At 71.4% G+C, this 56,892-nt stretch carries 51 protein-coding genes, 1 rRNA gene and 1 pseudogene (1 of these 53 only partly in view); 36 read left to right on the forward strand and 17 right to left on the reverse strand.

The genetic code is table 11. From position 1 onward, the window contains the following. From rrf to FH715_RS17475, 6 genes are all read left to right on the forward strand, one after another. A 5S ribosomal RNA gene (rrf, locus tag FH715_RS17450) occupies positions 1 to 114 on the forward strand; the annotation flags it as partial. Positions 115 to 193: 79 nt separating this feature from the next. Further along, positions 194 to 1,363, forward strand: coding sequence for an acetoin utilization protein AcuC (locus tag FH715_RS17455; protein WP_139646353.1), 1,170 nt, complete (start codon positions 194 to 196; stop codon positions 1,361 to 1,363). 600 nt (positions 1,364 to 1,963) lie between these two features. Beyond that, positions 1,964 to 2,170, forward strand: a complete 207-nt coding sequence (locus FH715_RS17460; protein ID WP_052849337.1) for a helix-turn-helix domain-containing protein — start codon at positions 1,964 to 1,966, stop codon at positions 2,168 to 2,170. A 128-nt stretch (positions 2,171 to 2,298) separates the two neighbouring features. After that, positions 2,299 to 2,397, forward strand: a complete 99-nt coding sequence (locus FH715_RS17465) for a 30S ribosomal protein bS22 (protein ID WP_003948845.1) — start codon at positions 2,299 to 2,301, stop codon at positions 2,395 to 2,397. A 65-nt stretch (positions 2,398 to 2,462) separates the two neighbouring features. Continuing rightward, a complete protein-coding gene (locus FH715_RS17470) occupies positions 2,463 to 3,488 on the forward strand; it encodes an NAD-dependent epimerase/dehydratase family protein (protein WP_139646355.1) in 1,026 nt (341 codons plus the stop codon). Further along, positions 3,481 to 4,428: a lysophospholipid acyltransferase family protein gene (locus FH715_RS17475; protein WP_139646357.1), complete on the forward strand. Its 948-nt coding sequence runs from the start codon at positions 3,481 to 3,483 to the stop codon at positions 4,426 to 4,428. The genes FH715_RS17470 and FH715_RS17475 overlap by 8 nt, the downstream gene beginning before the upstream one ends. A gap of 50 nt (positions 4,429 to 4,478) precedes the next feature. On the opposite strand, the gene FH715_RS17480 is transcribed toward FH715_RS17475, so the two are convergent. The 3 genes from FH715_RS17480 to FH715_RS17490 all read right to left on the reverse strand — a co-directional run bounded on the left by FH715_RS17480 (position 4,479) and on the right by FH715_RS17490 (position 8,295). Continuing rightward, on the reverse strand, positions 4,479 to 5,744 hold the full coding sequence (locus tag FH715_RS17480) for a DUF5667 domain-containing protein (protein WP_139646359.1): 1,266 nt from the start codon (positions 5,742 to 5,744) through the stop codon (positions 4,479 to 4,481). Positions 5,745 to 6,124: 380 nt separating this feature from the next. Then, positions 6,125 to 6,928 (reverse strand): ECF subfamily RNA polymerase sigma factor, BldN family, encoded by an 804-nt coding sequence (locus FH715_RS17485; RefSeq protein WP_139646361.1) that lies wholly within the window; start codon positions 6,926 to 6,928, stop codon positions 6,125 to 6,127. 404 nt (positions 6,929 to 7,332) lie between these two features. Continuing rightward, positions 7,333 to 8,295, reverse strand: a complete 963-nt coding sequence (locus FH715_RS17490) for an HAD family hydrolase (protein WP_139646363.1) — start codon at positions 8,293 to 8,295, stop codon at positions 7,333 to 7,335. An 87-nt stretch (positions 8,296 to 8,382) separates the two neighbouring features. On the opposite strand from FH715_RS17490, the gene FH715_RS17495 reads away from it, so the two are divergent. The 8 genes from FH715_RS17495 to FH715_RS17530 all read left to right on the forward strand — a co-directional run bounded on the left by FH715_RS17495 (position 8,383) and on the right by FH715_RS17530 (position 16,950). Beyond that, the gene (locus tag FH715_RS17495; protein ID WP_139646365.1) at positions 8,383 to 8,670 is read left to right on the forward strand and encodes a glutaredoxin family protein; all 288 of its coding nucleotides are present in this window, start codon (positions 8,383 to 8,385) and stop codon (positions 8,668 to 8,670) included. 230 nt (positions 8,671 to 8,900) lie between these two features. Continuing rightward, positions 8,901 to 9,671: a redox-sensing transcriptional repressor Rex gene (locus tag FH715_RS17500; RefSeq protein WP_139646367.1), complete on the forward strand. Its 771-nt coding sequence runs from the start codon at positions 8,901 to 8,903 to the stop codon at positions 9,669 to 9,671. Beyond that, on the forward strand, positions 9,668 to 10,996 hold the full coding sequence (locus tag FH715_RS17505) for a glutamyl-tRNA reductase (RefSeq protein WP_139646369.1): 1,329 nt from the start codon (positions 9,668 to 9,670) through the stop codon (positions 10,994 to 10,996). The genes FH715_RS17500 and FH715_RS17505 overlap by 4 nt, the downstream gene beginning before the upstream one ends. Beyond that, positions 10,993 to 11,964, forward strand: coding sequence for a hydroxymethylbilane synthase (gene hemC, locus FH715_RS17510; protein WP_139646371.1), 972 nt, complete (start codon positions 10,993 to 10,995; stop codon positions 11,962 to 11,964). The genes FH715_RS17505 and hemC overlap by 4 nt, the downstream gene beginning before the upstream one ends. Beyond that, the gene (locus FH715_RS17515; RefSeq protein ID WP_139646373.1) at positions 11,961 to 13,622 is read left to right on the forward strand and encodes a bifunctional uroporphyrinogen-III C-methyltransferase/uroporphyrinogen-III synthase; all 1,662 of its coding nucleotides are present in this window, start codon (positions 11,961 to 11,963) and stop codon (positions 13,620 to 13,622) included. Before hemC ends, FH715_RS17515 begins: the two co-directional genes overlap by 4 nt. Positions 13,623 to 13,831: 209 nt before the next feature. Beyond that, positions 13,832 to 14,866 (forward strand): porphobilinogen synthase, encoded by a 1,035-nt coding sequence (hemB, locus tag FH715_RS17520; RefSeq protein WP_425472735.1) that lies wholly within the window; start codon positions 13,832 to 13,834, stop codon positions 14,864 to 14,866. Between the two features lie 129 nt (positions 14,867 to 14,995). Continuing rightward, entirely contained in the window at positions 14,996 to 15,802 is an 807-nt protein-coding gene (locus tag FH715_RS17525; protein WP_425472736.1) for an SDR family NAD(P)-dependent oxidoreductase, read from the forward strand. Further along, on the forward strand, positions 15,799 to 16,950 hold the full coding sequence (locus FH715_RS17530) for a serine hydrolase domain-containing protein (protein ID WP_170184754.1): 1,152 nt from the start codon (positions 15,799 to 15,801) through the stop codon (positions 16,948 to 16,950). Before FH715_RS17525 ends, FH715_RS17530 begins: the two co-directional genes overlap by 4 nt. Positions 16,951 to 16,971: 21 nt before the next feature. Here the strand turns inward: FH715_RS17530 and FH715_RS17535 are convergent, their stop codons facing one another. Further along, positions 16,972 to 18,174: a S8 family peptidase gene (locus FH715_RS17535; RefSeq protein ID WP_139646377.1), complete on the reverse strand. Its 1,203-nt coding sequence runs from the start codon at positions 18,172 to 18,174 to the stop codon at positions 16,972 to 16,974. A 329-nt stretch (positions 18,175 to 18,503) separates the two neighbouring features. On the opposite strand from FH715_RS17535, the gene lysS reads away from it, so the two are divergent. Then, complete coding sequence (gene lysS, locus FH715_RS17540) at positions 18,504 to 20,216, forward strand: lysine--tRNA ligase (RefSeq protein WP_211367702.1); 1,713 nt, start codon at positions 18,504 to 18,506, stop codon at positions 20,214 to 20,216. A 441-nt stretch (positions 20,217 to 20,657) separates the two neighbouring features. Here lysS and FH715_RS17545 read toward each other — a convergent pair whose 3' ends face one another. The 3 genes from FH715_RS17545 to FH715_RS17555 form a co-directional block, all read right to left on the reverse strand. Continuing rightward, on the reverse strand, positions 20,658 to 22,232 hold the full coding sequence (locus FH715_RS17545) for a DUF2637 domain-containing protein (RefSeq protein WP_139646381.1): 1,575 nt from the start codon (positions 22,230 to 22,232) through the stop codon (positions 20,658 to 20,660). A gap of 246 nt (positions 22,233 to 22,478) precedes the next feature. Beyond that, complete coding sequence (locus FH715_RS17550; RefSeq protein WP_139646383.1) at positions 22,479 to 23,258, reverse strand: DUF3558 domain-containing protein; 780 nt, start codon at positions 23,256 to 23,258, stop codon at positions 22,479 to 22,481. 102 nt (positions 23,259 to 23,360) lie between these two features. Next, complete coding sequence (locus FH715_RS17555; RefSeq protein WP_139646385.1) at positions 23,361 to 24,119, reverse strand: DUF3558 domain-containing protein; 759 nt, start codon at positions 24,117 to 24,119, stop codon at positions 23,361 to 23,363. A gap of 327 nt (positions 24,120 to 24,446) precedes the next feature. Between FH715_RS17555 and FH715_RS17560 the strand changes: the two genes are divergently transcribed. Further along, positions 24,447 to 25,076, forward strand: coding sequence for a hypothetical protein (locus FH715_RS17560; RefSeq protein WP_139646387.1), 630 nt, complete (start codon positions 24,447 to 24,449; stop codon positions 25,074 to 25,076). On the opposite strand, the gene FH715_RS17565 is transcribed toward FH715_RS17560, so the two are convergent. From FH715_RS17565 to FH715_RS17575, 3 genes and pseudogenes are all read right to left on the reverse strand, one after another. Further along, entirely contained in the window at positions 25,046 to 26,272 is a 1,227-nt protein-coding gene (locus FH715_RS17565; protein WP_139646389.1) for a hypothetical protein, read from the reverse strand. The genes FH715_RS17560 and FH715_RS17565 overlap by 31 nt on opposite strands. Positions 26,273 to 26,280: 8 nt before the next feature. After that, positions 26,281 to 27,384 carry a helix-turn-helix domain-containing protein gene (locus tag FH715_RS17570; RefSeq protein ID WP_139646391.1) on the reverse strand — a complete coding sequence of 368 codons (1,104 nt, stop codon included), beginning with the start codon at positions 27,382 to 27,384 and terminating at the stop codon, positions 26,281 to 26,283. A 134-nt stretch (positions 27,385 to 27,518) separates the two neighbouring features. Beyond that, a pseudogene (locus FH715_RS17575) lies at positions 27,519 to 28,219 on the reverse strand (HNH endonuclease). 204 nt (positions 28,220 to 28,423) lie between these two features. On the opposite strand from FH715_RS17575, the gene FH715_RS17580 reads away from it, so the two are divergent. Next, entirely contained in the window at positions 28,424 to 30,298 is a 1,875-nt protein-coding gene (locus FH715_RS17580; protein ID WP_139646392.1) for an ATP-dependent nuclease, read from the forward strand. 633 nt (positions 30,299 to 30,931) lie between these two features. On the opposite strand, the gene FH715_RS17590 is transcribed toward FH715_RS17580, so the two are convergent. Further along, complete coding sequence (locus tag FH715_RS17590) at positions 30,932 to 32,473, reverse strand: IclR family transcriptional regulator (RefSeq protein WP_170184755.1); 1,542 nt, start codon at positions 32,471 to 32,473, stop codon at positions 30,932 to 30,934. Between the two features lie 317 nt (positions 32,474 to 32,790). Here FH715_RS17590 and FH715_RS17595 point away from each other — a divergent pair, with 317 nt between their 5' ends. Genes FH715_RS17595 through FH715_RS17605 form a run of 3 tightly spaced genes read left to right on the forward strand, consistent with a single transcriptional unit; the run spans position 32,791 to position 35,792 of the window. Beyond that, the gene (locus tag FH715_RS17595; protein ID WP_211367695.1) at positions 32,791 to 34,086 is read left to right on the forward strand and encodes an MFS transporter; all 1,296 of its coding nucleotides are present in this window, start codon (positions 32,791 to 32,793) and stop codon (positions 34,084 to 34,086) included. A gap of 33 nt (positions 34,087 to 34,119) precedes the next feature. Beyond that, a complete protein-coding gene (locus FH715_RS17600) occupies positions 34,120 to 35,109 on the forward strand; it encodes a hydroxyacid dehydrogenase (RefSeq protein WP_139646400.1) in 990 nt (329 codons plus the stop codon). 35 nt (positions 35,110 to 35,144) lie between these two features. After that, positions 35,145 to 35,792: an RraA family protein gene (locus FH715_RS17605; RefSeq protein WP_139646402.1), complete on the forward strand. Its 648-nt coding sequence runs from the start codon at positions 35,145 to 35,147 to the stop codon at positions 35,790 to 35,792. 183 nt (positions 35,793 to 35,975) lie between these two features. On the opposite strand, the gene FH715_RS17610 is transcribed toward FH715_RS17605, so the two are convergent. Continuing rightward, complete coding sequence (locus FH715_RS17610) at positions 35,976 to 36,548, reverse strand: hypothetical protein (protein ID WP_139646404.1); 573 nt, start codon at positions 36,546 to 36,548, stop codon at positions 35,976 to 35,978. A gap of 117 nt (positions 36,549 to 36,665) precedes the next feature. Here FH715_RS17610 and hemL point away from each other — a divergent pair, with 117 nt between their 5' ends. The 9 genes from hemL (at position 36,666) to FH715_RS17655 (ending at position 46,106) form a co-directional block, all read left to right on the forward strand. Beyond that, complete coding sequence (gene hemL, locus FH715_RS17615; RefSeq protein ID WP_139646406.1) at positions 36,666 to 37,988, forward strand: glutamate-1-semialdehyde 2,1-aminomutase; 1,323 nt, start codon at positions 36,666 to 36,668, stop codon at positions 37,986 to 37,988. 97 nt (positions 37,989 to 38,085) lie between these two features. Next, entirely contained in the window at positions 38,086 to 38,763 is a 678-nt protein-coding gene (locus tag FH715_RS17620) for a histidine phosphatase family protein (protein ID WP_139646408.1), read from the forward strand. 70 nt (positions 38,764 to 38,833) lie between these two features. Continuing rightward, the gene (locus tag FH715_RS17625; protein WP_139646410.1) at positions 38,834 to 39,418 is read left to right on the forward strand and encodes a TlpA family protein disulfide reductase; all 585 of its coding nucleotides are present in this window, start codon (positions 38,834 to 38,836) and stop codon (positions 39,416 to 39,418) included. A 7-nt stretch (positions 39,419 to 39,425) separates the two neighbouring features. After that, the gene (locus FH715_RS17630; protein ID WP_139646413.1) at positions 39,426 to 40,169 is read left to right on the forward strand and encodes a cytochrome c biogenesis CcdA family protein; all 744 of its coding nucleotides are present in this window, start codon (positions 39,426 to 39,428) and stop codon (positions 40,167 to 40,169) included. Positions 40,170 to 40,172: 3 nt separating this feature from the next. Further along, positions 40,173 to 42,143, forward strand: coding sequence for a cytochrome c biogenesis protein ResB (gene resB, locus FH715_RS17635; RefSeq protein ID WP_211367696.1), 1,971 nt, complete (start codon positions 40,173 to 40,175; stop codon positions 42,141 to 42,143). Then, a complete protein-coding gene (ccsB, locus tag FH715_RS17640; RefSeq protein ID WP_139646415.1) occupies positions 42,143 to 43,225 on the forward strand; it encodes a c-type cytochrome biogenesis protein CcsB in 1,083 nt (360 codons plus the stop codon). The genes resB and ccsB overlap by 1 nt, the downstream gene beginning before the upstream one ends. A gap of 536 nt (positions 43,226 to 43,761) precedes the next feature. Beyond that, positions 43,762 to 44,451 (forward strand): M23 family metallopeptidase, encoded by a 690-nt coding sequence (locus tag FH715_RS17645; protein WP_139646417.1) that lies wholly within the window; start codon positions 43,762 to 43,764, stop codon positions 44,449 to 44,451. Positions 44,452 to 44,561: 110 nt separating this feature from the next. Next, positions 44,562 to 45,086 (forward strand): ArsR/SmtB family transcription factor, encoded by a 525-nt coding sequence (locus FH715_RS17650; protein ID WP_139646419.1) that lies wholly within the window; start codon positions 44,562 to 44,564, stop codon positions 45,084 to 45,086. A 159-nt stretch (positions 45,087 to 45,245) separates the two neighbouring features. Further along, entirely contained in the window at positions 45,246 to 46,106 is an 861-nt protein-coding gene (locus FH715_RS17655) for a M23 family metallopeptidase (RefSeq protein ID WP_246108826.1), read from the forward strand. Positions 46,107 to 46,161: 55 nt separating this feature from the next. On the opposite strand, the gene FH715_RS17660 is transcribed toward FH715_RS17655, so the two are convergent. Continuing rightward, a complete protein-coding gene (locus FH715_RS17660) occupies positions 46,162 to 46,614 on the reverse strand; it encodes a PLD nuclease N-terminal domain-containing protein (RefSeq protein WP_139646421.1) in 453 nt (150 codons plus the stop codon). A gap of 85 nt (positions 46,615 to 46,699) precedes the next feature. Between FH715_RS17660 and FH715_RS17665 the strand changes: the two genes are divergently transcribed. Further along, positions 46,700 to 48,151, forward strand: a complete 1,452-nt coding sequence (locus FH715_RS17665) for a menaquinone biosynthesis decarboxylase (protein ID WP_139646423.1) — start codon at positions 46,700 to 46,702, stop codon at positions 48,149 to 48,151. Continuing rightward, positions 48,148 to 49,053: a menaquinone biosynthesis prenyltransferase MqnP gene (mqnP, locus tag FH715_RS17670; RefSeq protein ID WP_246108816.1), complete on the forward strand. Its 906-nt coding sequence runs from the start codon at positions 48,148 to 48,150 to the stop codon at positions 49,051 to 49,053. Before FH715_RS17665 ends, mqnP begins: the two co-directional genes overlap by 4 nt. 68 nt (positions 49,054 to 49,121) lie before the next feature. Here the strand turns inward: mqnP and FH715_RS17675 are convergent, their stop codons facing one another. Further along, positions 49,122 to 50,315 (reverse strand): PQQ-dependent sugar dehydrogenase, encoded by a 1,194-nt coding sequence (locus FH715_RS17675; protein WP_139646425.1) that lies wholly within the window; start codon positions 50,313 to 50,315, stop codon positions 49,122 to 49,124. 51 nt (positions 50,316 to 50,366) lie between these two features. Continuing rightward, positions 50,367 to 50,675: a hypothetical protein gene (locus tag FH715_RS17680; protein WP_139646427.1), complete on the reverse strand. Its 309-nt coding sequence runs from the start codon at positions 50,673 to 50,675 to the stop codon at positions 50,367 to 50,369. A 361-nt stretch (positions 50,676 to 51,036) separates the two neighbouring features. On the opposite strand from FH715_RS17680, the gene FH715_RS17685 reads away from it, so the two are divergent. Next, positions 51,037 to 52,038, forward strand: a complete 1,002-nt coding sequence (locus FH715_RS17685; protein WP_139646682.1) for a bifunctional lytic transglycosylase/C40 family peptidase — start codon at positions 51,037 to 51,039, stop codon at positions 52,036 to 52,038. Positions 52,039 to 52,287: 249 nt separating this feature from the next. After that, positions 52,288 to 52,965, forward strand: coding sequence for a phosphatase PAP2 family protein (locus FH715_RS17690; RefSeq protein ID WP_139646429.1), 678 nt, complete (start codon positions 52,288 to 52,290; stop codon positions 52,963 to 52,965). A gap of 340 nt (positions 52,966 to 53,305) precedes the next feature. Here the strand turns inward: FH715_RS17690 and FH715_RS17695 are convergent, their stop codons facing one another. Beyond that, complete coding sequence (locus FH715_RS17695) at positions 53,306 to 53,518, reverse strand: hypothetical protein (RefSeq protein ID WP_246108817.1); 213 nt, start codon at positions 53,516 to 53,518, stop codon at positions 53,306 to 53,308. A 105-nt stretch (positions 53,519 to 53,623) separates the two neighbouring features. Between FH715_RS17695 and FH715_RS17700 the strand changes: the two genes are divergently transcribed. After that, positions 53,624 to 54,445 carry a hypothetical protein gene (locus FH715_RS17700; RefSeq protein ID WP_139646431.1) on the forward strand — a complete coding sequence of 274 codons (822 nt, stop codon included), beginning with the start codon at positions 53,624 to 53,626 and terminating at the stop codon, positions 54,443 to 54,445. Positions 54,446 to 54,473: 28 nt separating this feature from the next. Here FH715_RS17700 and FH715_RS17705 read toward each other — a convergent pair whose 3' ends face one another. Continuing rightward, positions 54,474 to 54,875, reverse strand: a complete 402-nt coding sequence (locus tag FH715_RS17705) for a metal-sensitive transcriptional regulator (protein ID WP_139646433.1) — start codon at positions 54,873 to 54,875, stop codon at positions 54,474 to 54,476. A 195-nt stretch (positions 54,876 to 55,070) separates the two neighbouring features. On the opposite strand from FH715_RS17705, the gene pstS reads away from it, so the two are divergent. After that, a complete protein-coding gene (pstS, locus tag FH715_RS17710; protein ID WP_139646435.1) occupies positions 55,071 to 56,195 on the forward strand; it encodes a phosphate ABC transporter substrate-binding protein PstS in 1,125 nt (374 codons plus the stop codon). A gap of 8 nt (positions 56,196 to 56,203) precedes the next feature. After that, positions 56,204 to 56,892, forward strand: partial view of a phosphate ABC transporter permease subunit PstC gene (gene pstC / locus FH715_RS17715; RefSeq protein WP_139646437.1) — the 5' portion only. The gene runs 298 nt beyond the window's last position; only the first 689 of its 987 coding nucleotides appear in the window; it begins with the start codon at positions 56,204 to 56,206; its stop codon lies beyond the right edge, outside the window.

A 56,892-nucleotide genomic window follows, 5' to 3' on the forward strand; every position in this document is an offset into this window, starting at 1 on the left:
GGTGGTCATGGCGGAGAGGAAACGCCCGGTTACATTCCGAACCCGGAAGCTAAGCTCTTCAGCGCCGATGGTACTGCATGGGGGACCGTGTGGGAGAGTAGGACGCCGCCGGACAATTATTTGAATATGAGGGAGGGTTTCGTCGGAATTTCGATTCCGACGAAACCCTCCCTTTTTCCGTTACGGTGGCCCCATGAGTGGAGAAGCGCGCCTGCTGTGGGACGAGGGGGTCACCGGGTACAACTTCGGTCCCGGCCACCCCATGGATCCGGTTCGGCTGACCCTGACCATGGCGCTCGTCGAGGCGCTGGGACTCGACCGTCGGCTCACCGTACGGGGCGCCCCGCCGGCCGACGACGCCACGTTGGCCCTGGTCCACGACCCCGACTACGTCGCCGCCGTGCGTGCGGCCTCCGAGCGACCCGGGGCCGTCGCGGGCGGGTTCGGCTTCGACAGCGTCGACAACCCGGCCTTCGCCGGGATGCACCAGGCCTCCTCGCTGATCGCCGGCCAGTCCGTGGCCGGCGCCGAGGCGATCTGGGGCGGTGAGGTCGCGCACGCCGTCAACTTCGCGGGTGGCCTGCACCACGCGATGCCCGCGGGCGCCTCCGGCTTCTGTGTCTACAACGACGCCGCGCTCGCCATCGCGCGCCTGCTCGAACTCGGCGCCACCCGCGTCGCCTACCTCGACCTGGACGTGCACCATGGAGACGGGGTGCAGCACGCCTTCTGGTCCGACCCCAGGGTGTTGACCATCTCGCTCCACGAACACCCCCGCACCCTCTTCCCCGGTACCGGGCATCCCGAGGAGACCGGTGCCGCGGCGGCTGCCGGCGGGGCCGTCAACGTGGCCCTGCCCGCGGGGAGTTCCGACGAGGCGTGGCTGCGGGCCCTGCACGCCGTGGTGCCCGAGCTGCTGGAGGCGTTCGGTCCCCAGGCGCTGGTCTCGCAGCACGGCGCGGACACCCACTTCGAGGACCCGCTGGCCCATCTCACGCTCAGCCTCGACGCCCAGCGTCTCGGCGCCGAGGCGGCGCACCGCTGGGCGCACGCGTACGCGGAGGGGCGCTGGTTGGCGCTCGGCGGGGGCGGCTACGCGGTGGTGGACGTGGTCCCCAGGATCTGGAGCCACCTGGTCGGTGTCGCCGCCCACGCGCCCGTCGAGCCAGCGACCGAGGTGCCCGAGGAGTGGAGGCAGCGGGTCTTCGCCCTGACGCGGGGCGACGGGCCCCGGCGGATGACCGACGGGCGGACGCCGCGCTGGGCGGACTGGGGCTCCGGCTATGATCCGGCGGACCGGGTGGACCAGGCGATCCTGGCGACCCGAAGGGCGGTCTACCCGCATCACGGCCTGCTCGCCTGAGCCGTCGTCGGCCCGTGGTGCGGATGTGGCGGAGGCGGCGCTACGGTCTCCTGAGACGAACGGCCGTCGCAGCGCACCGATTTCCCTGCGCTCTCTGTAGTGGGGATCTATCGACAAAGCTATCCGGGCTCTCTACGTCACGCGGCTCCGGCGGCGAGCCGTCCCACGGTCGGGCGCCGTTGCCCGGGCGTGGTCGCTTCACCTCTTCAAGTGAGTGCCAGCTTCGGCGAGTTGACGTGGGGTCGTTCCTGCCCGGGGCGCGGTCGTCGACGTTTCCATGCTGGTCAGCGAGGGGCGGAGGGCGCGTGGCCGGCTCGCTGTTCCGACGTGGCGGGTGGGGGTGCGGGGGCGGAACGGGGCGCGGGAGGCGTCTCGTTGCGGGGCTGTCGTCGTGTGAGACGGGGACTACGCTCTGCGTACGCACTATGTGACGAAGGGTGTTCTCTGTCGTGGTGAGGGGCGGCTCGCTGGAAAAGGCCGGTTGAGGCACCTCTTCCTCACTCGCATCACGCGCCCCTAATCTGGGGAGGAGCGCACATGCGAGAGGGAGTCACCGGAGGGGAAGCCGGTGCCCGACATGTGCGGAAGGTCAGGTGTGACATGGCTGCTGAAAGGCTTCTGAGCGAGGCCAAGTTCCTGACCGTGGCGGAGGTCGCCGCGGTGATGCGAGTCTCCAAGATGACCGTGTACCGCTTGGTGCACGCCGGTCATCTGCCCGCGATCCGAGTGGGAAGGTCCTTCCGAGTTCCCGAGCAAGCCGTCCATGAGTACCTCCGCGAGTCCTTTGTCGGCGTCGAAAGCGCCTGACATCGGGCGGAGCCCGAGCACACCCCTCGATTAACCCGTATCACTCGGTGAACGGTAGGCTGAGGCCCATGTAGGTCGTGTGGGCTCGGACGCCCCGCACCGGGTAAGCGAAGTAAGCGAGGGTAGTCGTGGGCTCTGTTATCAAGAAGCGGCGTAAGCGGATGGCGAAGAAGAAGCACCGCAAGTTGCTCAAGCGCACGCGTGTGCAGCGTCGCAACAAGAAGTGAGCGAACGCTGCTGACCGGCCCTCTCGCCCTCGTGGCGGGAGGGCCGACGTGCGTAAAGGGGTGCCATGGGCAGGACGGTGCTGGTCACCGGGGCCGGTGACGCGTGGGGGAGCCGGGTTCTCGCTCTGCTGCGGCGTGATCCCGGTGTGGGGCGGCTGATCGCCGTGGACCGCCGGCTGCCGCCGAAGCGGCTGCCCGACGTCGAGTTCCTGTACACGGACGTGCGGCGGCCGACGCTGGTCCCGTTGTTGGCGGAGCGGGCGGTGGACACCGTGGTCCACCTCGACGTGCGGGAGGCGCCGCTCACGCCGGGGGAGGGCCGGTCCACGGTCAAGGAGAACAACGTCCTGGGCACGATGCAGCTGCTCGGCGCCTGCCAGAAGGTGCCCGGGCTGCGGCGCCTTGTCGTCAGGTCGAGCACCCAGGTCTACGGGAGCGCGGCCAGGGAGCCCGCGGTCTTCGGCGAGGACAGCCCTCCGCGCGCCGCCGCCGGCGACGGCTTCGCCCGCGACGTGGCGGAGGTCGAGGGATACGTGCGGGGGTTCGCCCGCAGACGCCCCGAGGTGGCGGTGACCGTGCTGCGCTTCGCGCATCTGCTGGGGCCCGCCTCCGACTCCCGGATGGCCGCCTACTTCCGACTGCCGGTGCTGCCCACCGTCTTCGGCCATGACCCGAGGCTCCAGCTGGTGCACGAGGACGACGCCCTGGAGGTGGTCGGCGGTGCCGTGGCGGAGCCGGGCCTGGGCGCCGGGGTCTTCAACGTGGCGGGCGACGGGGTGCTGACCCTGACCCAGGCGGCGCGGCGGCTGGGGCGGCCGACGGTGCCGGTGCTGTCGCCGCTGACTCCGTGGGTGGGGGCGGCGCTGCGTACGGTGGGGGTCTCGGGGCTCTCCGCCGAGCAGTTCCGGTCGCTGATGGCCGGGCGGGTGGCGCGGACCGCTCTGCTGCGGGAGGCGAGGGGCGGTTCTCTGCCGCACTCCACGGCCGAGACGTTCGCCGACTTCGTCGCGGCACACGGCGGGGGTCCCCTGGCCCCTGAGCGGCTGTCGCGCATGGTCGGGCGGTTGGAGGAGGTGGTGCGTCGTGGCTGACGCGAAGGTGATCCCGTTCGACGAGGGGGAACGGCGTTCCCTGCGGGCCGGGAAGGCCGGAGTGGGGGACGGCGGGGACGCCCCTGTCGGGGAGGCCGGGGAGGCCGGGGAGTCGGCGCTGGAGCGCGGGCTGGAGTTTCTGCGTCGGAGGCTGACCGGGGCGTACGAGGTGGACGACTTCGGCTTCGACCGGGAGTTGACCGACGAGGTGCTGATGCCGCTGCTGCGGCCGGTCTTCGAGCGCTATTTCCGGGTGGACGTGCGCGGCATCGAGAACGTGCCGGCCGAGGGGGGCGCGCTGATCGTGGCCAACCACTCGGGGACGCTGCCGTGGGACGGGCTGATGGCGCAGGTGGCGGTGCGGGAGCGGCATCCGGCGGAGCGGCGGTTGCGGCTGCTCGCGGCCGACCTGGTTTTCCAGCTGCCGGTGGTCAACGAGCTGGCGCGGAAGGCCGGGCACACGCTGGCGTGCGCGGAGGACGCGCAGGAGCTGCTGGAGCGCGGCGAGTTGGTGGGGGTGATGCCGGAGGGGTTCAAGGGCATAGGGAAGCCCTTCGCCGAGCGGTACCGCCTTCAGCGCTTCGGGAGGGGCGGTTTCGTCGCCACGGCGCTGCGGGCGCGGGTGCCGATCGTGCCGTGCTCGATCGTGGGCGCGGAGGAGATCCATCCGATGGTGGGCAACGCCCGTACGGTAGCCCGGTTGTTGGGGCTGCCGTACTTCCCGCTGACGCCGACGTTCCCGTGGCTGGGGCCGTTGGGGGCGGTGCCGTTGCCTACCAAGTGGACGATCGAGTTCGGTGAGCCGATCGAGACGGGCGATCAGCCGCCGGAGGCGGCCGAGGACCCGATGCTGATGTTCCAACTGACGGACCAGGTGCGGGAGACCATCCAGCACACGCTCTACAAGCTGCTGATGGCGCGCCGCTCCGTCTTCTTCTGAGGCGTCCCGCGAGTCCCCCCGGGGGGCCTGTGGTGAGGTGCTTCCCGGTGTCAGCGGCCTTCCTCTGTGGGGCTGACGTCGAGGTCGAGCCGGGGGAGCAGGTCTTCCAGAAGCGGCGGGATCGTGATGTCGGTCTCGCTCTCCGTGCGCTCCGGGGAGGCGTCGGGGTCGCCCGTCGGGCGGTCGGTCTCGGGGGCGACCCCTTCGAGCAGGCCGCCGGTGCCCTCCAGCAGGCCCTCGTTCTCCTCGGACGGCTCGGGGTCCGTGGTCGAGGGCTCGGAACGTGTCCGGGAGGGTTCGGAGGCGGTCTCGTCGGGCCGCTCACCCGACTCCTCGTCGGTAGTGGTCGCGGTCGGCGGGCGGAGCGAGGCGTTCTGCCGCTCCTCGGAGTCCTCGTCGGCCGACTCGGGGGGCAGCAGGGAACGCAGCGGGGCGATGTCCTCGCGCATGGCGTCCAGGACGTCGGTGACCTCCTCGCGGACGTCGCCGAGCTGGGGCGGCAGGGAGCGGCGCACCTCCTCCCAGGTCGTGTTCTGACCCTCGAAGAAGCTGGAGAGGGACTGGATCGAGCCGATCGAGCCCTGGTTCTCGTAGGCGCGGGTGAGGAGCCGGTGGCCCTCGGAGGCGTCGTCGCGCATGTTGGACAGGGCGCGGCGGATGTCGCCGAGGCGCTCGTGGTCGAGGGTGGCGCTCGCCTGGCGGGCGAGCAGGTCCCTGGCCTCGTGCAGGCGGGTCGTCGCCTGGTCGAGGTAGAGCTGGCCGCGGTCGGCGTCGCCGTTGGCGAAGTCGAGCCTGAGGTCCTCCATGCCGCGCTTGAGGCCGTAGAGGGTGTCGCCCGGGAGGGCGTCGTTGGAGGCGGCGGCGACGCCGCCGAGGGCGCCAGCGGCGACACCGAAGGTCAGCCCGCCGGCGGCCAGGCCCTTGGAGAGCCGGGATCTGGGGCGCAGCCTGCTCAACGGGCTGGCGCTCGGCCGCCCCTCGTCCGCGCGGCGCGTCTGCGCGGGCACGCGGGGCGGCTCGGCGGCTGCGCTCCCCGCCTCGTCCACCGCCTCGTCCATCGCCGCGAGCAGCGCGGCGCGTTGGGCGGCGCGGGCGTCGGCTGACAGCTCGGGCCTGGGCAGGGCGGCCAGCCGATCGACCACGGACAGCAGGGCGGACTGGTCGGCCTGCGCGGCCGTCGTGCCGCGCTCGGCCGTCGCCGCGCGCTCCCCCCGGTGGGGCGCTTCGGGCGCTTGGGTATCGCCGGGCGGTCGGGCCTCGTCGAGCAGCTGGGCGAAGGCTTGGGCGCGGCGGTTTGCCGACACGGAACCGATCACGGACGGCACCTCCTCTCGTCACACGAAGGACTCCCTGACGGGGCCGGAAGTTTCGGGCTTCCGCCAGGAGCATCCGGAAGAGTGAAACCCCTGGGGGAAAGTGGCCGTAGGGAACCCGCGAACCCGACAACGAGTGGACCGGCACTCGGGTTACGGCTGGCAGATTATGTGACTGAGTGATTGCGTGAGTCTACCCTCCGTCGTGCTTGACGGGTGGGTCCCGAGGGGCGGGAGTCCCGCCGTGCGAGGGGCGCGGGCGGGGGAACGTGACGGTGGTCGCGCCACGGCCCCGTGCCTCGCGGGTCGCCCCGCGGGGTGTGGGTCATCCCGCGGGGTGTGGGTCGCCCCGTGCGGTGTGGGTCGCCCCGTGAAGTGCGGGCCTAGCGCGCGTCGTCGGGGAGCAGGCGGGCGAGGGTGCGGACGGCGCGGTACTGGAGGGTCTTGATGGCTCCCTCGTTCTTCCCCATGACGCGGGCCGTCTCGGCGACCGAGAGGCCCTGGAGGAAGCGCAGGGTCACGCACTCCTGCTGCTGGGGGTTGAGCTTGTGGACCGCGTCCAGCAGGGCCGAGTTGGCCAGGGACTCCAGGACGGACTCCTCGGGGCTGCGCTCGACCTCGTTGGCGTCGAGCATCTCGCCGGTGGTCACTTCGAGTCGGAAACGGCTCGACTTGAAGTGGTCGGCGACCAGGTTCCGAGCGATGGTGACCAGCCAGGCGCCGAAGTCCCTGCCCTGCCAGGTGAAGGTGCCGATCCGGCGCAGGGCGCGCAGAAAGGTCTCGCTGGTGAGGTCCTCCGCCGTGGCCCGGCCGCCGACGCGGTAGTAGATGTACCGGTAGACCGTGTCGGAGTAGTGGTCGTAGAGGCTGCCGAAGGCCTCGGACTCGCCGTTCTGCGCGCGCTCGACCAGATCCATCATGCGGCGGCTGTCACTGTCGGCCGCGGGACGGCGGGCGGTGGTGGACGCGCCGGCGGAGCCGGAGCGGGCGCGTCTGCCCACGGTGGCGGTGGTCACGGCGCTTCCGGCCATGGCGAAGGCGAACGGGCCGGCGGGGACGCCGGCGGGGAGGGGTGTGGCGAGGGCGGGGCCGGCGCACGCGTGGGGGACGAGAGCGCGCAACCGGTCCAGGACCGTCGTGCGCAGCGTGGCCAGGCCCGAGGCGACAACCCCGACGTGTGGGTACACGGGACTCCCAGAGGCAGAGCTTCCAAGTCGAGCGGTGCCGGGTCCCGGTGCCGTCCCCTGGCGGGAGACGGGTGGGGACCGGAACGCGTCTGAGGAGAATAACGCTTCGTGTAGGTGGTGCTACGCCCAGTTGCGGAAATCGTCGATTCAGTTTGAAGAGTTATGCGTTGTGCGCATCGCGCCACGGAAACGCCAGGCTGAGAGCGACCACTTGGGCACGCTTTTTGACGCTCTGCTGACCGATTTTGATCGGGGCGTCCGCGTTCACGCTGTGACACCTGGGGAGAGCGGGGTATATGTCCACCCAACGAACCGACCGGTCGTTGGTCACTTCACCGCACCCGTTTACGACACCGGTGGCGCGTTCCCGCTGTTCAGGGGCGATCAGCGGGGGACAGCGGTGATCACCGGCGGCGTCGGTGGACCGCCAGCGCGGCGGCGGCCCCGCCCACCAGGGCGCCGGCGCCGGCGGCGGCGGGAACGCCGATCTTCACGGCCTTGCGCCCCGTGCGGTAGTCGCGCAGCCGCCAGCCCATCTCCCGGGCGTGCGCCCGCAGTTGGCTGTCCGGGTTGACCGCGTAGGGGTGGCCGACCAGGGAGAGCAGCGGTATGTCGTTGGCCGAGTCGCTGTAGGCGGCGCAACGGGAGAGGTCGAGGTCCTCGGCCTCGGCCAACGCCCGCACGGCCAGGGCCTTGGCCGGGCCGTGCAGCGGCTCGCCGACCAGGCGGCCGGTGTAGACCCCGCCGACCGACTCGGCGACCGTGCCCAGCGCCCCGGTCAGTCCGAGCCGGCGCGCGACGATGGTGGCGGTCTCGATCGGCGCGGCCGTCACCAGCCAGACCCGCTGCCCCGCGTCGAGGTGGGCCTGGGCCAGGGCCCGGGTGCCCGGCCAGATGCGGTGGGCCATGTACTCGTCGTAGATCTCCTCGCCGATGGTCGTCAGCTCGGAGACCCGGTGGCCCCGGACGATGGAGAGGGCGCTGTCGCGTGCGTCGGCCATGTGCCCCGCGTGCTCGGCGCCGGCCAGCCGGAAGTAGCTCTGCTGCCAGGCGAAGCGCAGCAGCTCCCGCTTGGTGACGAACTTCCGCTTGTAGAGGCCGCGCCCGAGGTGGAAGATCGCGGCGCCCTGCATCACCGTGTTGTCCAGGTCGAAGAACGCGGCGGCCTTCGGGTCGCCCGGGGTCGGGAACTCCGGCGCTTCCTCGCCCTCGTGCGCCGGGGCGCGCGCGGCCTGGCGCGCGGCCTCGGCCGCCGCCTCCCCCGCCACCACACTGCGCTCCGTAGCCGCGCGGCGACGCGCGGCGAACCAGCCGCGCGGGCGGTCGGCCCACGAGGCGGACAGCTCGGTGAGGGGTCGCCTGGCCATGCCCCCGAGCATAGCGATGCGCCGTGGGCCACCGGATGGCGCCGGTATGGCGACGAGGGGGAGTCAGGGTGGCCGGGCGACGGCAGAATGGGCGCCATGAACCCGTTGCGCCGCGCCTCACGGAAGGCGCCTCCCACCGAGCGGTTGGTCACATTGGTCGGTCGGCCCGGCTGTCACCTCTGTGACGACGCGCGACGGGTGGTGAGCGAGGTCTGCGGGGATCTGGGGGCGCGGTGGGAGGAGAAGGACATCGAACGCGACGCGGAGTTGCACCGCATGTACTGGGAGCAGATCCCGGTCGTGCTGGTCGACGGCGAACAGCACACCTTCTGGCGGGTGGACGAGGGGCGGCTCCGTCGCGCTTTGGGGGCTTGACCCGGTTTGGATTAGCATTCGGGGTCGATTTTTCCCCCGCGGTGCGTATAGGTGAGGAGTGTGGCCGGGTGTCCGCGTTGGTGCATGTGGCACCGGTCACTTTGCCCGGACAAAACGGACACAATCTTTGTGCACGCGTTCACAAAGGCATAGCCTGGGCGCGGTTGAGCGGTTGTGGCGGATGCGTCGCGGGAAGCCGCCTTCCGGATGGCCCGACCGGCAGGAGCACCGTGGCAACTGGCCGAAATCACCGACCGGCGACCCGAAGCCGAGGAATCCCCGAGGCGACCGTCGCCAGGCTTCCGCTGTACCTGCGGGCGTTGACGGCGCTCTCCGAGCGTTCGGTGCCCACGGTCTCCTCGGAGGAGCTGGCGAGCGCCGCCGGCGTCAACTCGGCCAAGCTCCGCAAGGACTTCTCCTACCTGGGCAGTTACGGGACCAGGGGCGTCGGCTACGACGTCGAGTACCTGGTCTACCAGATCTCGCGTGAGCTTGGTCTCACCCAGGACTGGCCCGTGGTGATCGTCGGCATCGGCAACCTCGGCGCCGCGCTGGCCAACTACGGCGGCTTCGCCTCCCGCGGTTTCCGGGTCGCCGCGCTGATCGACGCCGACCCGGCGCTCTCCGGCCGGCAGGTGGCCGGCATCGAGGTGCGCCACGTCGACGAGTTGGAGTCGATCATCGACACCAACGGTGTCTCCATCGGCGTGATCACCACCCCCGGCGGCGCCGCCCAGCAGGTGTGCGACCGGCTGGTCGCCGCCGGCATCACCTCGATCCTCAACTTCGCGCCGACCGTGCTCTCCGTGCCGGACGGCGTCGACGTGCGCAAGGTCGACCTCTCCATCGAGCTCCAGATCCTCGCTTTCCACGAGCAGCGCAAGGCCGCCGAGGCCCTCGCCCAGGACGTGCCCGAGCCGCTGGCGGCCGAGGCCGCCCCCTCGGGCCCCGGCCGGGACCAGGGCCCCGACGGCGACATCCCGGCGGTGATGCCGGCATGACGCTGTTGGTCGTCGGGCTCAGCCATCGCAGCGCCCCCGTCAGCCTGTTGGAGCGCGCGGCGCTGCCGGCGGGCGCGGGCGGCGCGCTGCTGCGCGACCTGGTGGACGGCACCGCGGCCGAGGGCGCGCTGCTGGCGACCTGCAACCGCATCGAGCTCTACGCCGAGGTGGACCGCTACCACCCGGGCGTCGACGGGCTGACCGAGCTGCTCGCCGCGCACTGCGGGGTGCCGGCCGAGGAGCTGCGCCCCCATCTGTACGTGCACTACGAGGACCGCGCGGTGCGGCACCTCATGAACGTCGCCTGCGGCCTGGACTCGATGGTGATCGGCGAGGGGCAGATCCTCGGCCAGATCAAGGCCGCGCTGGCGCTGGCCCAGGACGAGCACACGGCGGGCCGGCTGCTCAACGAGCTGTTCCAGCAGGCGTTGCGGGTCGGCAAGCGGGCGCACAGCGAGACCGGCATCGACGGTGCCGGTCAGTCGCTGGTCACCTTCGGTCTCGAACAGCTGGCGACCGAAGGCGACGTGCCCGGCTGGGCGGCCGGCCGGCGGGCGCTGGTGATCGGCGCGGGGTCGATGTCCTCCCTGGCCGCCACCACGCTGGCCCGCGCCGGCGTGACCGAACTGGTGATCGCCAACCGGACCTTGGAACGTGCCGACCGGCTGGCCGGCGCGTTGGCGCGCGAGGAGGGCGTGAAGGCGCGCGCCGTCCCGATCAACGCGATCTCCGTCGCCGCCGAGCTGGCCGTCGCCGACCTGGTGGTCTCCTGCACGGGTGCCACCGGCCTCGTGCTCACGGCGGACGTGGTGGCGCACGCCCTGCGCGAGCGCGACCGGACGCTCGACCTGCTCGACCTGGCCATGCCGCGCGACATCGACGCCGCGATCCACCGGCTCGCCGGTGCGCGGCTGGTGGACATCGAGTCGCTCGCCGCCGCCTCGGCCGACGCCCCGATGGCCGCCGACGTGGACGCGGTGCGGGCGATCGTCGAGGAGGAGGTCGCCGCCCTCTCCGCCGCCCGCAGGGCCGCCTACATCACCCCCACCGTGGTCGCGCTGCGCGAGATGGCGTCGGACGTGGTGGCCGCCGAGCTGACCCGGCTGAACGGTCGGGTGCCGGACCTGGACGACAAGCAGCGCGCCGAGATCACCAGGACGGTGCGCCGCGTGGTGGACAAGCTGCTCCACGCGCCGACGGTGCGGGTCAAGGAACTGGCCGGCGAGCCGGGCGGCGACCACTACGCGACCGCGCTGCGGCAGCTCTTCGACCTCGACCCGCGGGCGGCCGTCGCCGTTCGCAACCCTGAACAGGAGCGGTCATGAATGCCCTGCGGCTCGGAACCCGGCGTAGCCAGTTGGCGATGGCGCAGTCACGCGGCGTCGCCGACGAGGTGACCCGGCTGACCGGGCGCCCCGTCGAGCTGGTGGAGATCACCACCTACGGGGACGTCTCCAGGGAGAGCCTGGTGAGCATCGGGGGCACCGGTGTGTTCGTCTCGGCGCTGCGCGACGCGCTGCTCGCCGGGGAGATCGACTTCGCCGTGCACTCGCTCAAGGACCTGCCGACGGCGCAGCCCGTGGAGCTGGCGCTCGCCGCCGTTCCACCCCGCGCCGATCCGAGGGACGCGCTCGTCGCCCGCGACGGGCTCGGCTTCGAGACGCTGGCCATGGCCGGCCGCGCCTCGGGACCGGCCAGGATCGGCTCGGGCTCGCCTCGTCGGATCTCCCAACTCAACGCCTGGGCCCGCTCGTTGGGCCGAGAGATCGAGATGGTGCCGATCCGGGGGAACGTCGACACCCGCATCGGGTTCGTGCGCTCGGGCGAGCTGGACGCGGTCGTGCTGGCCGCCGCCGGACTCCGCCGGCTCGGACGCGACGCCGAGATCACCGACTTCCTGGCTCCCGACACCGTCCTCCCCGCCCCAGGGCAGGGAGCGTTGGCGGTCGAGTGCGTGGCGTCCCGCCCGGAGCTGGTCACCGAACTCGCCCGGCTCGACGATCCCCACACCCGGATCGCCGTCGCCGCCGAGCGCACCCTGCTCGCCGAGCTGGAGGCCGGTTGCAGCGCCCCCGTCGGGGCCTTCGCCGACCTGCTGCGCGACGGGCAGACCTTCACCGAACTGCGCCTGCGCGGCGTCGTCGGCACCACCGACGGCGCGCAGCTGGTGCAGCTGTCCACCACCGGTCCCCTGCCGGGGTCCGTCGACGAGGCGGTGGCCATGGGCCGCCAGCTCGCCGACGAGATGCTGGCCAAGGGTGCGGCCGGTCTGATGGGGGAGCGAGCACTGTGAACCCCACAGCAGCGCGCCTCGCGCGCGCCGAGCCGACCACGGGCGCCCTGGGACACGTCACCTTCCTCGGTGCGGGACCCGGGGACCCGGGTCTGTTGACCCTGCGCGCGGTCGAGGCACTGGCGCAGGCCGATGTACTGGTCGCCGACCCGGCCGCCTACGAGGTGGTGCGCGGCCACCTCGCTCCGGGCACGGACACCCCGCTTCAGGGCATGGCTGAGGGTGACCCCCCGGTCTGCGCGGGTGACGATGCCGCAGATCTTGTCATGCGGGCCGCGAGCGCCGGCAAGCGGGTCGTCCGTGCCGTGGTCGGAGACCCGGGCATGGACACCGACGCGGCCGGCGACATGCTGGCGCTGGCCGACGCCGGGATCACCTTCGAGGTGGTGCCCGGCGTGGCGCGCGCCGTGGGCGTGGCCGCGTACGCCGGGGTGCCGCTGCGCGACGCGGAGGGCGGCGACGTCCGCTTCGTCGACGCGCGTACCGCCGACGAGCGCTGTTGGAGCGAGATCGGCGGCAGCGACGCGACGCTGGTGCTGAGCTGCGCGCTGGAGACGATCGGCGCGACGGCGGCGCGGCTGGTGGGCTCGGGCCGCAAGCCGGACACCCCGCTGACGGTGACCGTCGCGGGCACCACCACCAGGCAGCGCACCTGGACGGCGACGCTCGGCACCGTGGAACGGACCCTGAAGTCCGCCAAGGTGCTGCCGTCGGCCGGCGCCGAGCGGCCGGTCATAGCCGTGGTCGGCGAGCGCGGGGCGACGGCGCGGCGCGACCGGCTGGCGTGGTTCGAGTCCAAGCCGCTCTTCGGCTGGAACGTGCTGGTGCCGCGGACCAAGGAGCAGGCGGCCTCGCTCTCCGACCAGCTGCGGTCCTACGGCGCGGTGCCCAGCGAGGTGCCGACGATCGCCGTGGAGCCGCCGCGCACGCCGCAGCAGATGGACCGGGCGGTCAAGGGCCTGGTCACCGGCCGGTACGAGTGGATCGCCTTCACCTCGGTCAACGCGGTCCGGGCGATCAGGGAGAAGTTCGAGGAGTACGGGCTCGACGCGCGGGCGTTCGCGGGGATAAAGGTCGCGGCCGTCGGCGAGCAGACCGCGAGGTCGCTGGTCGAGTTCGGCGTCCGCCCCGACCTGGTGCCCAGCGGCGAGCAGTCGGCGGCCGGGCTGTTGGAGGACTGGCCTCCGTACGACCCGGTCTTCGACCCGATCGACCGGATCTTCCTGCCGCGCGCCGACATCGCGACCGAGACGCTGGTCGCGGGGCTGGTGGAGATGGGGTGGGAGGTCGACGACGTCACCGCCTACCGCACGGTGCGCGCCTCGCCGCCTCCGGCCGAGACGCGGGAGGCGATCAAGGGCGGCGGGTTCGACGCGGTCCTGTTCACCTCGTCCAGCACGGTGCGCAACCTGGTCGGCATCGCCGGCAAGCCGCACAACGTGACGGTGATCGCCTGCATCGGGCCGGCGACGGCGCGGACCGCGCAGGAGCACGGGCTGCGGGTCGACGTGCTGGCGCCGGAGCCCTCGGTGCACCAACTGGCGGAGGCGCTCGCCGAGTTCGGCGCGGCGCGGCGGGACGCGGCGGCGCGCGCCGGCGAGGCGCTGAAGCGGCCGAGCGAGAAGCGCCCGCAGCGGCGGCGCGCGCGGACGACATAGGGCGCGTGTGCGGGGCGTGCGCGCCGGCTTGGACGGCCGCTCGGGCGGCTGTCGGTGCGGGGTGCTTGGATGGAACGGCGTGGGGCGGACGGCTCGCCCCGCGCCGTTCCGCGTTCCGGCGGCGCTGTGCCGGGCGGTCGGGGTTCCGGACAGCCGGGGGGTAGCCCCGTGGTCAGTTCTGTGAGCAGCTTTGTGAGCAACGGAGATCGGTGGTCGCGTTGAGTGGAGTGGACGCGGAGTTCAGCGGTGCGTCGGGGGTCTTCCCGGCGGTGCGGCCCAGGCGGCTGCGGACCACGCCGGCGATGCGCCGGATGGTGGCGGAGCACCGGACGCATCCGGCGGACCTGATCCTGCCCGCCTTCGTCCGGGAGGGCGTCGACGCCCCGGTGCCGATCTCCTCGATGCCGGGTGTGGTGCAGCATTCGCTGGACTCGCTGCGGGCCGCCGCCGTGGAGGCGGTCGAGGCGGGGGTCAGCGGGCTGATGCTCTTCGGCGTGCCGGAGGAGGAGAAGAAGGACGCGGTCGGCACGCCGGGCACCGACCCGGACGGCATCCTCCAGGTGGCGCTGCGCGCGGTGCGGGCCGAGGTGGGCGACGCGCTGGTGCTGATGGCCGACACCTGTCTGGACGAGGTGACCGACCACGGTCACTGCGGGGTGCTGGACTCCGAGGGGCGGGTGGACAACGACGCGACGCTGGCCAGGTACGGCGAGATGGCCGTGGTGCAGGCGGAGGCCGGCGCCCGGGTGCTGGGGCCGAGCGGCATGATGGACGGCCAGGTCGGGGCGATCCGGCGGGCGTTGGACGCGGCGGGACACCAGGACGTGGCGCTGCTGGCGTACACGGCGAAGTACACCTCGGCGTTCTACGGCCCGTTCCGCGAGGCGGTGAACTCCTCGCTCCGCGGCGACCGCGCGACGTACCAGCAGGACCCGCCCAACGCGCGTGAGGCGCTGCGGGAGTTGGCGCTGGACCTGGCGGAGGGCGCGGACATGGTGATGGTCAAGCCGGGGTTGCCCTATCTCGACGTGCTGCGGACGATCGCGGACCGGGTGTCGGTGCCGGTCGCCGCGTACCAGATCTCCGGCGAGTACGCGATGGTCGAGGTGGCGGCGGAGCGCGGGCTGCTGGACCGGGAGCGGGCGATCGACGAGACGTTGACGGCGTTCAAGCGGGCCGGTGCCGACCTGGTGCTGACGTACTGGGCGACGGAGTTCGCCCGCCGGTCGCGCGAACGTCTCTGAGGGGCGGTCCCCGTCCGGTGCTTCCGGTGCTTCCGGTGCTTCCGCGCGTCGGGTGGGGATGATGGGGTGGATCGTTCCGGCCTGATTCGTTCCGCGCGCGCCTGGTCCGCGCGCACCTGGGAGGCTTCCGTGTCATCCATCGCTTCATCCACTCCGCTCGCCGTCGTCACCGGCGCCAGCAGCGGCATCGGCGCGGCCACGGCCCGGCGGCTGGCCGCCGAGGGGTACGAGGTGGTGCTGACCGCCCGGCGTGAGGAGCGCGTCGAGGCGCTGGCCGAGGAGCTGCGGGCGGCGGGCCACGCGGCGCGGGCGCGCCGGCTGGATGTCACGGACCGGGCGGACGTGGACGCGTTCGCCGCGTCCCTCGACCGCTGCGACGTGCTGGTCAACAACGCGGGCGGCGCCGTCGGCCTGGAGCCGGTGGCGGAGGCCGACCCGGCGGACTGGCGTGCCATGTACGAGGTCAACGTGCTGGGCGTGCTGCACCTGACGCAGGCGCTGCTGCCGGCGCTGGTCGCCTCGGGGGCGGGCACGGTGCTGGTGGTCAGCTCCACCGCGGGGCACGGCGTCTACGAGGGCGGGGGCGGCTATGTGGCGGCCAAGCACGGCGCCCATGTGCTGGCGGAGACGTTGCGGCTGGAGATCGTGGACCGGCCGGTGCGGGTGATCGAGATCGCGCCGGGGATGGTGCGGACCGAGGAGTTCTCGCTGACCAGGTTCCGCGGCGACGCGGAGCGCGCGGCGAAGGTGTACGAGGGCGTGGAGGAGCCGCTGACCGCCGAGGATGTCGCGGACACCGTCGCGTGGGCGGTGACCAGGCCGCCGCATGTCAACGTCGATCTGCTGGTGCTGCGTCCGCGGGCCCAGGCGTCCAACAGCAAGGTGCACCGGGGGCCGGTCCGGACGGACGCCCCCGGTCAGGCGCGGGAGCGGTGACCGGGGCGAGCGGGGCGTTGCGTCCCGGCACGGCGGGGGAGGCGGGGCTCGACCCGGGGGCGCTGGCCGAACTGGCGCCCAGCCTGGGCGCGTTCCTCGAAGGGCCGGAGCCGTCGTTCGCCGGGTTCGTGGTGCTCGCGGCGCGGAACGGCGTGATCGCGGCGCACGAGGCGGGCGGGTACGCGGTGCGTCACGGCGTGCGGGGCGGCTCGGTGGTCGAGCTGCCGGAGGCGGAACGGGTGCCGATGGCGCCGGACACGGTCTTCGACCTCGCCTCGCTCTCCAAGGTGTTCACCGCGCTGGTCGTGGTCCGGCTCGCCGAGCGGGGCGAGGTGGGGCTGGACGCGCCGATCACCCGCTGGCTGCCCGGGTTTCCGGAGGTGACGGTGCGGGCCCTGCTGACGCACACCGGCGGCTGGCCGGCGGACATCGCGCTGGAGGGCTATCCGGACGCGGCGGCGCGGCTGGCGGCGGTGGGCGCGGAGCCGCTGGAGTCCGCGCCGGGGGCGGCCTACCGGTACTCGGACCTGGGGCTGATCGCGCTGGGTGCGTTGGTGGAGCGGGCCGCGGGCGCGCCGTTGGACGTGTTGGTCGCGGAACTGGTCACGGGACCGCTGGGGTTGAGCGACACGGGCTACCGTCCTTCGGGCGCGCTGCGGGAGCGCTGCGCGGCCACCGAGTACCAGCCGTGGAGCGGGCGGGGGATGCTGAGGGGCGAGGTGCACGACGAGAAGGCCCACTATCTGGGTGGGGTCGCCGGGCACGCCGGGATCTTCTCGACCGCGCGCGACCTGGCGTCGCTGGCGCAGGCCGTGCTCGAAGGGGGAGCGCTGGGCGGGGTGCGGGTGCTGGGCGCGGAGTGGGTGGCGGAGATGCTGCGTCCGCAGAACGCGGGGCTGGGGCCGGAGGCCGGCCGGGGCCTCGGCTGGCAGCTGGACCAGCCGGCGCTCATGGGGGAGTTGGCCTCGCCCACGGCGTTCGGGCACGGGGGGTTCACGGGGACGGCGCTGGTCGCCGACCCGGCGACGGGGGCGTCGCTGGTGGTGCTGACCAACCGGGTCCATCCGCGCCGCGACCGGGGCACCGACGGAGCGTTCCGCCGGGCCCCGGCCGCTGTGTTGGCACGGGCGCTGCGCGCCGGCCCCTGAGCGGGGCCGGGCGCGAGCGGGTCAGCCCACCTGGAGCAGGTTGCCCGTGGTGTCGGCGCCGGGGTTGGCGACGGCGTCCGGCAGCGCGGCCTCGGTGAGGCCGGCGAGGACGTCGTCCGGGGTGGCGTCCGGGTTGTCGGCCAGGTACAGCGCGGCGGCACCGGCCACGTGCGGGGCGGCCATCGAGGTGCCGGAGATGGTGTTCTCCGCGGTGTCACCGGTGTTCCAGGCGGAGGTGATGTCCTCGCCCGGGGCGTAGATGTCCACGACCGAGCCGATGTTGGTGAACTCGGCCGAGCTGTCGGCGTCGTTGCTCGCGGCCACGGTGATGGCCTCGGGCACGCGGGCCGGCGAGGAGTCGTCCGCGTCGGCGCCGTAGTCGTTGCCGGCGGCTATGGAGTAGGTCACGCCCGCGGCGATGGACTCGCTGACGGCCGCGTCCAGCACCTCGTCGACGCCGCCGCCGAGGCTCATGTTGGCGACCGAGGGACCGCTGGCGTTCTCGGTGACCCACTCGATGCCGTCGACCACGGACTGGGTGGTGCCGGAGCCGGAGTCGTCGAGCACCTTGACGGAGACGATGTCGGCGTTCTTCGCGACGCCGTACTCGCCGCCGGCGACCGTGCCCGCCACGTGGGTGCCGTGGCCCTGGCCGTCGCTGCCGTCGCCGCCGAAGGAGTCGAAGCCCAACTCGGCACGGCCGCCGAAGTCCTCGTGGCTGTAGTGGACACCGGTGTCGAGGATGTAGACCGTGACACCCTCGCCGCCGTGGTCGGGGTAGGTGTACGAGTCGTCCAGCGGCAGCTCGGCCTGGTCCAGCCGGTCGATGCCCCAGGACGGGGTGGGCGACTGGGTGCCCGAGATGGTGAACTCCTGGTTCTGCACGACCTCGGCCACCGCCGGGTCCTCGGCCAGGGCCACGGCCTCCTCCTCGGAGGCGGTGATGGCCATGCCGTTGAGCACCGTGTCGTAGGTGCTGGTGACCTCGGCGTCGTAACGCTCGGCCAGCTCCTCGGCGCCGCCGGAGGCGGTGCTGAGCACGCTGTCCTTCAGCACCACCAGGTAGCTGTCGTCGACGGTGCCCGGGGCGTTCGCGTTGGAGATGAACGACCGTGCGTCGACGGGGGTCTCGTCGGCCGAGGCCATCGTGGGGAGCAGCACGCCGGCGCCGAGGCCGAGAGCCGCCGTGGCCGCCACCGCGGTGGCGCGACGAGTGATACGCATCCCTGCCATAGAGAGGGTCCTCCTCGAAAGGTGAAGCGCGAATGTGTGTGGGGGAAGTGCTCTGAGTAACGGGCGTGAGCATGACACTTGTTCGCTCATCACCTGTCAGCTCGAAAGGTTCGTCGAACATGAGGAATTGAGCAAGGGGGTGTGGGCGGTAGAGACATGTTTGTCATATAAATGCAAGGCGAGGAAACGGAGTTGTGGCACGGAGCGCTTCTCCGCGACCTCGCCCGGTGAACGCTGGTGCGGGGTGCGCGGCCGGGGTGGGACAATGGGCCGGTCACCGTAAGCAAGAAGGAGAAGTGCCAGCCGTGGGCCAGACCACCATGGAGACCGACTGGGTCTCCCGACTCGCCGACGAGGTCATCGCCGAGGCGGAGCGTCGCGCCCCCGGCAAACCGATCGTCTGCGCCTCGGGCCTGAGCCCGTCCGGCCCGATCCACCTCGGCAACCTCCGCGAGGTGATGGTGCCCCACCTGGTGGCCGACGAGATCAAGCGCCGCGGGGTCCCCTGCGAACACCTCGTCTCCTGGGACGACTACGACCGCTTCCGCAAGGTGCCGGCCGGAGTCCCCGGCGTGGACGAGAGCTGGCAGGAGCACATCGGTCGGCCGCTGACCTCCGTGCCGCCCCCGGCCGGAAGCGCCCACACCAGCTGGGCCGAGCACTTCAAGGCGCCGCTGAAGGCCGCCCTGGCGGAGATGGGCATCGAGGTCAGGGGCATCAGCCAGACCGAGCAGTACACCTCGGGCGCCTACCGCGAGCAGATCCTCTTCGCGATGCGGGAACGCCGGCGGATCGACGCCGTGTTGGAGCGCTACCGGACCAAGGGCAAGGACTCCCAGGACGCCGCGCTGGCGGCCAGCGAGGACGAGGCGGAGCTGGCGGCCGTCGAGGGCTCCGGGGCCGCGAGCGAGGACGACGGCGGCGCCGGGGACTCCGGCTACTACCCGTACAAGCCCTACTGCGGCGCCTGCGGCCGGGACACCACCACCGTCACCTCCTACGACGACGAGACCACCGAGCTGCGGTACACCTGCGCCTGCGGCTTCGAGGAGACCGTCAGGCTCAGCGAGTTCGACCGGGGGAAGCTGGTCTGGAAGGTCGACTGGCCGATGCGGTGGGCCTACGAGGGCGTGGTCTTCGAGCCCGCCGGCGTCGACCACCACTCGCCGGGCTCCTCCTGGGTGGTCGGCGGCCAGCTGGTCTCCGAGATCTTCGGCGGCAAGCAGCCGATCGGCCCGATGTACGCCTTCGTCGGGATCAGCGGCATGGCCAAGATGTCCAGCTCCCGAGGCGGCGTGCCCGTGCCGTCGGAGGCGCTGGAGATCATGGAGGCCCCGCTGCTCCGCTGGCTGTACGCGCGGCGGCGCCCCAACCAGGCGTTCAAGATCGCCTTCGACTCCGAGATCCAGCGCACCTACGACGAGTTCGACGCGTTGTCCCGCCGCGTGGCCGCCGGCACGGCGCAGCCGGCCGACCTCGCCGCGCACGGCCGCGCCGTCTCCACGGCCGCCGGCGCGCTGCCCGGAACCACGCGCCCGCTGCCCTTCCGGATGCTCGCCTCCGTCGTGGACATCACCACCGGGGAGGCGGAGCAGACGCTGCGGATCCTGCGCGAGGTCGACCCCGACAACCCCGTCAGGTCGCTGGACGAGGTCCGGCCCCGGCTGGACAAGGCGACCCGCTGGGTGGAGACCCAGGTGCCGGCCGAGCAGCGCACCCGCGTGCGCGCGGAGCCGGACACCGCGCTGCTGGACTCGCTCGACGAGGAGCAACGCGCCTCGCTTGAGCTGTTGTTGGAGGGCCTTGACGACCAGTGGTCCCTCGACGGGCTGACCGCACTGCTCTACGGCGTCCCCAAGCTGCGCGCGGGGCTCGCGGTGGACGCGAAGCCCACCCCCGAGCTGAAGGCGGCGCAGCGCGGCTTCTTCGCGCTGCTCTACCGGCTGTTGATCGGCGGCGAGACCGGCCCCCGGCTGCCCACGCTGCTGCTCGCCGTCGGCGCCAAGCGCGTCCGGCGGCTGCTCGGCGGCTGACCCCGCCCTCGCCACGCGGCGAGCCTCGCGACGTCTCCCCGGGGCCCCCGACGACCGCCCGGTCGTCGGGGGCCCGGCCGTGCTCCCCGGCGGACCGTGGGCGATGCCGGTCCGGGGTGGTGGCGCGACGGGCCACCACCCGGGGCGGCGGACGAGGGCGCGAGGCGCCGGCGTGGGGTGCTTCCGCGTGACGGACGAGGACGGCATGGCTCTCCCCCCGGCGCCCAACTCCGCGACGCCCGATGACTCTTCACTGACGGTCACCATGATGCGGTGATGCGTGACCCTCCGTCGTCATCCCCGAGGAGGGTTACTCACCCCTACGAAAGGACTACGGAGAGCGACGCGAGAGACGCGTCGAGGAGGAGCGCGTTCCGGGGGCGCGTGTCGGATGCCAGCGCCCCCGAGTGCCGGTCAGTGTCCCGGGCGTCACGGCTCCGGTCAGACCCCGGTACCCATCTCCGCGCTGTACCGCTCCCTGAACCCCCGGGTGTAGGGCCGCAGATACTGCTCGCTCAGCAGCGTCCCGTCGCCGTCGGTGATGGAGAACCGTTCGTGCAGGAAGCGGGAGAGCTGCCGGGCGTTGGGGAAGTCGCCCTGTTCGAGTATGTACTGACGGTACGCGTCGTAGAACGCGTCGCTGGGTGGCCCGTCCTCGGCCGAGTACCCGTCCTGCCCGTCCTGCCGGGGCGGTTCGGCGAGCCCGGCGAGTTCGGTGGCCTCGGCCTGCTCCGTGCGCTCGTGGTCGTCCGGAACGACCGGGGCGTTGCCCAGCGCGCGCCGCCGCCCCGGGCCCACCGGCACGGTCACCGCCGCCTCGGCGGGCGCGGCCTCCACGGGCGGCGGCTCGTCGCCGCCGTAGCCCCGCCCCGCACCGCGAAACGTTTCCTCTCCGCCGAACGACGCGCCCGCGTCGGACGCGGCCAACTCCCCTTCCCGGCCGTACGGTTCCCGACCGTAAGGTTCCCCGCCGTAAGGCGCGCCGCCCCAGCCGGCGCCCGGCGCCTCCCGGGGCTCCGCCCCGGCGCCCGCCGTTTCCCGAACGGTCTCCCGAACCGGCTCCCGGGCCGCGCCGGCGCGCTCGCCGCCGCCGTCGGCCCCTCCCGGCGCCGGCCGGAACCCGCCGTTCAGCCACGCCGGTTCGACCGCCTCCTCGACCACCTCGGCGGCGCCCGAGCCATCCTCCGGATGGCGGACCTCGGGGCGCTCACGCCCCGCGCGTTCCCCCAGCCGCCCGCGCTCGTCGTCCGCCGCGCGCCCCTCGCCCTCCGGGCCCGAGGCCGCCGCCGACACCGGCTTCGGCTGCTGCTCCTGGGCGCCGACCGCCAGCCGGGGTCGCGCCGCCGCCAGCCCGGTGGCGGCCGTCTCGCGCAACGGCACGCCGTAGCGCGCCAGTTTGAGTGGCATCCTCGCCTCGACCGGCGCCCTGCGCCGCCAGGCCCTGCCGTACTCGGCGCGCAACTGCGCCTGGTAGACCAGCCGGTCACGCTCCATCGTGATGACTTCCTGATAGGAGCGCAGCTCCCACAGCTTCATCCGCCGCCAGAGCCGGAACGTCGGGATCGGCGAGAGGAACCACCGCCACATCCGCACGCCCTCCATGTGACGGTCGGCGGTGATGTCCGCGACGCGACCGATCGCATGGCGGGCTGCTTCGACCGTGATCACGAAGAGCACGGGAATGATCGCGTGCATCCCCACCCCGAGCGGATCGCCCCACGCCGAGGCCCCGTTGAAGGCGATGGTGGCTGCGGTCAGCAGCCACGCCGTCTGGCGCAGCAGCGGAAAGGGGATGCGCAGCCAGGTGAGCAGCAGGTCCAGGGAGAGCAGCACCACGATGCCGGCGTCGACGCCGATGGGGAAGAAGGGGGCGAAGTCGCCGAAGCCCTTTTCCTCGGCCAGCTCGCGGACGGCGGCGTAGGAGCCGACGAACCCGATGGTGGCGATGACCACGGCCCCGGCCAGCACGATGCCGACGAGGACGCGGTGCGCACGGGTGAGCTGGATCGCGGCCACTGCTGGTGCCTCCCCAGGGGGTCGCCGGTGGGTCCCGGTGTCGGCCCCAGCCTGGCACATGCCGACAGGGCATGTACGCGCCGACCGCGTCCCGTCCCGCCGACCGCGCCCCGGCACACGGGAGTTGACCGCGCCTGAACGGCGCTCCCGTCAACTCCCGCGCGCCCGCCCCACGTCAGCGCGCCCGCACGTCGCCCGCGCGCCCCTCGCCCGCGCGCACGCGACACGTCAGCGCACGGCCCGGGCTCAGTCCCCTTCGGGCTTGGCTCCCTCGGCCGCGTCCCCCGACTCTCCGGACTCCTCGGAGTCGTCCGACTCCGCGTCGCCCTCCTCCTCGCCGCCGCCGGCGGCCGAGCCGAGGTTGGCCGCGGCCTCCTGCGCGGCGCGGTCGGCCGCCTCCTTGACGTCGCCGGCGCCCGGCGCGTCGTCGTCCTCGAAGCCGGCGCCCGAGTAGTCGACCGTCACCACCACATTGCCGTCGCGAACGACCACGCGCTGCTGCGTGTAGTCGTGTTCCGCGTCGTCGGCCTCCTTGGTGACCCGGTAGGCGACGGAGACCGCCTCGTCCCCGGTCTCCGGCAACTCCTCGGCCTCCGGCTCCTCGTTGGCGTCGTCGCCCGTGATCTCGTCGACCATCTGCTGGAGGTAGGCCGTGGCCCGCTCGTCGCCGCTGCCCACGGCCGGGTCGGACTCGAAGCGGCGCAGCGAGACGGTCAACGACCGGAACTGGTATCCGTCCAGGCCGTTCCACAGGCAGGCGGCCGAGGTCGTGGTGTTGCTGGACTCCAGCTCCTCGCCCTCCTCCGGGTCGGCCTCCGGCACCACGTCGCCGACGGTGTCGCCGCTCAGCAGCGCGCAGGGCTCGGGGACTTCGGCGAACTTGACGGGCTCGGGGGTCGCGCTCTCGCTCGGCGGGGCGTCGTCGTTCTCCGGCTCCGAGTCGGAGGAGCAGCCGGCGACGAACAGCACGGGCGCTGCGGCCAGGGCCGTCATGCGGACGGCGAGTCGCGAGGCTTTACCGTTCATGTCTTCTTCGCTTCCGTTACCAGTCACTCGTTGCGGTGGGCCGTGTCCTGCCCCGTCACGGTACGCCCGCGGTGGGCCGCCGGTCCGAAGGACGCGGCGGCGTCAGCCGTCCAGGCCCTCGGCGAGCTGCCTGGCCACCGACTCGGCGTGCGACTGCGTCCGGGAGCTGTCGGGCGCTGCCTCGGGCCGGGTGGTGGAGACGCCGTACACGACGGTGACGATAACGTTCGCGTTGCGGAACGCGAGGGTCACCTGTCGGCGGTCTCCGGTGTCGTTGCTGGTCAAACGGTCGTCGAGAAAAGCGACGTGACCAATGCCATCGAGCTTCCTGGTCGCGGCGCTCGTGGAGTCGCCGAGGTTCGGCGAGACATGGTCCGTGCCGTCTCCGCCCGCGTCCTCCCCGTCCTCCTCGCGGTTGTCGTCCGAGTCCTCCTCGGTGATGGTGACGCCGGCCTCGGCGGCGAACTCCTCGAAGTCGCGCTCGGCCTGGTCGTCGTCGCTGACCTCGGGTTCGTAGGAGATCACCCGCTGGAAGTCGACGCTCAGCCGCTGGGTGTCCGAGCCCTCCGCGTGCCGCCACTCGCAGCCGACGCGGCGGCCGGTGTCGTAGGTGGCCAGCGGCTCGCCGGCGTAGGTCTCGGGGTCCGCGTCCGGCAGCAGCTCGGCGAGGGTCTCCTGCCGCACGGCGCCGCAGGGTTCGGGGAGCCCGGAGTAACGGCCCTGCCCGGCGGCGGTGCGGGTGTCGCCCGAGGTGGCGGAGCCGCCGGTGTCCTCGGTGCCGCCGCCGCCCGAGCAGGCGACGCTTCCGAGTATCAGCGCCACGGGCAGCGCGCACCGCGTGACCCTTGCCCAGCCTCGCACCTGGCCTCCTCGGGAGTCTTGACAGCCGGCCGACGTTCGCAGGGCACCATGTCTACCTCAGGCGACCGCCAAACGGGTAACGCGCGCGGCCGAAGAGGGCGGCGTGTCCGGCGCCGGGAGCCCGCGGGGGAAGGGGCGGGAGCGTCCGTGAGAAGGGGAGAGGGGCGGCTCAGGGCCAAGGAGGGCAGTGATGCGGAGAAGGCTCCCAGTCGGGCAGTGTCCGCGAGGCGTCTTGAGCTGTTTGGCAGGTGTATCCGTACGCATACGGTTTGGATGAACGCGAGGCCGCTGTATGCGGTCGATTCTCAGTGAGGCAGGGTGGGGGCCATGGTGACCTTGGCGAGTTCCCTGACGAGCGGTTCTGTGCGGGAGGCTTCTTCCGCCTTGCTGGAGCCAGGTTGGCAGGCCCGAACTGTTTCTGTCTTCGGGGCCGAGGCACTGTGCTTCTACCGTCTGAACGAGGGTGAGCATGCGCGGCGCGAGGAGGTCTCCGCCGCCCGGGTAGATAAGCTGCCCGATCTTGAGAGCCTGCTTACACTCCCGGTGGACGTTCCTGTTCCGCTGCAATCGCTGGACTCGCCGGCGCGGCGGGCGGTGCGAGGGCTGCCGTCGGGAGCGGTGGAGCGAGACCGGAAGACGGTCACCCGACGTGCCGTGCGGCCCCTGCAGGTGGATCTTGCTGTGGTCCGCGCTTCCTGGTGGCGCCAGGGCCTTGAGCGGGCGGGCCAATTTGCTCCCTTCTGCCGCCGGGCCATGCTCTTGGACCGTCTTCCAGCCCGAATGGATGAGGTCCTCGTCGAGGCGGACTTCTACGGCATCGGCGTGTTCGTCACCTCAGGAGACGAGGTCGAGCTGGTACTGGAGCCGGGAGACTACAGACCGCCCCGGCACACCGCTGCGGCCTGGTGGTTCGTCGAGGATGTGTATCAGCGCCTACGCTCGGCGGCGGCTGTCTGAGCCGGTGCCTTGGCGGTGCCGGGAGTGGTCGACGCCCATCGATCGAGCTGCGCCGGAGACTTGAACGCCTTCGGCTGTCTGATGGACGTGTTGATCAGTTCGTACTGATCGAGAGCTTTACGGCAGCGGTCGAACCACCACTGCTGGCGTGCTGTGCCGGGCTTGACCGAAGTCAGGGCACGGAACCACTCCATGAGGACCGCGACGTTGTGCGCCGCCGCTGCGGCAGGAAGCTCGCCGCGGTTGCTTGTGAAGGCGTCCAGTGCGAGCTTGCCGGCACAGGCCGAGCAGAAGCAGACCGGAGCTTCGGCGCCACCGTAACGCTTGGCGATCGTCTCACCCAGGAAGAAGGCCATCAGGTCGGGGAAGAGAATGTGCGGTGACTGGATGGGGATGCTCTTGTTGACCTGCGCCTTTTCGCCGGGAGCGACGACGTGGCGGTAGCGGCTGCTGGCGCCGAAGGCTGTGAAGGCGGCACCGAAGGCCAGCGCGCCGAATGCCGCGAGATCCGTGCGTAGCAGGGCAGCCCCGGGAACTTCCTCGATGACCTGCTTGAGATGGCTTACGGCCTTGGCGTAACGCGCCAGGGGGTCCATCTGTCCGCCCAGCATGATGGCCTTCGGCCCCTTGACCCGCCGCAGGTGGGCGATGAGCTGGCGGGTCGATTCCTCGTCGCGTAGCCAGGAGACATCCACCGGAGCGGCGAAGATCACCTCCGGGTCGTCGAGTTCCAGGACACGGGTCACGGCGGCCCGGAGGGCATCGGAGTCCTCGGCCCTGATGTAGCCAGTGGGGGTCATGGGGAGCGTTGCTCCGGCGTCCCGCTGCTCGGCCAGAGACAGTTCCAGGGGATCGTCGAGGAAGAGCGTGGGCTCGACGTCGCAGGGGAAGGGGTTCTCCTCGGTCGCGGCGCTGACCTCGTACACCGCCGGGTCGATCAGGAGCGGAGCGGCGTAGCCCTCCCTGTATCGCAGGGCGCCGGCCTTCCTCACGGCGTCGGTGCCGCACAGGATGAGCCCACTGCGTGCCGGGTCGACCTGCCCCTGGACGTAGCTGAGCCGGGCGGCGCTGACCTGGATCAGCATGCGGCCCTGTAGGCCGTTCAGGCTGTCCGGCCGGTCTGGCGCACCCGCAGCGTCAGGAGGCTCGGTCAGATCGGAGCGCGGACGAGGCAGCGGCGCGTAACGGTCGGTCATGGTCACCTTCAGAAGGCCGGGAATGATGATGAACCGGCGCCCTCGACGTACAGGCGCTGGAAGTCTTCAGGAAGCAGGTGCGCGCAGGCAGCCGCATCCTCCAGATTCATCTGGCGGTCGGTCAGCAAGGTGTTGACAAGGGCAACGAGGCGCTGCGGCTGCTCAGGGAGGACATCAACAGGCTCTGCGGTCCGGTAGCCGAGCGCTGACATCTCGATCATCAGGGTGCGGTAATGCCACTCGCTGACGGCGTTGAGCGTTTGGGCGCGGCGCAGCAGCGCGCTCATGGAGACACCCCAAACCTGCTTCAGCTCCATCAGCTTGGCCAGATCGACGCCGCCGGAGAACGCCTGCCGGATATCGGAGGCAGGCATCAAGAACTCGGCAGCGAAGGCGTCGGCCTGCTTCTCCTGCGTGGACCCTGTGCCCGGCTCGTCATGCATCACCAGATGACCCAGCTCGTGCGCGATGCTGAAGCGACGTCGGTCGCCCGGTGCCCGGGTGTTGACGAGGAGTAGAGGATGCCCGCCCGCTTCCCACTGGCTTACTGCGTCCAACAGGTCGCTGTCCAGATCGCGGGTGACCACCAGCGCGCCGGCATTCTCCAGCACCGCGACCATGTCGGGTACCGGGCCGGGGGTCACGCTCCACTCCCTGCGGACTCGCCGAGCAGCGTCCTTCGGGGTGGTGAGGTCATCCAGGGGGACCCTGAAGAAACGATGTGAGACTGGCGGCAATGCCGCTGCGGACGCCAGGCCATTCAGCTGAATCCGTGAGAGCGCCACATGGGCGTGCACGCGTCGCAGAGCGGAAGCAGTCAGAGCTGCCTTCTTGCGGTGGTGGACCAGGCCCACACCGATGCCGCTGACCTGCGAATCCAGACACAGCGACTCAGGAGGGTAGCCAAGCGCGGCAGCGTACAGCTCAAGACGCTCATGTGTGACGACGAGACGGCCAGCCTCGGCTCGGCTTACGTAGCCCTGGGAAACTGGCGTGGCGCCGCCTGGCGACGCCTTGGTCATAGCTGCGGCGACCTCAGCCTGCGTCAGCCCGCGGGACTCGCGCGCCAACACGAGCATCCCGGGCTGCGCCTGCAGCTCAGTGATCGCCATGCACGACACCACCTCGTATCAGACCTCAAAACAGTAGCACGAAATATTCCGTGACTGATTCGGCGCCATATGATGAAAGTAGCGCTGCAAGTGAGGGCCACTCTCTGAACAGTTGATTGTGGGCGCAGCGGCGTTCAGGTAGTGGCAGGGCGCGGGTCGCCGTGGAAGACCTGTCGGGTGTGCCAGTCGCAGTGAACTGCGGCAACAGGGCGAGCACCCGGCTGGGGGCCGATGAGTGGGCGGCCCGCAAGGGCTATGACGTGGTCGCGGGCGGCGGGGCTGTGGCCGACGAAGCGCTGTGAGACCAGGATGCGTTGGTCGTCTCCCAAGCCGAGGGCGCCCTTGTCGAAGAGTGCGTGGTGCATCGAGCACAGGCGCAGCCCGTTCTCGATGTCGTCGGGGCTGCCGAACTCCCACCAGTGGACGTGGGCGGCCTCCAGTCTGACGGGCATCGCGGCGATCCCGCCGCCGTATCCGCAGAAGGCGCACCGGTACTCGGTAGGCGGTCAGCACCAGCTCCCGCTCGGCCCCGGCCAGCCCCAGTTCCAGGCTTACGGCTTCGCACAGTTCTCGATGCAGGGGGGAAGTGTGAGTCGAGCGGCAATCGCGCCATTCTGTTGAGCAGGTCCGGTTCGCGTCGTAGCGCCGCTCTCAAGTCCGGCGCGAGCTGCCCGGTGGCGCCCGTCTCGCGAAGGTCCCAGCCGTCGGTATCGTCCTGGAACCGGCCGAGGGCGTACAGAAGTAGCAGCGGTTTGTGCGGAGCGCGGGCACGGCTGCGTGCCTGTGAACAGCACGCGGGCGTGGTGCGGTTCGGGGGCGATGAAGGCTCCGGCAGCCGTGACATTGAGCCCGAGGCAGGCAGGCTTCGTGCGGTGTCGGTCTGAATCGCTCAGATTCACTCACAGCGCCAACAGGCTATCTCCACAAGGCATAAGATGATGCGCCTGGGTTGGCGGTTGCCCAGGTCAATGTCTGGGGCAAGGCGCCCCTGGTGGCTTGCGTCTGCCCGAGGCGCTAGGGAACGGAGCGGCTGAGAACGGTGCACCTGCACAGCTTCACCGTGTGCGGATTCCGATCCCTTAAGGATGTCCGTGACATTCCGGTCAGCACACCTACCATCCTCGCCGGCCAGAACGACGGCGGTAAGAGCGCGGTGCTTGCTGCGCTGGCCTTCCTTGTGGGCAATGAGCAGTTGACCGAGGACGATCGTACGTACGAGCTCGACGCTTCGGATGACGTGGACGTCGATGACTCGGCGCCTCTCCTGCGGTGTTCGACCACGTGGGTGGAGGGGCAGTTCATCCTCGACTCTTGGGAGTTGCAATCGTTCGGCTTACCGACCGAGGAGTTGCGCGTACGGCGACGCGCTGTCAACGGTGAAGGGCCCGTCCTTGAGTGCTGGGCGCCGCTCGCGGACGACGAACGACTCCGTGACCCTTCCAAGCTGTCCCTCAACGAGGTGAGAGCCCTCGCTAAGCAGTTGCTCCCTAAGCTGTCGTCCATAAAACGCGGCGACATCGAGCCGGCCCTCTGCAGTTACGGCATGGCTCACGCCTCCGCGTCGGGCTGGGTTCCTGCTCCGAAGGAGATGGAGCGCCGCATGCCCCGGCTGATGCCGTTCGACGGGAAGTCGGCCGATCCCGACGCTGAGGTGAAAACCGCGCTGATGGGCCGATACCAGGCCCATATGTCGGACCCCACGCTTGAGGGCCAGTTGCAGTCGATCGAAGCTGGGATCAAAGAGCGACTTCAGGACGACGCCCGGTCCCTGTGCGAGCACATTCAGAGTCGTTGCGACGACCTCACAGACGTTGATGTCGAGCCTGTGGTCTCGTTCACTCATGGTTTCCGGGGCGCGCCGCTGCGAATCGCCCGTACGAAGGGCGAGACCGTGGGCCTGGATCGTTCCGGTCTAGGGAGCGCACGACGAATCTCCCTGGCGATCTGGGAGTGGAACAGCCAGCTGCTCACGCGCGAGGAGTTCGCCGATGTCGACTCCTCAACTGACCCTGAGGCCGCCGAAGACGTCCCGCCTCCGGTACAGACGATCGTGATCTACGACGAGCCGGACACGCACCTCGACTACGGGCACCAGCGCAAGATCATGCAGCTCATCCGTGACCAGAGCGCACTGCCCCATGTGAACGTAATCGTCGCCACCCACTCTATGAACCTCATCGACGGTGTCGACATCGCCGACGTCGTGCATCTCCGGCTGGAGTGCGGACGGACGGTGATCGAGCGGCTGGGGGCCGACACCCACGACGACGTCGACGTGCACCTGGGGCGCATAGCCGCAGCGGTCGGTCTTCGAAACTCCGTTCTGCTACATGAGCGTTGCTTCCTGGCTGTCGAAGGCGACACCGAACAGCGGGTGATCCCCATGCTGTTCCGGCTGTCTGAGGGCCAGTCTCTCCAGTCGGCCGGCATCGCCTTGTGGGCGTGCTTCAACAATGAGGGGGCCCTGCACCTCGCTCACTATCTGGTCGCGCATGGCCGCTCCGTGATGCTCATGGTGGACGCCGACAGCCGCACCTTGCCCAAGGGGCTCTTCAAGGAAGTCCGACTCCAACAGTTTTTCGGCAGCGCTTTCAGCGACGTTGTCCGTTTCGTGGGCGAGCCGGACGCCTTCAATGAGCTGGAGGAACTGTTCCCGGACGATTTGTGGGCCGCGACCGCCAACGAACTCTGGTCGAAGGATGGCGAGCCGTGGACCATGGACAACTTCACCGCTCGGCGCGGCAAGAAGTTCAGTAAGGAAGTGCTGAACATGCTCCGCAATAACAGCCCGAACGGGCCCAGCGGCAAACCCGACATGATGTTCGGGCTGGTGAGCACGCTCACCAGCCCTGATCAGGTGCCCGCACAGCTGCGGGAGATCTTCGCCGAGATCAGAAAGCTGGCCGCAGGGTAAGAACGCGTAGCGCTGACCTGGTGTCACTGGTGCTGGCGCGGCGCCGCCGCCGTGCGAGCATGCGTTCCTTGCGCTGTTCCAATGTCGGCGGTTCCCACTTGTGCCAGCCCACCGGAGGCTTCCAGCGCTGTGCATGCTCGCGCGCCTCAAGCCCACACCATCGGCAGCCATTCGGAGTAGGTATGCGCTGGTCAGAACCATTTTGCTGGTCAGTCATGAGTCTCCCTCCCCCACATCCAGAGTCTTCCCTATGGCACTGACAACACCCCTAATCGACGAACGGAACATTTCGCGCTAAACCAGATGAAACGGGCGGGCCGCCCGAGCCGATTCCGTTATCTCCGTCGCATTGGCAGCGCTCGTTCTCAGTCGCATCGCACTGTGTGCCCGCTTGCATTCGTACACCGGCGGTGATCGCTGTCCGAATTGGGCCAGTTTTCTAGCGGATGGGTCGGCAGCGTAGTGCTCAACACCAGGTAGCGAACGTCGGATGGGGACTCGGTCTTTTCTTGACACACCAACTGAAGGCGAGTTCACGGAAGGTGCTGCGAACCTCGGTCAATGGCCCACGATCTCTTGTGTAGTAAAGCTTGTTGATCAGGAGCGCCGCCCGGCGGCCCTCCAGAACGTCGGCTACACCGACAGCAGCCGGGTGATCGACAGGGCTGCGGCGGAGAGTCGGGTTCTCACGGCGTCGACGTCGATCTCGTCGGCCCGGTGCCGCGGGATGGTGGCTGTGAGGGAGCCGGCCACGGTGTCCTGGGCGAAGTACGGCACGGCGATGCCGTAGCCGTCCGGGATGCGTTCACCGTCTCCGACGGCCCAGCCGTGGTCGCGCACCTGGGCCAGGTCCTTCTCGATCGCGGTGCGGTGCAGTGGCGTGCGCTCGGTGTATGCGACCAGCGGAAGGTCGGGGAGGGTGTCGTCGGGCAGGAAGGCGAGAATGGCTTTGCCCGCGGCGCCCGCGGCGAGAGGGACATCCGACCCGGTGGGCAGGTCGTAGTGGATCGGTTTGCTGCCCGGTACGACGGCGGTCATGCGTGCGGTCCGGGTGGCCGGGTCGTACTCGGTCAGGCCGATGGTTTCCCCGGTCTGCCGTGCCAGGTCTCGCAGTGCCGGGAAGACGATCGGGGCGATGGAGTGGAGCGGCCCGAGTGCGGCTGCCCAGCGCAGTAGCAGCGGCCCGGCAACGGCGTGTTGCTCGTGGGTGGTGGCGAGCCCTGTGGCGAGTGCGGTGTCGAGGAGCCGGGTGGCGGTCGCGGGGTTGCCTCGCAGTACGCGAGCGAGCGCCCGTCCTCCCAACGGCAGAGGTGCTGAAGCGGTGAGCGCGGAGATCAAGCGCTCAGTGCGAGCAGTGGCCGAACCGCCGTCCTCGGTGGGAATCGGGCTGGTGGGGGCCGCTCGGCCGTGTTCCGGTGCGGGCCGGGGCGCTGGGGCGGTCAGGTTGCCGATCCTGAGGGCCGTTTCGCGGACGAGGGGAGCGAAGCGTTCAAGGTCGGCGTGACGGGTCTCGTGCCGGGGGCGGGTAGCGGAAACCGCTCCCAGCAGACCCGCCGCGTGGAACGGGGCGGCGACTCCGGCGGCCAGGGCGACGTGTTGTCCGACGCTGATCGTCACACCGTCCTCGCGTGCCCGGTGCAGGAGGCGTTCCAGTTCCGCGACGTCGGTGACGGTGTCCGGCGTGTGCGCGACCAGATCGAGGCGGGCGAGGACGTCGGGGCCGAGTGCGGCGAGCATGGCACGGCCAGCCGCGCCGGCGTGCAGGGGGATCGCGGCGCCGGGGTCGAGCCGGTAGCGAACGGGGCCGTCCGGTATCGCGGACAGGGTGACGAAGCCCCCCGTGCGAACGGGGTCGTACAGGGACAGCAGGATGGTGGCGTCGCAGGCCCGGGCGAGTTCCTCGGCCAGTGGGCGGGCCTGGCCGAGCAGTAGGTGCGAGCGGTGGAGCCGGTCCGCGAGAACCCGCAACCGGGGCCCGCAGACGTAGGTGGCGTTCGCCGTCTGCGTCGCCAGATCGCGCTCGGCGAGCGCGTGGAGGGTCCGGTGGACCGTGCTGCGGCTGAGGCCGAGGTCTTCGGCCAGCTCGCGCACACCCCAGGGCAGCTCCGGTGGCCGGCGGGTGAGGGCGTCGAGGGTGGCGACGACACGGTCGTTGACGGCTGATCCGCTGCTCACCGCGACCACCTCCCGGCGTGGCTCGTCGACTTGCCCCGCAGCGACGCAAGTATGCGCGGATGCCTCATTTTCCGTCTTCCCCCTGCCGTTTCTCGTCTGGTCGGCCACTGTGCGTGGCGCCTTTGGACGCGGGCGCCTCACTGCTGTCGCCGGTCGTTCGCGGTCGCTGTCGGTGCCGTCCGCGTTGCGAGCAGGCCGCGTCCGAGGGTTGACAGCAGGCGAAGAGCGGCCAGACACTCACCGAACAGTTTACAGGACGCTGTCCCATTTTTTGCACAGTGAGGCGCGAGATGTCAGTCCCCACGGACGCTGCAGAGGTGGCCCCCGTCACCGACGAACGCCGCCGCAAGGCGAAGAAGGCCACCGCCGTGGCCGCCTTCGGCACGTTCATCGAGTACTACGACTTCAGCGTCTACGGCTACGTCGCCGCGACCCTGTCGATCGTCTTCTTCCCCAGCGACGACCCGACCGTCGGCCTGCTCAACACCTTCCTGGTCTTCGGCTCGGCCTTCGCCGTCCGCCCGCTGGGCGCCCTGTTCTTCGGTCGACTCGGCGACCGCGCCGGCCGCCGAGTCAGTCTGGTCGCCAGCATCGGCCTGATGAGCCTGGCCGCCGCCCTGACGGGACTGCTGCCCGGCTACGCCACCATCGGCGTCGCCGCACCGATCCTGTTGATCGTTTTGCGCATGTTGCAGGGCTTCTCCACTGGCGGCGAGATCGGCGGCGCGGCCAGCTACATCCGGGAATGGGCGCCCAAGGACCGGCGCTCGCTGTACATCTCGTTCATCCCCGGCGTCGCGGTGTTCGGCAAGGCGTGCGCGGCGGGCATGGCGGCGCTGGCCGCCTCGTTCGTGCCGGAAGAGGCGATGGAGTCATGGGGCTGGCGCCTGCCGTTCCTCCTCGCGGTCCCGCTGGGCCTGCTGTGTCTCTACCTGCGGCTGAAGATCGAGGACACCCCCGAGTTCCGCGATGCCGAGCCCGCCGACCGCGGTGACCGCAAGCCTCTGAAGGAACTGACGGCCGGCTACCGCCGCCCACTGGCCAAGGTCATGGCGATCTCCACGGTGCAGAACGTCGGCACATACGTCGGCACCGTCTTCGTCGCCTCGTACCTGAGCACCGTCCTGAGCTTCAGCGAGAGCCAGGCCGCGACCATCGTGCTGCTCGCCGTTCTCACAGCCGCCGTGTTCATCCCCGTGTGCGGCCTGCTCGGCGCACGACTGGGTGGCAAGCGCGTCCTGATCGTCTCCTACGTCGCCTACATCGCCGTCACGATCCCCTCCTTCTGGCTCATGGGCCGCGGCTCGGTGGGCCTGGCCATCGTCGGCCTGGTCCTCGGCATGGTCCCGTACGCCCTCTGCCAGGCCGGTACCTACGCGGTCATGCCGGAGTTCTTCCCGGTCCAGGTCCGTAACACCGGTGTCGCCTTCGGCCACAGCATCGGCGCCGTCATCGGCGGCGGAGCCGGACCCTACGCCAGTACCTGGCTCATCGATTCCACCGGCAGCACCCTCGTTCCCGCCTACATCCTCGTCTTCTTCGGCCTGTTCGGCCTCGTCCTCGCCGTCGGCGCGGTACGCCGCAGCGCCTCCGGCGACCACCTCTACGCCTGACCCGCACGATCCGACCGAACGGACCAGACACGCATGCCGTCGTTCTACGTCTCCGACGCCATTCACCCCCAGGTGCTGGACACCCTGAACGAGATGGGCGAAGTCCACCTCGGCTACGGCCCCACGGCCACCCCCTACGCCGCCGTCCAGAGCGGCGTGCACGCGGTCATGCTGCGCGCCGAGCGGTTCACCGCCGACAAGATCCAGGCGTCTCCCCACCTGAAGATCATCGCCCGGCACGGGGTGGGCACCGACAACGTCGACATCCGGGCCGCCACCGACGCCGGCGTGTGGGTCACCGTCACCCCCGGCAGCAACGCCCGGTCCGTCGCCGAGCACGTCTTCGCGCTCACCCTGGCTCTCGCCCGTCGCATCCCGGTCGCCACAGCGGGTACCGCAGCCGGCCAATGGGCCACCATCAAGCCAGCCCTCACCGGGACCGAGCTGCACAACCGCACACTGGGCCTGCTCGGCTTCGGCCGCATCGCCTCACTGACCGCCGGCATCGCCCGTGGCTTCGGCATGCCCGTTCTCGTCTCCGACCCCTATGTCGCCCCGGACACCGTGGAGCGGCAAGGCGCCCGGCTCGTCCCCTTCGACGACCTCGTCGCCCAGAGCGACGTGCTGAGCCTGCACGCCCCTCTCACCGCGGCGACCAGGCACATCGTCGATGCCGAGGCGCTCGCCCGGATGCGCCCGGGAACCGTACTGATCAACACCGCCCGCGGCGGACTCGTCGACGAGGCCGCCGTTCTGGCGGGACTGGAGTCCGGTCACCTGGGTGGCGCGGCCCTCGACGTCCTGGACGGCGAGTCGACCGACATGCGGAACCCCCTCCCGCACAGCCCGGAACTCGCGGCCCGTCTCGGCAGCCTGGGCAACCTGATCGTCACGCCGCACATCGCCGGGCAGACCCACCAGTCGCTGCTGGCCGCGGGCACCCAGGCCCTCGCCTGCATCCAACAGGCCCTCGCGGGCCAGGACCCGGAACACGCCGTCAACGCCCTCAGCGCCGCGGCCTGATCCCCACCCCCCACCTTCCCGGAGACGAGAACGCCTTGTTCATCAACGCCTCGACCGACAACATCGACATCGCCCCCACCTGGGAACGCGCCGACCTGGACCAGGTGAGAGGGCTCGCCCAACACCCGGTGGCGCTCGTCGGCGACGTGCAGGCCCGCATGGGCATCATGGCGGCGGCCATCCGCCCTGTGACCCCGGCACCGCGACTGGCCGGCACCGTCCTGCCCGTCCTCGCCCGCGAGGGCGACAACCTCGCCATCCACCGGGCCCTGGACGACGCCCGCCCGGGCGACGTCCTCGTCGTCAACGCCAACGCCGAGATCAACCGCGCCGTGTTCGGTGACCTCCTCGGCGAGATCTGTCTCGCCAAGGGCGTCACCGGCATCGTCGTCGACGGAGCCGTCCGCGACGTCGAGGAACTCGCCGGCCAGGGGCTCGCCGTGTACGCCCGCGGTATCTCCCCCGCCGGGCCCTGGAAGAACGGACCCGGCCGCATCGGCTTCCCCGTCGCGTGCGGCAACGTCGTCTGCGACCCCGGCGACGCCATCCTCGGCGACAGCGACGGCATCGTCGTCATCCCTCGACGTGATCTCACCGCCGTCATCGAACGGACCCTGGCCCAGGAGCAGACCGAGCAGAGGATGCGCGAGGCCATCAACGCGGCTGCCCGGATCGCCCACTGACCACGGTCTGAGTCAGACCCCCGCACCACGCGCGTGCGGTGCGGGAACCGGGGATGGACGGCACACGGGGGTGCCATCCATCCCCTTCACAGTGCCCTGGCCCCCGAGGCCCCTCCGGCACACGATGGGGGCGGAAGCCCGAAAGCCCCGCCTGAATCCCGCGAAACCCCAGGTCAGGCCGGCTCAGGGCCAGACCAGGCAGTAGGGCTGGTGCCCCGCCTCGTGGAGCCGTCGGGAGAAGTCCTGCCACTCGTTGAGCAGCCGGTAGACGCCGAACGCGTCGTTGGGGCCGCTGCGGTCGGGCACCGTGGACCAGATGAACGCGGCGGCGCCGACGGTCTCGTCGCCGATGCCGCGCAGCGGGTCCACCACCGTGGTCGGCAACTTCACGACCGCGTAGTCGGGGTGGAGCACCACCAGCTCCAGCGGGGGCACCCGGTGCAGCGGTATGCCCTCGATGCCGGTCAGCACCATGGCGGCCATCGTCTCGGGCTTGATCCGGGTGAACATCCCCTGCCCCAGCTCGTCCCCGCCCAGTTCCTCGGGGCGCATGGAGAGCGGCACCCGCGCCGCGGTGGCGCCGTCGGGGGCGCCGAAGTACTTGTACGTCACGGCCATTCGGCCGCCTCGACCCCGCAACTCGAACTCGCCGTTCTCCGACCTGCGGCGGTGCCTGCCCCGGCGGGAGCGGGATCGGGGTGAGGGTTCAGATCCGTGATCTCCCGTTCCCTCGCCGATTTCGCCACCGCGCTGCATGTCACCACCTGACTACTCGCGACCCCGCCGCACAAACCCGATCATCGTTCCAGACACCTCCCCCCTCAGGCGGCTGTGAAACGCCCTGACACCGAGCTGTGAGGGGCTGATGTCACCATGGACCGCGTGACCCGATCCATCGAAGCCCCAGTCTCGCAGACGCTCTACGACCGCGCGGCCAGTGTCACCCCCGGTGGCGTGAACTCTCCGGTACGTGCTTTCGGTGCCGTGGGTGGTACGCCCCGGTTCATGGTGTCCGGTACCGGTCCCTACCTCACCGACGCGGACGGGAGGGAGTATGTCGATCTGGTGTGCTCCTGGGGGCCGATGATCCTCGGCCACTCCCATCCGGACGTCCTGGAGGCGGTGCGCGCCGCCGTCGAGCGCGGCACCTCGTTCGGCACCCCGACGCCGGGGGAGGTCGAGTTGGGCGAGGAGATCGTGGGCCGGATCGACCCGGTCGAGCGGGTGCGGCTGGTCTCCTCCGGTACCGAGGCGACGATGTCGGCGATCCGGCTGGCCCGCGGGTTCACCGGGCGCGCCAAGGTGATCAAGTTCGCCGGCTGCTACCACGGCCACGTCGACGCCCTGTTGGCCTCGGCCGGCTCCGGGGTCGCCACGTTCGGGCTGCCCGACACGCCGGGCGTCACCGGCGCGCAGGCCGGCGAGACGCTGGTGCTGCCCTACAACGACCTGGCCGCCGTCACCGAGGCGTTCGAGGCGCACCCGGGCGAGATCGCCTGCGTGATCACCGAGGCGGTGCCGGGGAACATGGGCGTCGTCCCGCCGCTGCCCGGCTTCAACGCCGGGCTCGCGGAGCTGTGTCGGCGCCACGGCGCGCTGCTGGTCTCCGACGAGGTGATGACCGGCTTCCGCATGAGCCGCCAGGGCTGGTACGGCGTCGAGGGTGTCGCGGCCGACCTGTTCACCTTCGGGAAGGTGATGGGCGGCGGCTTCCCGGCCGCCGCCTTCGGCGGACGGGCCGACGTGATGGACAAGTTGGCGCCCTCGGGGCCGGTCTACCAGGCGGGCACCCTCTCGGGTAACCCGGTGGCGACCGCCGCCGGCCTGGCCCAGCTGAGGCTGCTGGACGACGACGCCTACGCGCGGCTGGACGCCACCTCGGCGCGGCTGCGCGCGCTGGCCGCCGACGCGTTGACGCGGGAGGGCGTCGCGCACCGGGTGAGCGCCGCCGGGAACATGTTCTCGGTGTTCTTCACGGACGCCGAGGTGACGGACTTCGCCACCGCCAAGGCCCAGCAGACGTACCGTTTCACCGCGTTCTTCCACGCGATGCTGGAGCGCGGGGTCTATCTGCCGCCGTCCGCCTTCGAGGCGTGGTTCGTCTCCATGGCGCACGACGAGCGCGCGCTGGAGCGGATCGCCGAGGCCCTGCCGGCGGCGGCGCGGGCCGCCGCCGAGGCCGAGGCGCCGGAGTGAGGCGCCGGCCGGGAACGAGGGGCGTGACGGGGGAACGGAACGGGCCGGCGGACCGCGCGCGGATAGCGGCGGACGTGACGACAGCGGGAGTGGAGCGATGAGCGGCAGCGAGCGGACGACCGTCCATGTGATGCGGCACGGCGAGGTGCACAATCCGGAGGGCGTCCTCTACGGGCGGCTGCCCGACTTCCACCTCTCCGACCTGGGGCGGCGGATGGCGGAGCGGATCGCCGAAAGCGTCGCGGAGCGCGACGTCACGCACGTGGTGGCCTCGCCGCTGGAGCGGGCGCAGGAGACGGCGGCACCGGTCGGCAAGGCGCTGGGGCTGACGGTGGAGACGGACGGCCGGCTGATCGAGGCGGCCAACGCCTTCGAGGGCAAGACCTTCGGTATCGGCGACGGCGCGCTGCGCCGCCCGGCCAACTGGCGCCATCTGCGCAACCCGTTCCGTCCCTCCTGGGGCGAGCCCTATGTCGACCAGGCGGTGCGGATGAAGGGCGCGCTCGACGCGGCCAGGGACGCGGCGCGCGGTCACGAGGCGGTCTGCGTCAGCCACCAGCTGCCGATCTGGGTGCTGCGCAGCTGGGTCGAGCGGCGGCGGCTGTGGCACGACCCGCGCAGCAGGCAGTGCACGCTGGCCTCGTTGACCAGCTTCACCTTCGAGGGGGACCGGATCGTGTCGGTCGCCTACACGGAGCCGGCGCTCGACCTGGTGCCGCCTCATCTGCGCGCGGGGGCGAAGAAGGTCAAGGGTGCCAAGGGGTTCGGCGCCTGACGGGGGCGGCCGGCGGCCCGGAGGCGGGGGGCGACAAAGATCGCTTCGGGACGCATGGGAAACTTTTCACATGATCCAGTCTCGGGTTGTCAAGGGTGTCGCGGCCTTCGCCGGCCTGCTGGTGCTGACCGCGTGTTCGGGCGACCAGGCGGGGCCTTCCGGCGGCGACAGCAACATCGTGCAGGGCAACGGCGACGTCACCGTCGTCGACGCCGCCGACCGCCAGCCGCTGCCGGAGCTGTCGGGTGAGACGGTCGACGGCGAGCGGCTCAGCGTGGCCGACTACGCGGGCGACATCCTGGTGCTCAACGTGTGGGGCTCCTGGTGCGCGCCGTGCATCGCGGAGGCGGACAACCTGGTGACGGTCGCCGAGGAGACCGCCGACCAGGGCGTTCAGTTCGTCGGGATCAACACCAGGGACCCCTCGGTCGAGAACGCCCGGGCGTTCGAGGACCGCCACGAGGTGCCCTACCCGAGTCTCTACGACCCGGACGGGCGGCTGCTGCTGGAGTTCCCGAAGGGGAGCCTCAACCCGCAGGCGGTGCCCTCCACACTGATCGTGGACCGGGAGGGACGGATCGCGGTGCGGCTGCTGAAGCCGCTGACCGAGGACGAGTTGCGGGACGCCATCGAGCCGGTGCTCGCGGAGGGCTGACCGGAGCATGGGCTACAACGAGACGGTACTGAGCGGGGCGCTGCTGCTGGCGCTGCCGGTCGCGGTCTTCGGCGGGCTGGTGTCGTTCTTCTCGCCCTGTGTGCTGCCGTTGGTGCCCGGCTACCTCTCCTATGTGACCGGGGTCGGCGGCGCCGACCTCGCCGAGGCGAGGCGCGGGCGGATGCTCGCCGGCGCGGGGCTGTTCGTGCTGGGGTTCACCGCCGTCTATGTCTCGGGGGGCGCGCTCTTCGGCGGGTTCGGGGCGACGCTGCTGGAGCACAGGTCCGTGCTGAACAAGGTGTTCGGTGTGCTGACCATCCTGCTCGGGCTCTTCTTCATGGGCGCGCTTCCCTGGCTGACGCCGCGCGAGTTCCGGCTGCGGAGCAGGCCGGGGATAGGGCTCGCCGGCGCCCCGATGCTGGGGGTCGTCTTCGGCATCGGCTGGATGCCGTGCGTGGGCCCGACGCTGGCGGCCGTCAACATGCTGGCGTTCAGCGAGGGCACGGCCGGGCGCGGGGCCCTGCTGGCGTTCGCCTACTGTCTGGGACTCGGGCTGCCGTTCATCGCGGCGGCCCTGGCGTTCCGCCGGATGCTGGGGGCGTTCGGCTGGGTCAAGCGGCACTACCTGTGGGTGATGCGGCTGGGCGGCGCGATGCTGATGGTCACCGGGGTGCTGCTGGTCACGGGCGCCTGGGACCGGATGGTGTACGAAATGCAGGTCTGGAGCGTCCAGTTCACCCCGGGAGTCTGACGCATGACACGAGATGACGCTCCCCGTTCCGGCGTCGCCACCGAAGGCGCCCCGGAGGGCGAGCCGGCCGAGCTGCCCGACCAGCGGAGCGACGAGGAGTACGCGACCGCCGGGCTGACCACGGCGCCGCTGGACGGCGACGAGGCCACCGCCGGGGGGGAACGGGCGAGAGGGGAACGGGGCGCGGGCGTCGCCGTACCCGGCTCGTTCGCCGGAACGCGCGCCCCCGGCGTGGGTGGCGCGCTCTCCTGGGTGGCGCGCGAGCTGCTCGGCTGGGGGCGTTGGTTCTGGCGGCAGCTCACCTCGATGCGGGTGGCGCTGCTGCTGCTCCTGCTGCTGGCGCTGGCCTCCGTCCCCGGCTCGCTGATCCCGCAGGAGCGCTCCGACGTCACCGTCGCCGCCGACTTCCGCCAGCGCAACCCGGGGCTCTCCGAGTTCTACGACCGCTTCCAGCTCTTCGACGTGTACTCGTCGATCTGGTTCTCCGCGATCTACATCCTGCTCTTTGTCTCGCTCATCGGCTGTATCGTCCCGCGGACCTGGCAGTTCGTCGGACAGTTGCGCGGGCGCCCCCCGCGCGCCCCCCGGCGGCTTGACCGGATGCCGGCGTACACGACCTGGCGCACCACCGCCCCGCCCGAGGAGGTGCTGACGGCGGCCCGGCAGCGGCTGCGGCGCCGCCGGTTCCGCACCGACGGCGAGGAGATGCCGGGACGCGAGGGGCAGGTCGCCGCCGAGAAGGGCTATCTGCGCGAGGCGGGCAACCTGCTCTTCCACGTCGCGCTGATCGTCATGCTGGTCGCGTTCGCCGCCGGGCAGCTCTACCACTCCGAGGGCGGCAAGCTGGTCGTCCAGGGTAGCGGCTTCACCAACGCCCTGCCGCAGTACGACGACTTCTCGTCCGGCCAGCTGTACGACGTGGACGAACTGGAGCGTTTCGGCTTCACCCTCGACGAGTTCCACTACGACTACAGCCGGGACAGCGTCGACATCGGGACGCCCACCGAGTTCCGCGCCGACGTGACCTACTGGACCGACGACGGCACCGAGGAGTCGTCGACCATCGAGGTCAACGAGCCGCTGCGGGTCGGCGACGCCAAGGTCCGGCTGCTCGGCCACGGCTACGCCCCGGTGGTCACCGTCAAGGACGCCGAGGGGAACACGGCCTTCAGCGGCCCGGTGCCGTTCCTGCCGCAGGACAACGGCTTCACCTCGACCGGCGTGATCAAGGTCAGTGACTACGTGGGGCCCGACGGGGAGCACGACCAGCTCGGCTTCCAGGGCTTCTTCAACCCGACGTACAACATCGACGAGGTGCGCGGCCCGCACTCGACCTTCCCCGAGCCCGACTACCCGGTGCTGACGCTCAACGCCTTCCACGGCGACCTGGGCATCTCCTCCGGCATCCCGCAGAACGTCTACCAGCTCGACACCGAGAACATGGAGCAGCTGACCGACGGGAGCGGCGACCTGTTCCGCTTCGACCTGCTGCCCGGCGAGTCCGTCGAGCTGCCGGAGGGGCGGGGCACGCTGACGTTCGAGGAGTTCGAGAACTGGGCCACGTTCCAGATCACGACGCGCGAGGGGACCAGCTGGGCGCTGTACGGCTCGATGGCGGCCATCACCGGGCTCGTCGGCTCGCTCTTCCTCCAGCGCCGCCGCGTGTGGGTGCGGGCGCGGACCGAGGCGGACGGGCTGACCGTCGTGGAGATGGCCTCGCTCGGCCGCACCGAGTCGGCGAAGATCCCCGAGGAGCTGGCCGCCCTCGCCGCCGAACTCCAGCCGGACGCGCCGATGGAGCGGCCGGCAGAGGGGGACTCCGCCGGGGCTGACTCCTCCGGGGCCGGGACCGGGGACGCCGGGGACGCCCGGGACGAGGACGCCGGGGACGCCCGGGACGAGGACGCCGGGACCGAGCCCGACGCCCCAGACGCACGGAAGCCAGACTCACCGCCCGCCGAAGGAGCGCGCTGATGATGCTCGCCGCCGACCAGGGCCTCGCCGACAGCAGCAACGTGCTGGTGTACACGGCGATGGCTGTCTACTCCCTGGCCTTTCTGGCCTATGTCGCCGAGTGGGTCTTCGGCGGACGCAGCCGGGTCGCCAGGACCTCCGCCTCGCTGGACGCCGAGGGCGGGGAAGCGGACGCCGCGACGCCCGCCGTCACCGTGCGGAAGAACGGCGCGACCAGCGTGCTGGAACGCCCCAGGGTCGTGACCCGCTCCGCCGGCCCCGCCCGGCCCGAGACCCCCGACGGCCCGGGCGCCGCCGGGGGCGACGAGCGCGGCGACACCTACGGCCGGATCGCGGTCGCGTTGACCACGCTGGCCTTCCTGATGCACCTCGGTGGCGTGGTGACCAGGGCGATCGCGGTGGAACGCGGGCCCTGGGGGAACATGTACGAGTTCTCCACCGCGTTCTCCATGGTGGTGACCGCCGCGTTCCTCACCCTGCTCCTGCTGCGCCGCAACGTGCGGTGGCTGGGGCTGATCCTGGTCGGCACGGTCCTGCTGGACCTGGGGCTGGCCACCACGGTCCTCTACACCGAGACCCAGCAGCTGGTGCCCGCGCTGGACTCGATCTGGATGTGGATCCACGTCCCGCTGGCCATCATCTGCGGCGGGCTGCTCTACCTGGGCGCGATCAGCAGCGTGCTCTTCCTGCTCAAGGACCGCCACGAGGCGAGGCTGGCCGACGGCGCGACGCCGGGCCGGTTCAGCTCCTCCGTGCTGGGGCGGCTGCCCTCCTCGGTCTCCCTGGACCGCTTCGCCTACCGGATCAACGCGGCGGTCTTCCCGCTGTGGACCTTCACGATCGTGGCCGGCGCGATCTGGGCGGAGAACGCCTGGGGGCGCTACTGGGACTGGGACCCCAAGGAGACCTGGGCCTTCATCACGTGGGTCGCCTACGCGTGCTATCTGCACGCCAGGGCCACCGTGGGCTGGAAGGGCCGGAAGGCGGCCTATCTGGCGGTGATCGGCTTCATCTGCTTCCTGATCAACTACTACGGTGTGAACATCTTTTTTGACAGTCTGCACTCGTACGGCGGGGTGTAGCGGCACCACGGGCCCTCCGGCGGCCCGCTGAACGGTTTCCCGCGCGGTTCCCCGCGCCCCTCACTTCCGGGGCGCGGGGAACCGCGCTTTCTCCTGCGCGCTCCGGGGACACGAAAAGGCGCCGGAGGGGCCTCGACCGAGCTTTCCGCGGCCCGTTTCCGTGACCCCCACCACAGCGAAATCGGGCCTACGGCCGTGCTTAGTGGCGGGGAATGACAAAGGGCCCGGGACTTTGGTCCCGGCGGCCGGGGGAATTACGTCGGAAACCGCCGCGACCTCCGTCGCCACGCCTCCGCCGCCTTCCGTTCCTGGTGGACGCGCCGCAGGTCGGAGCCGCTTCCGAGGGTGGCGGGGCGGGTGCGCCAAACGGTCTTCCGGGCGGGGCGAAGGCGAACGGAAACGGGGCGCGGCGACGCCCCGCCTGCTACGAGGCGGGGTCGTATCAGGGGGTCTTGTGCGGGCTTCCGAGCGTCGGTTATCAAGGTGGTGTTCGGTCGTTTTGTCCGGATCTCCCCGATTTATCGAGGTGGACTTTCATGCCTAAGATCACCACGCACCGCATCCGCGAGAACCTCCGACTGCGCACCCGCGTGGCCACCGTGGCCGCCGCCGGCCTGACCGCGTCGGCCGTCCTCACGGGCGCGGCGGTGGCGGCCGACGGCAACCCCGCCGACGTCTACGCCGCGCACACCGTCGCCGAGGCGATGGGCTCCGGCCACGGCGAGTCGACCGGCGCCGACGCCGGCACCGACGCCGGCGAGGGCAAGGACGCGGGCAAGACCGCCGAGAAGCCGAAGGCGAGTGACTGGGTGTCGCCGATCTCGGGTGACTACGAGCTGTCGGCGACGTACGGCAACAGCGGTGACCGTTGGACCAGCAAGCACAGTGGTCAGGACTTCGCGGTCCCGACGGGTGCCGAGGTGTCCTCGGTGCACGAGGGGACCGTGGTGAAGGCCGGTGGCAACGGTGCCGGTGACGGTCCCGCGTACGGGAACGCGATCGTGATCGATCACGGTGACGGCACGTTCAGCCAGTACGCGCACCTTTCCGAGGTCGACGTGGCCGTGGGTGATCAGGTGGAGACGGGCGAGAAGATCGCGCTGTCCGGTGACACCGGCAACAGCAGCGGCCCGCACCTGCACTTCGAGATCCGCACCAGCGCCGACTACGGCACCGCCGTGGACCCGATGGAGTTCCTGCGCGGCGAGCACGACGCGAAGGTGTGACGCCTCCCCGCACCTCCCCTCCGAGAACGGCCGAGGGCCCGGACGCGCGACGCGTCCGGGCCCTCGGCCTGGGCTTGTGTAGAATTACGTAATTACGTAGTCTCTCGCTCATGGAGCTGGAGGAGCGCGTCACCGCGCTGGAGCGACGGCTGGCGGAGCTGGAGAGCGGGCCCCGCCCACCCGCGGGCGGGACCGCCGCGTGGGACGAGGAGCCGCACACCGAGCGGTTCTGGGCCCTGCGGGGGCTCAAGGAGCGGCAGGGCGAGACGGCAGACGAGGGCGGCGCGGTGATCTACACCGGCGCGGTCCGGCTGCCCACCGACGAACGGTACGAGTGGCAGTACGGGCAGACCGTGGAGGCGCTGCTGGAGGGCGACTGGTCCTCGTGCGCGGACTCGTTCGCCGCGCTGGGGCACCCGGTGCGGCTGCGGCTGCTGCGCGAGGTGCTGGCCGGCCGCCGCACGGCGGCGGAGCTGGCCGAGCTGCCGGAGACCGGCACCACCGGCCAGATCTACCACCACCTGCGCCAGCTGGCCGCAGCCGGCTGGCTGGCCGCCGCCGGCCGGGGCCGCTGGGCCGTGCCCCCGCAGCGCGTCGTGCCGCTGCTGGTCGCGATCACCCTGGCCGGTCCCTAAGGGCCGCCAGCCCACAGCCATCGGGAGCCGACCAGTAAGCCGGGAGCCACCGTGCAGCACACCGAACCCACCACCGACGACACCCTCGACGACACCACCACCGGCCACACCACGGCCGGGGAGACCACGGCGACCTCGACGACCGGGGCGAGCACCGGCGTGACCGGCGCCCGGCAGGGCCGGCGACGCGCGCGGAAGGCGTTCGCCGTGCTGGGCCGCTGCGGCTGGCTGGCGTTCCTGATCTATCTGATCGCCGACCTGCGGACCGGGCTGCCGATGCTCGGCGGCTGGCTGCTGATCGCCGCCGCCCTCGCCAGCCAGGCCACCGCCGCCGTTCTCCTGCGCCGCGACGAGCCGCGCGACGCGGCGCCGCTGACCGTGGCGCCGCCGGTGACCGGCACCTGGTCGGCGTTGAACAGCCCGGCGGACCGCGTACCGAGCCACGGCGTCAGGAAGTACGGGCAGAGCCACGCCATCGACATCGTCGCCGAGGGGGAGCGCCCCGCGTTCGGCTGGTGGCCGCCGGTCCGGCGGAACGCGGACTTCCCCGCGTTCGACGCCCCGCTGCTGGCCGTCGCCGACGCCACGGTGGTCAGCGCGAGCGACCGGCAGCGGGACCACCTCAGCCGCAACTCGTGGCCGGCGCTGGTCTACCTCTTCTTCGAGGGCGCCGTGCGGGACGCCGTCAGCGGGCGCCTGGTCGTCGGCAACCACCTGGTGCTGGACCTCGGCGACGGCACCTACGCCGCCTACGCCCACCTGCGGCGCGGATCGTTGACCGTGCGCCCCGGCGAACGCGTGCGCGCCGGTCAGGAGTTGGCGCGCTGCGGGAACTCGGGGAACACCACCGAGCCGCATCTGCACTTCCAGCTGATGGACCGGCCCGACCTGGACACGGCCTGCGGGCTGCCGTTCCGCTGGGAGGGCGTCGGCCTCCCGCGCGCCCGGGAGTCGTTCACCACCCCGGCCACCCCGGCCACCCCGGTCGCCCCCGCCGCCACCGAGCCGGAACAGCGCTGAGGCCGGCTCCCACGGGGGGAGCCGGCCTCGGGGCGGGTGGTCGCGGGCGCGGGCGTCAGCCCTTGCCGCCCGCGGGAGGCTCGGGGGGCGACCCCGGGCCCTCCTCGCCGTCGCCGTGCTGGCGCAACTCGTCCTCGCGCCGCCGGAGATCCTCTTCCCAGCTCTCCAGCAGCTCCTTGTCCTTCTCGTCCTCGCCGTCCTTCTCGTTCGCCCCGTTCCTTCCGTCCCCGGAGGAACGCTCCCGGTCCTCGCCGAGCGAACGGAGGAACTCGGGGTTGTCGTCCGGCGCGACCCAGCCGGCGTTCCCCCGGCGGCGCGGCCCGCCCTCGCCGCGGCGGCGGCCGATCAGGATCCAGGCCAGCGGGCCGATGACCCAGGCCAGGACGATCAGCGCCAGCCAGACCAGCTTGGGGAGGTGACGTACCTCCTCGTCCTTGGTGCTGATGCAGTCCACCAAGGCGTAGATGGCCAGGGCCAGAGGTACCAGAAACATCAGCACCTTCAGCATGGTAGTCCCCCTGGGCGAGACGGTGTGGGCCCCAGCGTGGCCCCTGACTAGGGCCAAGGGTAATGCGTCCGGAATACTGAGGCCCATGGCATACGACGACCTCCGCGCGCTGCTGAAGGCCCTGGAGAAGGACGGCGACCTCAAGCGGGTCAAGGCGGAGGTCGACCCCCATCTCGAAGTGGGCGAGATCACGGACCGTGTCAACAAGGCCGGCGGCCCCGCGCTGCTCTTCGAGAACGTCAAGGGCTCCGACCTGCCGTTGGCGATGAACGTCTACGGCACCGACCGCCGGCTGCTGAAGGCCCTCGGCCTCCGCTCCTACGAGGAGATCGGCGAACGCATCGGCGGCCTCCTCAAGCCGGAGCTGCCGCAGGGATTCGTCGGATTCCGCGAGGCGTTCGGCAAACTCGCGTCGATGGCGCACGTCCCGCCGAAGAAGGCCAAGGACGGTCCGGTGCGCGAGGTCGTGCTCCGCGGCGACCAGGTCGACCTCGACCGGCTGCCCGCGCTCTTCACCTGGCCGCAGGACGGCGGCTCGTTCTTCAACCTGGGCCTCACCCACACCAAGGACCCGGAAACCGGCGTGCGCAATCTCGGCCTCTATCGGCTGCAACGCCACGACCGGCGCACCATCGGAATGCACTGGCAGATCCACAAGGACAGCAGAAACCACTACCAGGTCGCCGCCAGGCGCGGTGAGCGACTTCCGGTCGCCATTGCCTTCGGTTGCCCGCCTGCCGTCACCTATGCCGCGACGGCGCCGTTGCCGGGAGATATCGACGAATATCTCTTCGCCGGTTTCGTGGGCGGGAAAAGGGTCGAAATGGTCGACTGCGAGACCGTTCCGCTCCAGGTGCCGGCGGCGGCCGAGGTCGTGCTGGAGGGATGGCTGGAGCCGGGCGTGACCCTGCCCGAGGGGCCGTACGGCGACCACACCGGCTTCTACACGCCGCGGGAGCCGTTCCCCGCGCTCACCATCGACTGCGTGACCATGCGGCGCAAGCCGATCCTCCAGTCCATCGTGGTCGGCCGACCGCCCACCGAGGACGGCCCGCTGGGCCGCGCCACCGAACGCTTCTTCCTGCCGCTGCTGAAGGTGATCATCCCGGACGTCGTCGACTACCACCTGCCGGAGAGCGGCGGCTTCCACAACTGCGCGATCGTCTCGATCGACAAGAAGTACCCCAAGCACGCGCAGAAGGTGATGTCCGCGGTCTGGGGCGCCCACATGATGTCGCTGACCAAGCTGGTCATCGTCGTGGACGCCGACTGCGACGTGCACGACGAGCGCGAGGTGGCCTGGCGCGCGCTGGGGAACGTCGACTACGCGCGGGACGTGCTCCACACCGAGGGGCCGGTCGACCATCTGGACCACGCCTCCTACCAGCAGTTCTGGGGCGGCAAGGCCGGCATCGACGCCACCGCCAAGTGGCCGGAGGAGGGGTACACACGCGACGGCGGCTGGCCGGAGATGATCGTCTCCGACCCGGACATCGCCGAGCGGGTGACCAGCCGCTGGAAGGAGTACGGACTGTGACGGCGGAGGCGACCGACGAACGCCCGGCCGCCGGGCCGGGACCCGTGCGGGCCTTCCTGCGGCTGGTGATGATCGAACACTCGGTCTTCGCGCTGCCGTTCGCCTACATCGCGTCGCTCACCGCGATGTACCTCGACGACGAGAAGGTCGACTGGGCCACGTTGGCGCTGGTCACCGTCGCCATGGTGGGGCTGCGGACCTTCGCCATGGCGGCCAACCGGATCATCGACCGCGAGATCGACGCCCGCAACCCGCGCACCGCCCACCGCGAACTGGTCACCGGCGCGGTCTCGGTGCGTACCGCGTGGGTCGGGTCCGCGGTGGCGCTGGCGTTCTTCCTCGGCGCCGCCGCGCTGCTCAACCCGCTCTGCCTGGCGCTGGCCCCGCTGGCCGTGGTGCCGATGGTGGTCTACCCGTACGGAAAGCGTTTCACCGACTTCCCGCACGCCATCCTCGGGTTGGCCCAGGCGATGGGCCCGGTCGGCGGCTGGCTCGCGGTCACCGGCTCCTGGTCCTGGGACGCGGTGCTGCTGGGCGCGGCGGTCGGGCTGTGGATCGGGGGCTTCGACCTGATCTACGCCTGCCAGGACGTGGACTCCGACCGGGAGCGGGGGGTGCGCTCGGTGCCCGCCAGGTTCGGCGTCGCGGGAGCGCTGCTCGGCGCGCGGCTGAGCCATGCGGTGACGCTGGTCCTCTTCGCCTGGTACGCGCTGGCGACCGACGGCGGCCCGCTGCTGTGGACGGGCCTCGCCGTGGTGGCGGGGGCGTTCGCCTACGAGCACGCCATCGTCAGGCCCGACGACCTGAGCCGCCTCAACCGGGCGTTCTTCACGGTCAACGGCTTCGTGGGCATAGCGCTGTTCGGCTTCGCGCTGGCGGACCTGGCGGTCCGCGGCCTCTGAGGGCGCCTGCCTCTGAGGGCGTCGGCGTCTGACGGCGTCTCCGCCTGACGGCGTCGGCTCGCCCGTTGTCAGCTCACCTGATACCGGGTGAGCGTCCCGTCCGCGCCGAGCACCAGCAACGAGGCGCCGTCCTGGCCGGCGGCGGTCGCCACGGGGGTGGGGAACGCCTCGGGCGTCAGCGGCTGCGGTGGGCCCGTGAGACGTGAGCCGTCGAGCGGCAGCCGCGAGAGCGGCGAGGCGTCCCCGCTCGCGGGGACCCACAGGGAACCGACCGCGTACCCGACGCCGACCGGGTCGGACGTCTCGGCGGACCAGCCGACCTCTTCCGAATCCCACGTCAGTGGCGTGCCCCCGGCCCCGGCCTCGCCGGCGCCGCCGGGCGGGATCTGCGCGACCCCGGCGACGTCCTCCTCGGTGACCGTGACCGCCCACAGCCGGTCCCGGGCGGGGTCGTGGGCGAGGCCGCGCACCTGGGGATAGCCGGCGGAGTAGATCCGGGGGTCGGGCGTCCGGTGGCCACCTGAGTCCGTGGTGTTCGGCTCCAGACGGAGGATCTTGCCGGCCAACGACTCCGGGTCGCCGGCCTCCTCGGCCTCGGCGCCACCCGTCGCGACGTAGAGCATCCCCTCGGGACCGAAGGTGAGTGCCCCGCCGCTGCCGGGTTCGGCGAGGGGGAGGTCGCGGGCCAGAGTTGTCGAGGTCCCCAACCCCGTCTCCGGGGCGTAGGTGTAACGCGCGACCTGGTTTCGCTCCTCGCCGCTGTAGGAGGCGTAGATCCAACTACCCTCGCCGTCCTCGTGAGAGGGATCGAGGGCCAGCCCCAGCAACTCGCCGGTGCCGTCCTCGGAAAGTGTCGGGATCTGGCCCACGGGGGTGGGGTCGCCGTTCGGTGCCACTCGGACCAGGGCGCCGGAACGCGCGCCGATCAGCACGTCCTCCCCGCCCGGGATCGGTGCCAGACAGCAGGGGTCCTCCAGCCCGGGGACCGTCTCGGTGACCGGCGCGTCGGCCGAACCCTCCGCGGGGGCGGGTGGCTCGGTCTCCTCCGGCGGTGGCTCTTCGGGGGAGCCTCCGCCGGAACCGCCCTCCGGGCGCTCGTCGGTCGTCTCCTCCCAGGGGGGGACTTCGTCGCCGGCGGCGGCGAGATGCCGTGCACGATCCTCGGCGGGGCCGCCGGCACAGCCGGCCAGCAGTGTGGAACCCGCGACCGCGGTCAGCAACACGCGCCTCAACGGGCGCGGGCGCGCCGCGCGTTCACCCATCAGTCGCCGTTCCTTCCTCGGCCGTGCCTGTGTAGACGCCGGTGGTCGGCCTCAGATCGCCATGCCGTAGACGATGGTGAACAGGGTGCCCAGCGAGCCGATGATGAAGATCCCGGTGAGTCCGGCGACGATCAGGCCCTTGCCCTGCTCGGCGCTGAAGCTGTCCCGCATGGCGGTCGAGCCGATCCGCTGCTTGGCGGCTCCCCAGATGGCGATGGCCATGCAGATCAGGATCGCCAGCGCCATGATGACCTGGATCATCGTTCTGGCTTCGTCGCCCACCGCCGCGAACGGGCCCCAGTCAGGCGCGATCCCACTGATGATGTTGTTGATGTCCTCTTCTTCCGCCCCTAGGAGCATGCGAACTCACCACCTCACTGGCTCTCTTGTCGCCTCCTCATCGGATTGTGCCACGCCCCGCTGACGTTGGGCTCCCGCACGGTCACGGCTGTTCGGCTCACCTCGTGGTCGTGGGGTGGTCGGGGGCGGCCAGTCGGCGCATGGCGTAACGGACATCACGCGTCGTGTCGGCATCTTGGCCGGATCTCCGCGCGTGGGCGCGGAAGTTGGCGCGAAGCGCATCGGTCGGGTGTCGATGTGGCGAGGTTCTCGACGGGCGATCAGCCGGGAACCGGGCGTGATCCAGGAACCCGTGTCACCATCGAACGGGCCGGCGAGCGCGGCCCGCTGGAAGACCGTCGGCGGAGTGAAGGGGCGGGCGATGCGTCGGGTCGTGCTGGGGGCCGGGATCGGCTTCGGGGTGCTGATGGCGTTCGTCGGTTTTCTCATCTTCGCCGCCTACGCCGCCTCCTCCGGGCTGCTCGGCGGCGCCGGCCGTCCCGGCGGCGGCGGTCGCCTCGCGGCGAACACGGTGCCGCCCGAGTACGAGAAGCTGGTCGAGGACTGGGGCAACCACTGCCCCACCCTGTCGCCGGCCATCCTCGCCGCCCAACTCGGCCAGGAGAGCGGCTGGCAGTCCGACGTGGAGAGCCACGCGGCGGCGCAGGGCATCGCGCAGTTCATCCCCGGCACCTGGGCCACCCACGGCATCGACGCCAACGGCGACGGCGTGGCCGACGTGTGGGACCCGCAGGACGCCATTCCCTCCGCCGCCTCCTACGACTGCGCCCTGGCCGGCTACGTGAAGGACGTGCCGGGCGACCCCGTGGACAACATGCTCGCCGCCTACAACGCCGGCCCCTACGCGGTGATCCGCTACGGCGGCGTCCCGCCGTACGAGGAGACGCGGAACTACGTCCGGATCATCCGCGCCGCCGAGCAGGGCTACGCCGCGCCGCCCGAGGAGGAGGACGAGGGCGACCGGCGGCTGCCCCCGCTCGAACAGGCCGCCGGCGCCGTGAACTTCGCGCAGGAGCATCTCGGCACCCCGTATCTGTGGGGCGGCGACGGGACCCCCGAGGACGGCGGCAGGTTCGACTGCTCCGGGCTGTCCAAGGCGGCCTACGCCTCCGTCGGGATCGAGCTGCCCCGCGTCGCCAACGACCAGTGGACCTCGGGCCCGCACCCGTCCCGCGACGAACTCCTCCCCGGCGACCTCGTGTTCTTCGGTACCGACCTGTCCGATCCGCGCAGCATCGACCACGTGGGCATCTACGTGGGTGGCGGTTACATGATCAACGCCCCCTATACCGGCGCCGAGATCCGCTTCGACCCCATCGACAGAGCCAGCTACTTCGGCGCGACGCGCCCCGTCGCCAGCTGACGCCCGTGTCCCCGTTCGTTCCCCCACCCCTGCCCCCGGCGCCGCCTTCGTCACCGCGTGTTCTTCTCTGGCCACGGACGTGGCGACGGATCGTGGCACGGCGTTGCTGTTCGATAACGCTGTGCCCGGCATTCGATGGTGTTCGGCACTCCGGGGGAGATGAAGGGCGTTACCTGTACCGGTACAGGGGCTCCTGCTCCCCGCCCGCCCGGGCGGGGTCCCCCACTGCACGAAGGGGCCACGCGGCGCATGGCTGAACGCGACGACCCGGACTTCGAACTCGACGTCCTCCACGAGGTGAACGGCCTTGCCGAGCGGCTGCCCGGCTGGGGGCGTTCGCTGGTGAACCTCGTCGGCGAGACCGGCCTCCCGCTGGCGCTGCTGGCGCTGGTGGTGGTCGCCTGGTGGCTGGTGCGCCGCCGCCCGGACGCGCCGCAGGCGGTGCCCGGCTGTCTGTGGGCGCTGCTGGCCGCCGGGTTGACCTGGCTGGCGAACGCGCCGATCCGCGAGTTCGTCGCCCGACCGCGTCCGGCGGAGAACCATCCGGATCTGACCGTTCTCCTTGAGGGAAAGGACGGTTACTCGTTTGTCAGCGATCACGCGGGCGTCGCGATGGCGATCGCCGTGGCCCTCTTCCTGGTGCACCGGACGCTCGGCCTGGTCGCGTTCGCGCTGGCGCTGGCGCAGGGGGTCGCGCGGGTGGTCATGGGCGTGCACTACCCGACGGACGTGGTCGGCGGCTACGCGCTGGGCATGGCCGTCGCGCTGCTGCTCGCGCCGCTGGCCACGGCGGTGCTCACGCCGCTGGTGCGGATGGGGGCCGAGTCCAGGTGGTTCGGCTGGCTCTCCCGTCCCGGCGACTCCGCGGCCGGCCGCGACGCGGGTGACCCCACGGCCGAGCCGGACAGGCGCGACCTGGCGGCCTGAGGGGCTGCCGCCCGCGTCCGCGGTCACGGTGGGGGCGACGGGGGCCTTGCCGGCCTGGGTGGGTTGTCGTCTGCGGCTCGGTGAGTGGTTGCTCGCGCAGTTCCCCGCGCCCCTTGGGTGGGTGGGCGTGGTCGGTCAGGTGCGGGTTTCGCCTTCGGTAGGTGGCGGCCTGCTTGGGGGCGCGGGGAACTGCGCGGTGCATGTGTGGCGGGGGTTGGTCGACTATGGAGCTTCGTGGCTGGGTGGGTTGTCGGCGTGAGCCCGGTGAGTGGTTGCTCGCGCAGTTCCCCGCGCCCCTGGTGCGGGCTGGCGTGGTCGGTCAGGTGCGGGTTCACGGGCGCTACCCGCCCGCGTCCGCGGCCATGTGCGTCCGGGCCTCGTTTCTGGCCAGCGGCCGGGACCTGCGGGCCGGGGCGGCCCAGCCGCAGCTGCAACGGGCGATCAGAAACGGTCCGCGTTCGAGCAGCTCCACGCGGTGGTCGGACGTCGCGTCGGTCGGGGCGGTCGGCGGTTCGGGGACGCTGCCCATGCGACGCTCCACGCGGTCGTCCACCCCACCACCGTAACGGCCGGGAGGGGACCTCGTTAGCCGGTAGTCGGAAAGCGGTGCGCGGAACGGTCGGCCGCGTCGCAGCGGTGCCGGGGGTGCCAGAGGGCCATGGTGGTGAGGCGGTGGACGGCCGCGCGCGGCTGGGGCGGGCTGCTGGTGCTGGCGCTCGCGGTGGGCGGATGCTCGGGCACCGGCTCCGCCGCGCCCGACGCGGGGGCCGGCGACGCGCTGGGGGCGGTGCGGCAGTCGGCCGACCTGCTGGCGGAGTCCGGCAGTTCGCGGGCCCGCACCGCGATGCGGATGGCCTCGGGCGGCACGGAGATCACCATCCGCGGTGAGGGCGTCTTCGACTACACGCGGGGCCTCGGCGAGCTGCGGGTGACGCTGCCTCCCGGGCCCGACGAGGACGGGCCAGGGCCCGAGCCCGTCACCGAGGTCTTCGCCCCCGGTGAACTCTTCATGAAGAACCGCGGCGCCGGGGTGCCGCCCGACAAGTGGGTGCGGGTCGAGGTCGTCGGCGTCCCCGACGGCAATCTGGTGACCGGCGGCGCCACCGACCCGATGACCGCGTTCGCCCTGCTGCGCGGCGCGCTCAGCGCCGACGACCTCGGCGAGACCCGTCTCGGCGGCGAGCCGGTGCGCCACTACCGGGGGGTGACCGACATCGCCGCCGCGGCCGAGGCGGCGGGCCCCGGGCCCGCGAGGGAGCAGCTGGCGGCGGCCGTGGCCGGGTTCTCCAGGACCGAGGTGCCGTTCGACGCCTACCTCGACGAGGGGGGCGCGCCCCGCGGGGTGCGCCACCGGTTCAGCCTGGACCAGGGGGTGAGCGCCGTCGAGGTGACCTCCACGGTGACGCTCTTCGGCTTCGGCGTGCCCGTGGAGGTGGCGCTGCCCGAGCCGGCGGAGGTCTACTGGGGCGCGGTGGCCTGAGAGCCGGCGGTCGGGGGGCGCGCGCCGCTCAGGTGCGCAGCAGCCGGGCGATGGCGGCCGTCGCCTCCTCGATCTTGGCGTCGCTCTCGGGGCCGCCCTCCCGGGCGGCGTGGGCGACGCAGTGCCGCAGGTGCTCCTCCAGCAGCTGGAGCGCGAAGGACTGGAGCGCCTTGGTGGAGGCGGAGACCTGCGTCAGTATGTCGATGCAGTAGACGTCCTCCTCGACCATCCGCTGGAGCCCGCGGACCTGGCCCTCGATGCGGCGCAGCCGCTTGAGGTGGGCGTCCTTGTCCTTGCTGTAGCCGTGTGGACCGTGGCTCCCGTGCTCCGCGACCGGGGCGGACGCGTGCTCGCCACCGGCGTGCTCGTCACCGGGCGCGTGCTCGTCGCCGGTCGCGCCGGGCTCGGCCGCCCTCTGGGTCGTGGTCATATCGCCGCCTTCTGCTCATATACCCCTGACGGGTATAGCGTAACGAATCGGTCCGCCAACCGGGCAGTATCGTGCACCCGGCCGGCAACCTGGCCGCCTGGTTCGATTCATTTGCTATTCACTTTCGACCGTAGGTCGATTCACCTGATCAACCTACTTTCAGGTGAGAACGGTAACCGGAAGGAATCGACGACAGTGAAGCTTTCGCGCACCAGAGGGCGGCGGGCACTGGGCCTGGGTGCCGCGCTCGCGGCGGGCGCCCTGGTCCTCACTGCCTGCGGCACCGACGACAACTCCGGGCTGCCGGGGGCGGTCGACTTCACGGTGGACGACCTCGACTGCGGCCCCGGCGGCACGCTGCTCGCCTCCGGGTCGAGCGCCCAGGCCAACGCGATGGAGGTCTGGGTGAACACCTACCAGGCCAACTGCGAGGGCAGCCAGATCAACTACAAGGCGACCGGCTCGGGCGCCGGCGTGCAGGAGTTCCTCCAGGGGACCACCGCCTTCGCCGGCTCCGACTCGCTGCTCTCCCCGGCCGAGGTCGAGGAGTCGCGCCGGGTCTGCCGCGACGGCGGGCGCGCGATCCACCTGCCGATGGCCGCCGGGCCCATCGCCCTGGGCTACAACGTGCCCGGCGTCCCCGACCTGGCGCTGGACGCCTCCACCCTGGCGCGGATCTTCGACTCGGCGATCACCCGCTGGGACGACCCCGCCATCGCCGCGCTCAACCCCGGCGTCGACCTGCCGGACCTGGCGATCACCCCGTTCCACCGCTCCGACGGCTCGGGCACCACCGAGAACCTCACCACCTATCTGCACGAGTCGGCCCCCGAGGACTGGCCCCACGAGCCGGACAAGGCGTGGCGCGGCCGGGGCGGCCAGTCGGCCGACGGCTCGTCAGGGCTGGTCGGGATGGTGCAGCAGAACGAGGGCGCCATCGCCTACTTCGAGCTGTCCTACGCGCACCAGAACGACCTCGACACCGTCAACGTCGACACCGGCGCCGACGAGCCCGTCGAGGCCACCGTGGACAACTCGTCCAACGCGATCGGCCAGGCCGAGGTGGTCGGCGAGGACGGCGACCTGGCGCTCGAACTGGACTACGCGACCCGGGAGGAGGGCGTCTACCCCATCGTGCTGGTCACCTACGAGATCGTCTGCGACGGCGGAAACGACCCCGCCACCCTCGACCTGACCAGGGCGTTCCTCGACTACACCGCCGGCGAGGAGGGCCAGCGCGCGCTGGCCGAGATCGACTACGCGCCGATCTCGGGCGACGTGATCGAACAGGTGCGGAACCGCGTCGAGGCGATGGACTAGGGCTCCCGATGACCGTGAACGACACCAAGACGCCCGGCACCGACCCCGCACCCCGGGGACAGGGCCAGAGCACCACGCGCCTCGGCGACCGGGTCTTCAGCAACCTCTCCAAGGGCTCCGGCATCGCGCTGCTGGTGATCATGGCCGCGATCGCGGTCTTCCTCGCCATCCGCGCCGTGGTCGCCATCCGGGCCAACGAGGGCAACTTCCTGACCACGTTCGCCTGGGACGCCAACGGCGACCCGCCGCACTTCGGGATCGCGGTGCTGCTCTTCGGCACCGTCGTCTCCTCGGTGATCGCCATGGTGATCGCGGTGCCGGTCGCGGTCGGGATCGCGCTCTTCCTCTCCCACTACGCGCCGCGCCGACTGGCCACCCCCATCGGCTACCTGGTCGACCTGCTGGCCGCCGTGCCCAGCATCATCTACGGCCTGTGGGGCGCCCTCTACCTGGTGCCCCGGCTGACCGGCACCTACGACTGGCTGGACGACGTCCTCGGCTGGACCGGGGTCTTCGCCTACGACGGCAGCCCCGCGCGTTCGCTGATGACCGTCGGCATCCTGCTGGCCGTGATGATCCTGCCGATCATCACCTCCGTCACCCGTGAGGTCTTCCAGCAGACGCCCAAGGCCCACCAGGAGGCGGCGCTCGCGCTGGGCGCCACCCGCTGGGAGGTGATCCGGGTGACGGTGCTGCC

This window comes from Streptomyces sedi (assembly GCF_006335015.1).
Lineage (GTDB): Bacteria > Actinomycetota > Actinomycetes > Streptomycetales > Streptomycetaceae > Streptomyces > Streptomyces sedi.

Coding starts and splice junctions, on each gene's coding strand:
- FH715_RS17460 (WP_052849337.1), top strand. CDS start 1,964: ATGGCTGCTGAAAGGCTTCTGAGCGAGGCCAAGTTCCTGACCGTGGCG.
- FH715_RS17535 (WP_139646377.1), bottom strand. CDS start 18,174: ATGCGTATCACTCGTCGCGCCACCGCGGTGGCGGCCACGGCGGCTCTC.
- ccsB (WP_139646415.1), top strand. CDS start 42,143: ATGATGCTCGCCGCCGACCAGGGCCTCGCCGACAGCAGCAACGTGCTG.
- FH715_RS17570 (WP_139646391.1), bottom strand. CDS start 27,384: ATGGCGATCACTGAGCTGCAGGCGCAGCCCGGGATGCTCGTGTTGGCG.
- hemC (WP_139646371.1), top strand. CDS start 10,993: ATGAATGCCCTGCGGCTCGGAACCCGGCGTAGCCAGTTGGCGATGGCG.
- FH715_RS17680 (WP_139646427.1), bottom strand. CDS start 50,675: ATGCTCCTAGGGGCGGAAGAAGAGGACATCAACAACATCATCAGTGGG.
- FH715_RS17495 (WP_139646365.1), top strand. CDS start 8,383: ATGGGCGCCATGAACCCGTTGCGCCGCGCCTCACGGAAGGCGCCTCCC.
- FH715_RS17650 (WP_139646419.1), top strand. CDS start 44,562: ATGGAGCTGGAGGAGCGCGTCACCGCGCTGGAGCGACGGCTGGCGGAG.
- FH715_RS17675 (WP_139646425.1), bottom strand. CDS start 50,315: ATGGGTGAACGCGCGGCGCGCCCGCGCCCGTTGAGGCGCGTGTTGCTG.
- resB (WP_211367696.1), top strand. CDS start 40,173: ATGACACGAGATGACGCTCCCCGTTCCGGCGTCGCCACCGAAGGCGCC.
- FH715_RS17685 (WP_139646682.1), top strand. CDS start 51,037: ATGCGTCGGGTCGTGCTGGGGGCCGGGATCGGCTTCGGGGTGCTGATG.
- FH715_RS17700 (WP_139646431.1), top strand. CDS start 53,624: ATGGTGGTGAGGCGGTGGACGGCCGCGCGCGGCTGGGGCGGGCTGCTG.
- FH715_RS17455 (WP_139646353.1), top strand. CDS start 194: ATGAGTGGAGAAGCGCGCCTGCTGTGGGACGAGGGGGTCACCGGGTAC.
- lysS (WP_211367702.1), top strand. CDS start 18,504: ATGGAGACCGACTGGGTCTCCCGACTCGCCGACGAGGTCATCGCCGAG.
- FH715_RS17645 (WP_139646417.1), top strand. CDS start 43,762: ATGCCTAAGATCACCACGCACCGCATCCGCGAGAACCTCCGACTGCGC.
- FH715_RS17690 (WP_139646429.1), top strand. CDS start 52,288: ATGGCTGAACGCGACGACCCGGACTTCGAACTCGACGTCCTCCACGAG.
- FH715_RS17490 (WP_139646363.1), bottom strand. CDS start 8,295: ATGGCCAGGCGACCCCTCACCGAGCTGTCCGCCTCGTGGGCCGACCGC.
- FH715_RS17470 (WP_139646355.1), top strand. CDS start 2,463: ATGGGCAGGACGGTGCTGGTCACCGGGGCCGGTGACGCGTGGGGGAGC.
- hemL (WP_139646406.1), top strand. CDS start 36,666: ATGGACCGCGTGACCCGATCCATCGAAGCCCCAGTCTCGCAGACGCTC.
- FH715_RS17565 (WP_139646389.1), bottom strand. CDS start 26,272: ATGACCGACCGTTACGCGCCGCTGCCTCGTCCGCGCTCCGATCTGACC.
- FH715_RS17600 (WP_139646400.1), top strand. CDS start 34,120: ATGCCGTCGTTCTACGTCTCCGACGCCATTCACCCCCAGGTGCTGGAC.
- FH715_RS17660 (WP_139646421.1), bottom strand. CDS start 46,614: ATGCTGAAGGTGCTGATGTTTCTGGTACCTCTGGCCCTGGCCATCTAC.
- FH715_RS17630 (WP_139646413.1), top strand. CDS start 39,426: ATGGGCTACAACGAGACGGTACTGAGCGGGGCGCTGCTGCTGGCGCTG.
- FH715_RS17620 (WP_139646408.1), top strand. CDS start 38,086: ATGAGCGGCAGCGAGCGGACGACCGTCCATGTGATGCGGCACGGCGAG.
- FH715_RS17560 (WP_139646387.1), top strand. CDS start 24,447: ATGGTGACCTTGGCGAGTTCCCTGACGAGCGGTTCTGTGCGGGAGGCT.
- FH715_RS17705 (WP_139646433.1), bottom strand. CDS start 54,875: ATGACCACGACCCAGAGGGCGGCCGAGCCCGGCGCGACCGGCGACGAG.
- FH715_RS17610 (WP_139646404.1), bottom strand. CDS start 36,548: ATGCAGCGCGGTGGCGAAATCGGCGAGGGAACGGGAGATCACGGATCT.
- FH715_RS17625 (WP_139646410.1), top strand. CDS start 38,834: ATGATCCAGTCTCGGGTTGTCAAGGGTGTCGCGGCCTTCGCCGGCCTG.
- FH715_RS17665 (WP_139646423.1), top strand. CDS start 46,700: ATGGCATACGACGACCTCCGCGCGCTGCTGAAGGCCCTGGAGAAGGAC.
- FH715_RS17550 (WP_139646383.1), bottom strand. CDS start 23,258: ATGAACGGTAAAGCCTCGCGACTCGCCGTCCGCATGACGGCCCTGGCC.
- FH715_RS17505 (WP_139646369.1), top strand. CDS start 9,668: ATGACGCTGTTGGTCGTCGGGCTCAGCCATCGCAGCGCCCCCGTCAGC.